At 43.5% G+C, this 57671-nt stretch carries 47 protein-coding genes and 1 pseudogene (2 of these 48 running past the window's edge); 24 read left to right on the top strand and 24 right to left on the bottom strand.

The genetic code is table 11. From position 1 onward, the window contains the following. The 3 genes from HPS53_RS04475 to cysK all read right to left on the bottom strand — a co-directional run. Positions 1–801: the start of an ATP-binding protein gene (locus HPS53_RS04475; RefSeq protein ID WP_172204656.1), read on the bottom strand. 2016 nt of this gene lie to the left of the window's left edge; 801 of the gene's 2817 nt are visible here — the first part of the coding sequence; the start codon lies at positions 799–801; the stop codon falls past the left edge of the window. Positions 802–811: 10 nt separating this feature from the next. Then, complete coding sequence (locus HPS53_RS04470; protein WP_172204654.1) at positions 812–3622, bottom strand: ATP-binding protein; 2811 nt, start codon at positions 3620–3622, stop codon at positions 812–814. 117 nt (positions 3623–3739) lie between these two features. After that, a complete protein-coding gene (gene cysK / locus HPS53_RS04465) occupies positions 3740–4714 on the bottom strand; it encodes a cysteine synthase A (protein ID WP_305848828.1) in 975 nt (324 codons plus the stop codon). Positions 4715–4884: 170 nt separating this feature from the next. On the opposite strand from cysK, the gene frr reads away from it, so the two are divergent. From frr to rhaT, 5 genes are all read left to right on the top strand, one after another. Further along, positions 4885–5445, top strand: a complete 561-nt coding sequence (gene frr, locus HPS53_RS04460; protein WP_172204652.1) for a ribosome recycling factor — start codon at positions 4885–4887, stop codon at positions 5443–5445. Positions 5446–5533: 88 nt separating this feature from the next. Further along, positions 5534–6466, top strand: coding sequence for a ribosome small subunit-dependent GTPase A (gene rsgA / locus HPS53_RS04455; RefSeq protein ID WP_172204650.1), 933 nt, complete (start codon positions 5534–5536; stop codon positions 6464–6466). Between the two features lie 841 nt (positions 6467–7307). Further along, complete coding sequence (locus HPS53_RS04450; protein WP_172204648.1) at positions 7308–8786, top strand: rhamnulokinase family protein; 1479 nt, start codon at positions 7308–7310, stop codon at positions 8784–8786. A 42-nt stretch (positions 8787–8828) separates the two neighbouring features. Further along, positions 8829–10085: an L-rhamnose isomerase gene (locus HPS53_RS04445; RefSeq protein ID WP_104370409.1), complete on the top strand. Its 1257-nt coding sequence runs from the start codon at positions 8829–8831 to the stop codon at positions 10083–10085. Between the two features lie 191 nt (positions 10086–10276). Then, complete coding sequence (gene rhaT, locus HPS53_RS04440; RefSeq protein ID WP_172204646.1) at positions 10277–11311, top strand: L-rhamnose/proton symporter RhaT; 1035 nt, start codon at positions 10277–10279, stop codon at positions 11309–11311. Positions 11312–11592: 281 nt separating this feature from the next. On the opposite strand, the gene rhaD is transcribed toward rhaT, so the two are convergent. After that, positions 11593–12402 (bottom strand): rhamnulose-1-phosphate aldolase, encoded by an 810-nt coding sequence (gene rhaD, locus HPS53_RS04435; RefSeq protein ID WP_172204644.1) that lies wholly within the window; start codon positions 12400–12402, stop codon positions 11593–11595. Positions 12403–12641: 239 nt separating this feature from the next. On the opposite strand from rhaD, the gene HPS53_RS04430 reads away from it, so the two are divergent. The 9 genes and pseudogenes from HPS53_RS04430 to HPS53_RS12580 all read left to right on the top strand — a co-directional run bounded on the left by HPS53_RS04430 (position 12642) and on the right by HPS53_RS12580 (position 26321). Next, positions 12642–13247: a DUF6621 family protein gene (locus HPS53_RS04430; RefSeq protein WP_172204642.1), complete on the top strand. Its 606-nt coding sequence runs from the start codon at positions 12642–12644 to the stop codon at positions 13245–13247. 97 nt (positions 13248–13344) lie between these two features. Next, entirely contained in the window at positions 13345–14583 is a 1239-nt protein-coding gene (locus HPS53_RS04425; RefSeq protein WP_172204640.1) for a saccharopine dehydrogenase family protein, read from the top strand. 36 nt (positions 14584–14619) lie between these two features. Then, positions 14620–15654: a recombinase RecA gene (recA, locus tag HPS53_RS04420; protein ID WP_172204638.1), complete on the top strand. Its 1035-nt coding sequence runs from the start codon at positions 14620–14622 to the stop codon at positions 15652–15654. 447 nt (positions 15655–16101) lie between these two features. Further along, positions 16102–17601: an ATP-binding protein gene (locus HPS53_RS04415; RefSeq protein WP_172204636.1), complete on the top strand. Its 1500-nt coding sequence runs from the start codon at positions 16102–16104 to the stop codon at positions 17599–17601. Positions 17602–17617: 16 nt separating this feature from the next. After that, positions 17618–18322 carry a hypothetical protein gene (locus HPS53_RS04410; RefSeq protein ID WP_009039269.1) on the top strand — a complete coding sequence of 235 codons (705 nt, stop codon included), beginning with the start codon at positions 17618–17620 and terminating at the stop codon, positions 18320–18322. Positions 18323–18354: 32 nt separating this feature from the next. Beyond that, entirely contained in the window at positions 18355–21828 is a 3474-nt protein-coding gene (locus HPS53_RS04405; protein ID WP_172204634.1) for a helicase-related protein, read from the top strand. 12 nt (positions 21829–21840) lie between these two features. After that, positions 21841–25002 (top strand): Eco57I restriction-modification methylase domain-containing protein, encoded by a 3162-nt coding sequence (locus tag HPS53_RS04400; protein ID WP_009039267.1) that lies wholly within the window; start codon positions 21841–21843, stop codon positions 25000–25002. A gap of 29 nt (positions 25003–25031) precedes the next feature. Then, a pseudogene (locus HPS53_RS12585) lies at positions 25032–25292 on the top strand (Eco57I restriction-modification methylase domain-containing protein); the annotation flags it as partial. 147 nt (positions 25293–25439) lie between these two features. After that, positions 25440–26321: a TaqI-like C-terminal specificity domain-containing protein gene (locus HPS53_RS12580; protein ID WP_371741768.1), complete on the top strand. Its 882-nt coding sequence runs from the start codon at positions 25440–25442 to the stop codon at positions 26319–26321. A 13-nt stretch (positions 26322–26334) separates the two neighbouring features. On the opposite strand, the gene HPS53_RS04390 is transcribed toward HPS53_RS12580, so the two are convergent. The 8 genes from HPS53_RS04390 to HPS53_RS04355 form a co-directional block, all read right to left on the bottom strand. Continuing rightward, positions 26335–27429: an Eco57I restriction-modification methylase domain-containing protein gene (locus HPS53_RS04390; protein ID WP_172204632.1), complete on the bottom strand. Its 1095-nt coding sequence runs from the start codon at positions 27427–27429 to the stop codon at positions 26335–26337. After that, on the bottom strand, positions 27413–28066 hold the full coding sequence (locus HPS53_RS04385; protein ID WP_172204630.1) for a master DNA invertase Mpi family serine-type recombinase: 654 nt from the start codon (positions 28064–28066) through the stop codon (positions 27413–27415). Before HPS53_RS04385 ends, HPS53_RS04390 begins: the two co-directional genes overlap by 17 nt. A gap of 108 nt (positions 28067–28174) precedes the next feature. Then, on the bottom strand, positions 28175–28822 hold the full coding sequence (locus tag HPS53_RS04380) for a hypothetical protein (RefSeq protein ID WP_172204628.1): 648 nt from the start codon (positions 28820–28822) through the stop codon (positions 28175–28177). Beyond that, positions 28822–29721, bottom strand: coding sequence for a relaxase/mobilization nuclease domain-containing protein (locus HPS53_RS04375; protein ID WP_172204626.1), 900 nt, complete (start codon positions 29719–29721; stop codon positions 28822–28824). Before HPS53_RS04375 ends, HPS53_RS04380 begins: the two co-directional genes overlap by 1 nt. Next, positions 29705–30073: a MobC family plasmid mobilization relaxosome protein gene (locus HPS53_RS04370; protein ID WP_172204624.1), complete on the bottom strand. Its 369-nt coding sequence runs from the start codon at positions 30071–30073 to the stop codon at positions 29705–29707. The genes HPS53_RS04375 and HPS53_RS04370 overlap by 17 nt, the downstream gene beginning before the upstream one ends. 101 nt (positions 30074–30174) lie before the next feature. Next, a complete protein-coding gene (locus HPS53_RS04365) occupies positions 30175–31980 on the bottom strand; it encodes a DUF3987 domain-containing protein (protein ID WP_172204671.1) in 1806 nt (601 codons plus the stop codon). Continuing rightward, complete coding sequence (locus tag HPS53_RS04360; RefSeq protein ID WP_172204622.1) at positions 31931–32530, bottom strand: BT4734/BF3469 family protein; 600 nt, start codon at positions 32528–32530, stop codon at positions 31931–31933. Before HPS53_RS04360 ends, HPS53_RS04365 begins: the two co-directional genes overlap by 50 nt. Then, positions 32527–32880 (bottom strand): helix-turn-helix domain-containing protein, encoded by a 354-nt coding sequence (locus HPS53_RS04355; RefSeq protein ID WP_172204620.1) that lies wholly within the window; start codon positions 32878–32880, stop codon positions 32527–32529. The genes HPS53_RS04360 and HPS53_RS04355 overlap by 4 nt, the downstream gene beginning before the upstream one ends. Positions 32881–33151: 271 nt before the next feature. On the opposite strand from HPS53_RS04355, the gene HPS53_RS04350 reads away from it, so the two are divergent. Together HPS53_RS04350 and HPS53_RS04345 are read left to right on the top strand one after the other, a co-directional pair. Beyond that, a complete protein-coding gene (locus HPS53_RS04350; protein ID WP_172204618.1) occupies positions 33152–34066 on the top strand; it encodes an IS1595 family transposase in 915 nt (304 codons plus the stop codon). Then, positions 34063–34233 carry a hypothetical protein gene (locus HPS53_RS04345; RefSeq protein WP_172204616.1) on the top strand — a complete coding sequence of 57 codons (171 nt, stop codon included), beginning with the start codon at positions 34063–34065 and terminating at the stop codon, positions 34231–34233. The genes HPS53_RS04350 and HPS53_RS04345 overlap by 4 nt, the downstream gene beginning before the upstream one ends. A gap of 35 nt (positions 34234–34268) precedes the next feature. Here HPS53_RS04345 and HPS53_RS04340 read toward each other — a convergent pair whose 3' ends face one another. The 6 genes from HPS53_RS04340 to HPS53_RS04315 form a co-directional block, all read right to left on the bottom strand. Further along, positions 34269–34790, bottom strand: a complete 522-nt coding sequence (locus HPS53_RS04340) for a hypothetical protein (RefSeq protein WP_172204614.1) — start codon at positions 34788–34790, stop codon at positions 34269–34271. 440 nt (positions 34791–35230) lie between these two features. Then, positions 35231–35443, bottom strand: coding sequence for a hypothetical protein (locus HPS53_RS04335; protein WP_172204612.1), 213 nt, complete (start codon positions 35441–35443; stop codon positions 35231–35233). A 6-nt stretch (positions 35444–35449) separates the two neighbouring features. Further along, the gene (locus HPS53_RS04330; RefSeq protein WP_172204610.1) at positions 35450–35719 is read right to left on the bottom strand and encodes a hypothetical protein; all 270 of its coding nucleotides are present in this window, start codon (positions 35717–35719) and stop codon (positions 35450–35452) included. Between the two features lie 57 nt (positions 35720–35776). Next, positions 35777–38179: a BREX-4 system phosphatase PglZ gene (pglZ, locus tag HPS53_RS04325; RefSeq protein ID WP_172204608.1), complete on the bottom strand. Its 2403-nt coding sequence runs from the start codon at positions 38177–38179 to the stop codon at positions 35777–35779. A 4-nt stretch (positions 38180–38183) separates the two neighbouring features. Next, positions 38184–41405, bottom strand: a complete 3222-nt coding sequence (locus tag HPS53_RS04320; protein WP_216651884.1) for a hypothetical protein — start codon at positions 41403–41405, stop codon at positions 38184–38186. Between the two features lie 193 nt (positions 41406–41598). Then, positions 41599–44106, bottom strand: coding sequence for a DUF4007 family protein (locus tag HPS53_RS04315; RefSeq protein ID WP_016212912.1), 2508 nt, complete (start codon positions 44104–44106; stop codon positions 41599–41601). Positions 44107–44673: 567 nt separating this feature from the next. Between HPS53_RS04315 and HPS53_RS04310 the strand changes: the two genes are divergently transcribed. Then, a complete protein-coding gene (locus HPS53_RS04310) occupies positions 44674–45207 on the top strand; it encodes a hypothetical protein (RefSeq protein ID WP_016212913.1) in 534 nt (177 codons plus the stop codon). 210 nt (positions 45208–45417) lie between these two features. Here HPS53_RS04310 and HPS53_RS04305 read toward each other — a convergent pair whose 3' ends face one another. The 5 genes from HPS53_RS04305 to pnuC form a co-directional block, all read right to left on the bottom strand. Continuing rightward, positions 45418–46572 (bottom strand): site-specific integrase, encoded by a 1155-nt coding sequence (locus tag HPS53_RS04305; protein ID WP_172204604.1) that lies wholly within the window; start codon positions 46570–46572, stop codon positions 45418–45420. After that, positions 46569–47132: a helix-turn-helix domain-containing protein gene (locus HPS53_RS04300; protein ID WP_172204669.1), complete on the bottom strand. Its 564-nt coding sequence runs from the start codon at positions 47130–47132 to the stop codon at positions 46569–46571. Before HPS53_RS04300 ends, HPS53_RS04305 begins: the two co-directional genes overlap by 4 nt. A 213-nt stretch (positions 47133–47345) precedes the next feature. Then, a complete protein-coding gene (gene dnaK / locus HPS53_RS04295) occupies positions 47346–49268 on the bottom strand; it encodes a molecular chaperone DnaK (protein WP_172204602.1) in 1923 nt (640 codons plus the stop codon). Between the two features lie 297 nt (positions 49269–49565). Next, a complete protein-coding gene (locus HPS53_RS04290; protein ID WP_172204600.1) occupies positions 49566–50222 on the bottom strand; it encodes a thiamine diphosphokinase in 657 nt (218 codons plus the stop codon). Further along, positions 50219–50812, bottom strand: coding sequence for a nicotinamide riboside transporter PnuC (gene pnuC, locus HPS53_RS04285; RefSeq protein WP_172204598.1), 594 nt, complete (start codon positions 50810–50812; stop codon positions 50219–50221). Before pnuC ends, HPS53_RS04290 begins: the two co-directional genes overlap by 4 nt. Positions 50813–51963: 1151 nt before the next feature. On the opposite strand from pnuC, the gene HPS53_RS04280 reads away from it, so the two are divergent. The 4 genes from HPS53_RS04280 to HPS53_RS04265 all read left to right on the top strand — a co-directional run bounded on the left by HPS53_RS04280 (position 51964) and on the right by HPS53_RS04265 (position 53745). Further along, positions 51964–52107 carry a hypothetical protein gene (locus HPS53_RS04280; protein WP_158249618.1) on the top strand — a complete coding sequence of 48 codons (144 nt, stop codon included), beginning with the start codon at positions 51964–51966 and terminating at the stop codon, positions 52105–52107. A gap of 55 nt (positions 52108–52162) precedes the next feature. Further along, positions 52163–53110: a manganese catalase family protein gene (locus HPS53_RS04275; RefSeq protein WP_104370390.1), complete on the top strand. Its 948-nt coding sequence runs from the start codon at positions 52163–52165 to the stop codon at positions 53108–53110. 35 nt (positions 53111–53145) lie between these two features. Then, positions 53146–53481: a hypothetical protein gene (locus HPS53_RS04270; RefSeq protein ID WP_172204596.1), complete on the top strand. Its 336-nt coding sequence runs from the start codon at positions 53146–53148 to the stop codon at positions 53479–53481. Between the two features lie 75 nt (positions 53482–53556). Continuing rightward, positions 53557–53745 carry a hypothetical protein gene (locus HPS53_RS04265; RefSeq protein WP_104370388.1) on the top strand — a complete coding sequence of 63 codons (189 nt, stop codon included), beginning with the start codon at positions 53557–53559 and terminating at the stop codon, positions 53743–53745. A 131-nt stretch (positions 53746–53876) separates the two neighbouring features. Here HPS53_RS04265 and queC read toward each other — a convergent pair whose 3' ends face one another. Next, on the bottom strand, positions 53877–54533 hold the full coding sequence (gene queC / locus HPS53_RS04260) for a 7-cyano-7-deazaguanine synthase QueC (RefSeq protein ID WP_104370387.1): 657 nt from the start codon (positions 54531–54533) through the stop codon (positions 53877–53879). Positions 54534–54764: 231 nt separating this feature from the next. On the opposite strand from queC, the gene pgk reads away from it, so the two are divergent. The 3 genes from pgk to HPS53_RS04245 all read left to right on the top strand — a co-directional run. Further along, positions 54765–56015 carry a phosphoglycerate kinase gene (gene pgk, locus HPS53_RS04255; protein ID WP_104370406.1) on the top strand — a complete coding sequence of 417 codons (1251 nt, stop codon included), beginning with the start codon at positions 54765–54767 and terminating at the stop codon, positions 56013–56015. A gap of 86 nt (positions 56016–56101) precedes the next feature. Further along, positions 56102–56908, top strand: coding sequence for a DUF3298 and DUF4163 domain-containing protein (locus tag HPS53_RS04250; RefSeq protein ID WP_104370386.1), 807 nt, complete (start codon positions 56102–56104; stop codon positions 56906–56908). Positions 56909–57111: 203 nt separating this feature from the next. Then, positions 57112–57671, top strand: the 5' end (the start) of a protein-coding gene (locus HPS53_RS04245; protein WP_104370385.1) for an SLC13 family permease. Its footprint extends 1273 nt past the window's final position; the window shows 560 of its 1833 coding nt (coding positions 1–560); its start codon is at positions 57112–57114; the stop codon falls past the right edge of the window.

The following is a 57671-nucleotide window of genomic DNA, read 5'->3' as shown; positions in this document are numbered from 1 at the left end:
TTCATTCTCAGGATGAAACCATTTGTTTACCAATTGCTTCTTCATGCCCGACTGCTCAAAACGCGCGAACTGGTCGTCAAGCATGTTTATCAACTGCTGGTCATGGGCGACAAAGCGCATATCACCTGTCGGTATGTCAATATCGGTAACCTCTATATTGTCGATATTCAGTTTTTTCAACATGTTCTTTATCGACGCTTCACTGTAAATGAAGTACTGATAAAGACCGTTGTCTATATTTGCCAGACATGTTCTCGGAGAGTTTATGCGCAGTTGCTTCTTGTCTATATCCTTGTGCCGCAACACCCTGAAAGCCGCATAGTCATATCTTTTCACTGCGAGCAGACTGCCTTTGCCAAGCTGTCTGATATTTCTCAACGGCGGAGTGCCGCGCTTGTAGGCTATCTTTATCTTATAAGGATATATTGTCTTACGGCTGTAATATACCGCGGCGGAATGCTTGCTCCTGTTATTCAAAGGCTCTATGATGAGATCCACCTCGCCTTTCTCAAACATCTCAACAGCCTGTTCACGCTCCCGCATTACGAAAAAATACGGGATTTTCAAGTCTTTGAGCACCCTATTGAACACATCTATGTTATATCCTGCCGGCTCACCGTCGTCATCTATATATTCAAACGGCGCGAAATCCCAGTCTATAACGACTCTCAACGGCCGCTCGGCCGTATATGGCATATCACCGGCATATCCCGTCCTGGCAGCATGTACGGAACCAATGGTCATTAACGCGACCATTGCGGTAATGAAAGTTACAATCCTGTTTAAAGATAATCCTGCCATAAACGCTTATTTATATACGTATGTCTTTCTTTTTTACGACTGTCGCTTCGCACGGAATCCTTATCCATACAGTCACACCTTTGCCTTGTTCGGAGTCCACATCCATGCTCCCCCCCATCTTCTCGACAAGTTTTTTGCATATCTGCATCCTCAGCCTGATGGCGCTCTGGTCCATATTCTCCGCCACATTCATATTGTTGAACATCGTATCAAGGTTCTTCTTCTCTATGCCCGCCCCTGTATCCTCAAGGCAGATTTCGAGATTACCATGGTAATACCCGTATCTTCCCCTCAGCATTCCGCTGCTCGTGAAGTGCGCACTGTTTGTAGCCAGCATCTCAATCACCTGCCCGACATGGTTCGAATCGATATCCACCACAAGCTGCTCATAGGGACTGTCAACAATCATCTCCACCCCGTCTTTCAGCTCATGGCTCCATCCGGTGATGCAATATGCCATGAACTCACATGCGAAATCCGTGGGAGACTTGGTTATTTCCACCATATTGGCATCGAGTTTCGACAGAAACAATATGTCGTTGATAAGCTTTAGAAGCGCTGACGAATTGTTCCTTATCTCACTCATGAAGACCTCTTCGTCTTCCTTTGAATGCTCAATGTTGAACATTTCGGCAAATCCCACGACAGAGTTGAGCGGTGTACGCACCTCGTAACTGATGTTTTTCATGAATGCCGTCTTCACCGTCTCGGCTTCACGTGCCTTGTCCATCTCCTGTTTCAGTAGCCTGTCAGTCTCTTCTATCATGCTAACGTCACGTCCCAAGCCGAAGTAATGATCCACATTTCCGTTCTCATCCTGAATGGATATTCCGTTGAATTGCAGATAAATATCTTTTCCTTCTTTATCATGGAACACTGTTTTCAACTTTATATCAAACCTGTCGGTCATGCACTTGTCCATCTTGTTTATCAGGCTTGCCACACGATGCTTGTCGCATTCATCCGTCAACATGGCGCATTTGATTTGCGAAAGTCTCATCGGCGGCTCGTCGAGATTGTACATCACCTCCATTATCTTGGTCTTCGGATAATAGCTTATCAGCCATATACGGCTCACTTCAAGCGCATTGTTGATGTTCTTGATATATTCGTTCCGCCTCTTCGTCTGATCGATGATGTACTTTTCGTTCTTCTGCTCGTTACGTATGCTTCGCACCTGAGATGTGATGTCTCGCCCGATAAACAGTATTCCCGTCAGACCGTGCTCGCTGTTGAATATCGGTGTCAGCATGTGCTCGTAATATTCCACTTTTTCAGGTATTATGCCGAACACGTTGTCGGCATTTGCCATGCCTCTGTTTCCCTTCACAATCAACGAGGCATGGAAACTTGACATATTGTATATATCGATCTCAGCGTATGCCGGAATAAACGTAAGAGGTATCTTACGATCGAGAAACATCTGCTTGTCGGTTATCTTAAACGTCTCGCAAGTACTGTCGTTGATGTCCGTCAGTATGCCGTTGCTGTCGAAATACGCCATATCCATTTTCAGAGAGTTGAACACCACGTCGTTTCTCAACAACAGGTTTTGCATATTTATATGCCTCTCCTGCTCCGCGTTGACATTCTGTTGCGTGCCGAGCAGCAACGACGGCGAATTGCCTTCCCTTTGGAATACTGATATCTTGACATAAAAATAATGCTCATTGTCCGGCGTACCAGGCTTATGGCATCTCACGAGGACTGGTCTCACATCCTCATTGCCGGTCTTTATATCCTCAATCGCCGCATATATCTTATTGTAATCCTCCTCATTGAAAAAGACGGAAAAGGATAGACGGTTGTATTCCTCATCCTTGTCTCCGTCGTTAGTGAAGGTGGCAAACACGTCACGATCCACATCATAAGTCCATATCTGTATCTTTCCGGAATGAAGATACAGCGCCAATCTCTTGCTCTGTATATTGCTTATCCGCTTGATCTTGCCCATACGGTAATGATATATGCGGTTATATACCAGCAATAACACCGCCACTATGCCAAGCGCCCACGCTATATACCATACGAAAGACGGTATGCCGGTCGACTGTTCCTCGGGATAAAACCACTTGTTTCTTATGGGCTGCAACTCCTCGTCATACACCATCGCCTCGTAGACGCTGTCCACACGCCTCAGCAAATCCTCGTCGTTTGACATGAAATGATACTCTCCGTTGGGCATCACTATCGGCGTGATCGTGAAATTATCGAGATTGTTGCGCCTGAGGGTGAACTTCAACGACAACGAGTTCCACAGTACCTGTCCGCTATCTTTCGCCGCCGCTTTTATTATGGCGTTCTCTATGTCGTGATGCGGAACGGCGCAATCCTCCAATCCGGCTTCCATCACTATGCGATGGCTCACGCTGTTGTTCTGCATTATCACCTTGTGCCCTTTGAGGTCTTCAAGGCTGTTGATATCCACGGGCTCTTTCTTGGGGTGCGCCACGCCATGAGTGAAAAGCGCCACCACCGAGTTTCCGTATTTTCCGAATTGCGAGTGATATTTCGTACGCATGCCGAGCATAAGGTCAGACTTGCCCTCTTTCAGGTCGTTATAAGCCTCGCTCGTGCTCCTGAGCTTTATGATATAAGGTATGTCAAGACGTTTAAGTATTATCTTGATAAGGTCGATGTTGTAACCCATCGGCTCACCGTCCTTATTGAGGAACGTATATGGCGGCAAGTCCCAAATGTCTTCATATACCAAAGGAGATTTTATCGTATACTTAGCTTCCTGCTGTCCCTGCCCTGTCGCCTTTGCCGGCAACAGAGAAATGAAAAATATCACACATGGCAGAAGAATGCTCTTATACATCAAAATCTGTTAGTTATTCTTGTTTATTGGCAACAAAGCTACTAAAAAATGATTAAAATGCCAAAAGAAACGCCATTTATTTTAATCCGTGACAATTCACGCATATCTACGACAGATCTAAAGCGGACAGCCTTCAAAGTCGTATAGCACTGTCGACAGATATCTCTCGCCCGTGTCCGGCAGCAGTACAACCACCGTCTTATCTCTGTTTTCCGGCCTTGCGGCAATCACGGCAGCGGCAAAAGCGGCCGCACCCGATGATATGCCGACGAGAAGCCCTTCCGTGGAGGCAAGCTCCCTGCCGGTACGTATGGCGTCGTCATCATCCACATCGAACACCTCATCCACCACACCCGCATCATATATCGGAGGCACAAACCCCGCTCCGATACCCTGAATTTTGTGCGGGCCAGGCATACCCCCGTTGAGAACGGCCGACGAGCGCGGTTCGACGGCAATTATCCTAATCTCCGGATTAAGCTCTTTCAGCCTTTTCCCTATGCCCGAGACCGTGCCGCCGGTGCCCACTCCCGCCACGAATATATCTATTCTGCCGTCAGTGTCGTTCCATATCTCCTCAGCCGTGGTGTGATAGTGCCTTAAGGGATTGGCCTTGTTTTCAAACTGTTGCAGTATCACCGCTCCGTCCATGCCGTCGCGCAGACGCTCCGCCTCCCTTATGGCTCCGGCCATCCCCTGTGCTCCGGGTGTCAACACCACTTCCGCTCCGTATGCCTTCACAAGGCTGCGGCGCTCCACGCTCATGGTCTCCGGCATTGTGAGTATCAGCCGATAGCCTTTCACGGCGGCCACCATGGCAAGCCCCACACCCGTGTTTCCGCTCGTAGGCTCTATTATAGTGGCTCCGGGACGCAGCGCCCCGCTCTTCTCCGCATCCTCTATCATCGCCAGCGCGATGCGATCCTTGACGCTTCCGCCGGGATTGAAATACTCAATCTTCGCTATCACAGCCTTGGCCAGTCCCCGCTTTCCGGAGAAACCGCCCATTTCCATCAACGGCGTATTACCGACAAGCTCCGTAAGACGCTTTGCCACTCTCATTTTCCTTACCATGTCATTTGCTCCTTTCATCATTTTGTCCACATTATTATAATATACAGGCTCCACACGGCCCGCAGACACAAAGATATGACAAAATATCGAGCGACACACGGATACATCGCATAAAAAATACAAAAATCTTGTGAATATGAATTTTATTAACTACATTTGTAACTTAGAATATAATTAAAACAATATTTATGATAGACGTAAAAGAAACATTGACTTCGGCCGAAGAGAAAATGGAGATGGCCGTGATGTATCTCGACGAGCAACTGTCGCGCATACGTGCCGGCCGTGCCAACGTGGCGATACTCGACGGAGTGAGAGTGGAGTCATACGGCTCCATGGTGCCCCTCAACCAGGTTGCCACAGTGTCAACTCCCGACGCACGCTCGATAGCCATCAAACCGTGGGACAGAAAGATGATAAAGAACATCGAGAAAGCTATCATGGACAGCGACGTGGGCATCACACCCGAGAACAACGGAGAGATGATCCGTCTGGGAATACCACAGCCCACCGAGGAACGCCGCAAGGAACTGATGAAGCAATGCAGCAAAATCGGCGAAGGCACGAAAGTACAAGTGCGCAACATACGTGCCGACGTGAAAGACAAGTTGAAGAAGGCCATCAAGGACGGCCTGTCCGAAGACCTCGAAAAAGACGCCGAGGCCGAGCTGCAAAAGGTTCACGACAAGTACATAAAGAAAGTCGACGATCTGCTCGCCGAGAAGAACAAAGAAATAATGACAGTGTAATTCCGCGATTGCATACTATGGATTATCGGTGACGATGCCAACCGGCAACGGCCGATAATCCATAATTTATTATTCATCATTAACGCCAATGAAAGGTTTAGTAGTCAAGAACACAGGCAGTTGGTACACCGTAAAGACAGACGACGGACGGCTGATAGACAGCAAGATAAAAGGAAACTTCAGGCTGAAAGGCATCCGCAGCACCAACCCGGTGGCCGTGGGCGACAGGGTTGACATAGTGACGAATCCGGAAGGCACGGCCTTTATCACGACGATAGACGACCGCCGGAACTACATCATACGCAAGTCGCCAAACCTGTCGAAGCAAAGCCACATCATCGCAGCCAACGTGGACATGGCATTTCTCGTGGTCACGGTGAACAAGCCGCAGACCTCCACCACTTTCATTGACCGCTTTCTCGCCTCGGCCGAGGCATACCGCATACCGGTGGCGCTGGTGTTCAACAAAAGCGACATACTGACCGACGACGAGCTGCGGTATCAGGAGCTGATGATGACGCTCTACGACAACATAGGATACGAGTGCCGGGCCGTATCGGCGGCCACAGGCAGCGGTATCGACGGCCTGCGCGATCTGCTCAAGGACAAGATTACCGTGCTGAGCGGCAACAGCGGCGTAGGCAAGTCGACATTGATAAACAGTATACTGCCCGGCGTGAACCTGCGCACATCTGAAATCAGCGACGCACACAACACCGGCATGCACACCACCACTTTCAGCGAGATGCTCGAACTGCCGGGCGGCGGATATATCGTTGACACGCCGGGAATAAAGGGGTTCGGAACATTCGACATCGAGCCGGAAGAACTGACAAGCTATTTCAAGGAGATATTCCACTTCTCGCACGACTGCCGTTTCAGCGACTGCACCCACCGCCATGAGCCAGGGTGTGCCGTGCTCCGCGCCGTGGAAGAGCACTACATATCTGAAAGCCGATACCAATCTTATCTCAGCATGCTCGACGACAAGGACGAAAAAAAATACCGCGAAGCTTTTTAAAGACCGTCCCGTATATCCATATACGGCAAGCAAGCACGACATAGCGGCATCATTACCCGACGGCAATATGCAAAGAGCCGCCTTGCCGGCGAATGCAGAAGCACCGGAAGCAGAGACATCCCATGACCACAAGACGGTGATTGCCAAGTACAGTATAATGCATCCGTATCCAACAAAACACTGTTTACGGAATTCGGAACTATTTTTACAAAACACGTTCCATATTTCGATTATTTGAAACTTAAAATGCGGAGGCCGCAAATATCGCCGTATTTCAAAAGCTTTCCATAACACACTGTATATCAGCACTATACAGAAAATATTCATTATTCACACTCCGGGCATTCCACTTTTGGAAAGTCCCAATTCGCGTTTAGTATACTGATTGCGTCGCGTTTAGCATCCCGTTGCTTTCCGTTTAGCGGCCAAACGGAAAGCAATCGGCAGCCGAACGGCTTCCATTCAGCCGCCCGTTGCGGGAAATCAGGCGGATTTCCGTATTGCGATCAAGGCGCTATCGCATTGTATATCGCAATGAGTAGCGCACTCGTTTTTCTATTTCGACAAAAAGCAAAGCGCTAAATCCGTGACTTTTAGTTTACATTATAATTATAATCACAATCAAAACACACCGCATCACGGTGACTATTGTTTTAAAACAGACGTACTTAACACCAAAACCACGGAAATACATCCTCATAAATTTCAGAATTTCAATAATTCTTTTTATCTTTGCAAAAGATAGGCAATGCCTGAACAACCCCGAACCGGTTTCGCGGCATCGGGCCTGCACTGTCTTTGAAAATTAAGTATAACTAAAAACTACTGCTAACAAACATTTATGGAGAATAATAAAAAATATTTTTTCGCCGTCGATCTGGGCGCGACCAGCGGAAGAACCATAATCGGAACACTTGGCGACGAACGCATTGTTCTCGAAGAACTCACACGGTTCGACAACAACCTGATAGAAACGGGAGGACACTTCTACTGGGACATATACGCATTATATAACGAAATAATAAAGGGTCTTAAACTCGCCGCCCAGCGACAGATACCTATATGCTCAATAGGTATCGACACATGGGGCGTAGACTTCGTGTGCGTGGGCAAAGACGGAGCGTTGCTGCGCAACCCGCTGGCATACCGCGACCCGCACACTTTCGGCATGATGGAAGACTACTTCGACGCTAAAGTGGACAAAAAGACGGTATACGACATCACGGGCATACAGTTCATGAACTTCAACTCGCTATTCCAGTTGCACGCGATGCGCAAGAACGGCGACTCGGCACTGGCCGGAGCGGAGAAAATACTCTTCGTGCCCGACGCGTTGAGCTACATGCTGACCGGCAAGACGGTATGCGAGTATACCATAGCATCGACAAGCCAGATGCTCGACCCCAAGACAAAAACGCTCGACCCGAAACTGCTCGAAAGCGTGGGACTGACACAGGAGCACTTCGGCGAGATGATAAATCCGGCCGTCGAAATAGGCTCTCTCACGGAAGAAGTGCAGAAGATGACAGGCCTCGGAGCATTGCCGGTAATAGCCGTGGCAGGCCACGACACAGGAAGCGCGGTGGCAGCCGTGCCGGCAAAAGACGAGAAGTTCGCTTACCTGAGCAGCGGAACATGGAGCCTCATGGGCATAGAGACCAAAGACGCCATCATAAACGGGCTGAGCTACGAGCGCAACTTCACCAACGAGGGCGGCATAGAAGGCACCACACGGTTCTTGAAGAACATCTGCGGAATGTGGCTCTACGAACGTTGCCGCAAGGAATGGACAGACGCCCCGAAATCGCACACCGAGTTGCAGGCCGAAGCCATGAAGCAACCGGCTTTCCAAAGCATCATCAATCCCGATGACGCCATGTTCGCCAACCCGGCGTCGATGGTAGATGCCATACAGGAATACTGCCGCAAGACAGGCCAGCACGTGCCTGAGGGATATGCCGAGATATGCCGTTGCATCTTCGACTCGCTCGCCCTGCGCTACCGCCAGGTGTTCGGCTACCTGCAAGAGATGGCCTCATTCCCGATAGAGGTGCTCCACATAATCGGCGGCGGCAGCCTGAACAACTACCTGAACCAGTTTACCGCCGACTCGCTCGGAGTGGAGGTGCTCGCCGGCCCGCAGGAAGGCACGGCCATAGGCAACATCATGCTCCAGGCGAAAGCCTCGGGAGACGTAAGCGACATCTGGGACATGCGCCACATAATAGCCAACAGCATAGAGCTGAAGCGTTTCGAGCCGAAAGACAGGCAGATATGGGACAAGGCTTACGAGAAGTTTCTCGAAATCACAAAAAACTGATAAAAACAAATAGTTTTAACGACAAATAAAACCTAAAACAAAATGAAAGAAGAATTGGTTAAAAAGGCTTATGAAGTAGCCAAAGAACGCTACGCGGCCATCGGAGTAGATACCGAGAAAGTATTGGAACAGATGCAGAACTTCCACCTGAGCATGCACTGCTGGCAGGCCGATGATGTCGCAGGATTTGAAAACCAGGGCGGCTCGCTCACCGGCGGTATACAGGTGAACGGCAACTACCCCGGAAAAGCCCGCAACATCGATGAGCTGCGTGCCGACATCCTCTACGCGAAGTCACTCATCCCCGGTACACACCGCCTGAACCTGCACGAGATTTACGGCGACTTCGGAGGAAAATACGTTGACCGCGACCAGTGCGACGTGACACACTTCCAGAGCTGGATAGACTGGGGCAAGGCGAACAACACACTGCTCGACTTCAACTCCACATCGTTCTCGCACCCGAAGAGCGGCGACCTCAGCCTCGCCAGCCCCGACAAAGGCATACGCGACTTCTGGATCGAGCACTCAAAACGTTGCCGCGCCATCTCCGAGGCCATCGGTAAGGCCCAGGGCGACCCCTGTATCATGAACACGTGGGTACACGACGGAAGCAAGGACCTGACCGTCAACCGCCTGATGTACCGCGAACTGCTGAAAGACTCGCTCGACCAGATATTCGCACAGAAGTACGACAACATGAAAGACTGCGTGGAGTCGAAAGTATTCGGTATCGGCCTGGAAAGCTACACGGTAGGCTCCAACGACTTCTATACATCATACGCTGCAAAGAACAACATGATGATAACCCTCGACACCGGTCACTTCCACCCGACAGAGAGCGTTGCCGACAAGGTTTCCGCCATGTTGCTGTTCGTTCCTGAGTTGATGCTGCACGTGTCTCGCCCGGTTCGCTGGGACTCAGACCATGTCACCATCATGGACGACCCGACACAGGATCTGTTCAGCGAAATCGTCCGTGCCGGCGCGCTCGACCGTGTACATTACGGTCTCGACTACTTCGACGGCACACTCAACCGCATCGGCGCTTACGTGATCGGCAGCCGCGCGGCACAGAAGTGCATGCTCCGCGCACTGCTCGAACCTATCGCCACACTGCGTAAGTATGAACTTGACGACAAGAAGTTCCAGCGCCTCGCACTGCTCGAAGAGTGCAAGAACCTGCCGTGGAACGCCGTATACGACGAGTTCTGCGTGCGCAACAACGTTCCGGTAGGCGAGGAGTTCATCGGCGCTGTAGAGAAATATGAGGCTGACGTCACTTCAAAACGCGCATAATATTGAAACTCCCGGAATAAAGGAGGCTATGCGATAACCGCGTCAAAGCCCGTCAGGAAGTCAAAGGCAAATATTTATCATGTGTCACATTATGTCTAAATGAATGACGGCGCATTTGTCTTTAACTTCCGGGCGGGCTTTGACCGTAATAAATCCCATAGCCTATTAACCCGTAAAATAAAACAGACATCATGGAAATAATTATAGGTTTGCTTATCATAGCGATAGGCGCATTCTGCCAGTCGAGCTGCTATGTGCCAATAAACAAGATAAAAGATTGGAGCTGGGAGAGCTACTGGATCGTACAAGGAGTGTTCGCATGGCTCATTCTGCCGCTGCTCGGCGCCCTGCTTGCCGTACCCGATGGACACAGTTTCTTCGAACTGTTCAGCACCGGCAGCACGTTCAATATATGGATGACCGTTCTCTTCGGCGTGCTATGGGGCGTGGGCGGCCTCACTTTCGGCCTCTCGATGCGCTATCTGGGCGTGGCTCTCGGCCAGTCTATCGCCCTCGGCACATGCGCCGGGCTGGGAACCATCATGGGACCGGTGCTCCTTAACATATTCTTCCCTGAGTTGAACGCACTCGAATCACTTACCTTTGCCGTTATTCTCGGCGTGGTGGTGACACTGCTCGGTATCGCCATCATCGGTGTGGCCGGCTCGATGAAAGCAGCCTCGCTATCGGAGGAAGAGAAGAAAGCGGCCGTAAAGGACTTCAACTTCCCAAAAGGACTGGCCATAGCGTTGCTCGCAGGCTTCATGAGCGGATGTTTCAACGTAGGTCTTGAATTTGGAAAAGGCATCAACTTCGGCGCCCTCACACCCGACATGTACAAGACTCTGCCCGCGACTTTCCTCGTCACGCTCGGCGGATTTATCACCAACGCCGTATACTGCTTCTACCAGAACAGCAAGAACGGCACTTGGGGCGACTACAGGAACGGCAAGGTATGGGCCAACAACGTAATATTCTGCGCCCTGGCCGGTGCGCTGTGGTACAGCCAGTTCTTCGGGCTGTCGCTCGGAAAGGGCTTCCTCACCGAGTCTCCCACCCTGCTCACACTGTCGTTCTGCATACTGATGGCTCTCAACGTGGTGTTCTCAAACGTATGGGGAATAATTCTCAAAGAGTGGAAAGGATGCTCGCAGAAGACCATCGCCGTGCTCGTCACCGGCATCATAGTGCTGATAATATCTTCTTTCCTGCCGCAATTAATCTGAGAAAACGGAAAGGACACAATACAAAAAAGGCTTGCTTTCAAGTTAGAGCAAGCCTTTTTTCATCAATTCACGCCTATCATAACAATATATTGGAAACGCCATGTTGTTCACAGGGAATACAAAATCCCCGATACTTCACAGCATCGGGGACTTTTATTTTACTAAAAATAGTAAGTAATAATGATTATAATATGTAGTCAGTAGTTGTTTTTTCCAATATTTGATGAGGCATGAAATAAATCCATTAAACCTCAATGACATTCCCTATCGGCCGCCAGCCATTATTTAGGCAGGTTGAAAGCCTTTGTCATCTCAGACATCTGCTCATCGCTCATGCCTTCCGGCTCAAAGCCCATACAACGCGAGTTTATGTATATCTTGGCACTCTTGGAGAGCACATCTATCTGGTCGAAAGCATCCATAACGTCGAGACCTTTGGCGAATACGCCATGCTTCTCCCACATAACGACATCATAGTCTTCAAGCTCTTTCAGCGTAGCGTCGGCAAGCTCGTTTGAGCCAGGAAGTGTATAAGGAACAATTCCGAGACCTAACGGACAGAAAGCCTTAGTCTCCGGTATCATGCTCCAAAGGATTCTGGTAAGCACATCCTTGCCCAAGAACTTAGGATTATGACTCATTGCGACAAGTTCTATCGGATGGGTATGCACCGTTGCCTTATAAGCCGAACCGCTCTCGATAAGATGAGCATGCACCGTGAGATGAGAAGGCAACTCGCTTGTGGGCATAACGGCATTATCGGCTATGATGACATAGCTCGCACAATCGTCGAGAATGCGTATTACAGAACCGTTATCCATAGGCCAACGTGCCAAATCTCGCATGCGCTTACCGGTGCCTTTGCAGTAGAAATAACATCCTTTAAGCTGCGGCAAGGTGACACCAATCTGCTTCACATCGCTGATTGCAGACATATTGCGAATCTCGTCATCCACATGCTCCGTCACATTTACCGTAATATTACCACCGTTGCGCTCGGCCCAACCATTCAGCCAAAGATAGCCGGCCACTTCCGCAATCTTCTCGACCTCAGCCTTCAAAGCCGGGCGTCCTTCCAATATACTTCTCATAAATTACTGTGCTGTATTAAAGTTGCGTGCAAAGGTATACTTTAATATCAGCATGCAGTGACTTTATTTGACTTATCATCCCAAATAAATGATATTATTTTGATTTAAATCAATAGCCATAAAACACCTTAAAAAATGACAACGTGGCAACGCCTTTTCACATTAATATATAAGGGACGGATTTAACAAACAAGCATATTTATTTTGTCAGTCGGTGGAAATATTGTATTTTTGCAACTATGAACAATAAATTTCACAACGAAGATTTGAGCGAAAACGTGATACTGGCAGACGGTGATTATGTTGACAAGGTTGCGTTTGACCTCACAGTGAATTTCGAACGGATGATAGGCCGGCGTATACCGAAAGCCGACACGGCACGATGGATAGACTGCGTGGCGCTCGACGGCGGACTGCGCGAGGGAGACAACAAGACACAAGTGATCATCATTCATGACAAGTCGCGCGGTGCAATGGAGAACTTCGTACCGGGAGTATATGCCGACGAACTTGACGGCAAAGCGTTCTCAGACAACCTGGGGGAATTTCTCATCAGCTCGTTGCCGGTAGAAAACGACGTCACAACGGCGGAAGACATGTTCATCGAGGCGCTCGAAGTGATATGCAACAACAAGAATGTGAAAAGGATAATGGTGATACCGGACGCGGAGAAAATATACGGCAAGGTGCGCGAGACACTGCGCCTATATCTTGACGACGAGAACAAGCGAGCCACGGTGTTTGCCATGCAGCCCATGCAGGGCGGAAACTTCAGGCAGGAGATACTCGGATATTCACTCATGCAGGCACTCGGAATAAAATCAAGCGAACTCCACGCCGAATAATCCGTAACGGCGATACTGCCACGAAAGCAAGGCACTGGATACGCTTGAGAAGGCAAGTAACAACAAAAAAGAATCATAAATAAACAACAATAAGTAAATGGGAAAAGTACTAATGATTGGTGCGGGTGGCGTTGCTACCGTAGCGGCATTCAAAATAGCTCAGAATGCTGATGTATTCACAGATTTCATGATAGCAAGCAGACGCAAGGAAAAGTGTGACGCTATCGCAGAGGCCATCCGTAAGGCCGGACTGACAATAGACATAAAGACGGCACAAGTGGACGCCGATGATGTGGAACAGCTCAAAACGCTATTCAACGACTATAGACCGGAACTGGTAATCAATCTCGCCCTCCCCTATCAGGATCTCACGATAATGGATGCCTGTCTGGCATGCGGATGCCATTATCTCGACACGGCTAATTACGAGCCGAAAGACGAGGCTCATTTCGAGTACTCATGGCAATGGGCATACAAAGAGAAATTCGAGCAGGCAGGACTAACGGCGATACTCGGCTGTGGATTTGATCCCGGTGTCAGCGGAATATATACGGCCTATGCGGCAAAACATCACTTTGACGAGATACACAATCTTGACATCGTAGACTGCAACGCAGGCAACCACCACAAGGCATTTGCCACAAACTTCAACCCGGAAATAAACATCCGCGAGATCACACAGAAAGGTCTCTACTACAAGGACGGAGAATGGATTGAGACCGAACCGCTTGAAATCCACAAGGCACTCACATACCCGAACATTGGCCCGAGAGAGAGCTATCTGATGCACCATGAGGAGCTTGAAAGCCTGGTAAAGAACTATCCGACAATAAAACAGGCCCGGTTCTGGATGACATTCGGCCAGCAATATCTCACATATCTTGACGTAATACAGAATATCGGCATGAGCCGCATCGACGAAATGGAATATGAAGCTCCACTCGCTGACGGCTCGGGAAAGACCGCAAAGGTGAAAATCGTACCCTTGCAATTCCTCAAAACCGTATTGCCAAACCCGCAAGACCTGGGAGAGAACTATGACGGAGAGACAAGCATCGGCTGCCGCATACGCGGAATAAAAGACGGAAAAGAGTTGACATATTACGTATACAACAACTGCAAACATCAAGAAGCATACAAAGAAACAGGCATGCAGGGTGTAAGCTACACTACGGGTGTTCCGGCAATGATTGGCGCAATGATGTTCTTCAAAGGCCTGTGGCGCAAGCCGGGCGTATGGAACGTGGAGGAATTTGATCCGGATCCGTTCATGGAACAACTCAACAAACAAGGCCTTCCATGGCATGAGGAGTTCGGAGGCGACCTCGAACTCTGATTATTCACGATTCTATAACTAACAATTAATATTTCAATGGCAAAAAAAGAAGATACAGGAGCGGCAATGACCGGCAACGAAGAAAAACTGAAAGCATTGCAGGCTGCCATGTCAAAAATAGAAAAAGACTTCGGCAAAGGAAGCATAATGCGCATGGGCGATGAGCAAATCGAGAACGTGGAAGTCATACCCTCGGGAAGTATCGGCCTTAATGTGGCCCTCGGTGTGGGCGGCTATCCGAGAGGAAGGATAATAGAGATATATGGCCCGGAATCGTCCGGAAAGACGACACTGGCGATACACGCCATAGCCGAGGCACAGAAAGCGGGAGGCATCGCGGCATTCATAGACGCCGAACATGCTTTCGACCGCTTTTACGCCGCCAAGCTCGGAGTGGATGTGGAAAATTTGTGGATATCACAACCTGACAACGGCGAACAGGCACTCGAAATAGCGGATCAACTGATCCGATCTTCAGCAATAGACATTCTGGTCGTCGACTCGGTTGCCGCATTGACTCCCAAAAAAGAAATTGAGGGAGATATGGGCGATAACGTTGTCGGCCTGCAAGCCAGACTAATGAGCCAGGCCCTGCGTAAACTGACAAGCACCATCAGCAAAACAAACACCACTTGCATATTCATCAACCAATTGCGTGAAAAAATCGGAGTGATGTTCGGTAATCCGGAAACAACAACCGGCGGTAACGCTCTTAAATTCTATTCAAGCGTACGCCTTGACATCCGACGCGTCACGAGCATTAAAGACGGTGACAACATCATAGGGAACCAGGTAAGAGTAAAGGTCGTGAAAAACAAAGTGGCTCCGCCATTCCGCAAAGCAGAGTTTGAGATAACCTTCGGAGAAGGCATATCGAAAATCGGCGAGATTCTCGACCTCGGAGTGGAATACGGAATCATACAAAAAAGTGGAAGCTGGTTCTCATACAATAGCTCCAAGCTAGGACAAGGCAGAGACGCCACCAAGGCTCTTCTCCAAGACAATCCGGAATTATGCGAGGAACTTGAATCATTGATAATGCAAGCCATCGCAGAAAAGAATGAATTGTAGACATCATAAAATGCCCCGAAAGTTTGATTCCTAACTTTTGGGGCTCTTTTTGTTTTGTCGCAAATAAGAGATAAAAAAGCCCATAGAAAACACATAGCAACCAGACTCCCCATAAACGCAAAAGCGTGCAACTCACCAGAGCTGCACGCTTTTGCTTATTGTTTTTTATCTGTTTCCTTATCGGAATCATTTGACTTCCTCAAAATCAACATTATCTCAGTATGAGCAACTTGCGTACACGTGTTGCAATTATATCGCAAATCCGAAAATAAGCATCCATAAGCAACACAAGCTCTCACTCGCAAAAATACACTTTTTCCCCATAAGCAACGTGATGTAAACGCATAAAAATCATAAGAAAAGGAGGATTTTAATAGATTCTTCGGTTTTATCCTTACCTTTGTATGTGATATTGGGGTGTTGTACCATAACAGCAATAAAGAAACTATGCAGATACATAACAATACATTGATAGCGGAATGCTCGGCTTACGATTTCAAAGAAATGTTGGAACGTAAGAAAGTGAAGTCATGGCTTAAATCGGTATCGGCTTTTGCCAATACGGATGGCGGCAGTTTGTTCTATGGAGTGAACGATGACGGAGAAGTTGTTGGTTTGGAGAATCCACAAGCCGATGCTGATTTTATCAGTGAAATGATAAAGGCACGACTTGACCCTGTACCGGAAGTTCAACTTATTCCGATAGAGCACGAAGTACATACTTTACTTGAAGTGAAAGTAAAAGCTGGAACACTTACACCTTATTATTACTATCAAGATGGAACACGTACCGCATATGTACGAGTTGGCAATGAAAGCGTGGAGTGCAATTCGCAACAACTTCTTTCATTAGTGTTGAAAGGCACACACATGACATGGGATTCATTGCCTACCCAAGTAGATGCCAGCAAACATTCTTTCATCATCCTTGCCAATACCTTCCGTGAGCAAACCCATCAGGAATGGAATGACAAATATTTGGAATCATTCGGACTGGTCACGCCAGACGGTAAACTGACCAATGCCGGATTGCTGTTTGTGGATAATTGTACCGTATTTCAATCACGTATTTTCTGTACTCGTTGGACTGGACTCTATAAAGATGATGCCATCAGTTCCGTAGAACATCGGGCTAACCTCGTGTTATTACTAAAATACGGCATGGACTTCATCAAGAACTATACCATGAGCGGCTGGGTGAAGATGCCAAACTATCGCCTTAACCTACCCGACTATTCCGACCGTGCCATCTTCGAAGGATTGGTAAACCACCTTATCCATCGGGATTACACCGTAATGGGCGGTGAAGTACATATCGACATTTACGATGACCGAGTAGAACTAGTATCACCGGGCGCAATGTTTGACGGTACGCAGATTCAAGACCGAGATATATACAAAGTGCCGTCCATGCGCCGTAACCCCGTCATTGCAGACATGTTCACACAGTTGGACTATATGGAGAAACGTGGCTCCGGCTTACGCAAAATGCGGGAACTTACGGAGAAACTGCCTAATTTCCTGCAAGGAAAAGAACCACAATATCAAACGGAAGCGACCTCTTTCTACACCACTTTCTATAATCTGAATTGGAATGAAAACGGAAGAATACCTGTTGAAGAAGTAGCCAACAGGGTAAATAGCACCCTCGAAAAGTACCCTGTAAACGAAGAAAGTTCGGAGAAAAAGTACCCTGTAAACGGAAATAGTACCCTCGAAAAGTACCCTGTAAAACGAAGTGCCAATAAACCTGTTGGTAGAACAGCTCAACGTATTATAGATATGGTTATATCTAACCCGATGATAACTCGTGAGAAAATGGCAAATGAATTGGGGATTTCTTTGGATGGTGTCAAGAAACAGATAAAGAATCTTCGAGATAGAGGTATTCTCATCCATGAAGGTTCTGACAAGGCAGGTTATTGGCGCATAATTGTTAAACCATAAACCGAACAATAAACCTATGGGAACATCTTTCATACCATTCAGTGCAATAATTGCCGTTTTGATTATCGCCTTTTTGTTTGCTTCCTTGCCGCAAATAAGCCACAAAACGCGATACAGAGTGCTTTATGCAATAGCTATCATCATGCTATTTGCCGTGATTCCTATCAGTGAGTATATGGCTGAGAATACCAAAAATTCAAACAGCAATTATCTGCTTGTTCTGATATTTGATGTTGCAGTAGGTTATTTTTGTATGTACATTGCTGCATTGCTAAAATTCAACGTCCTTAAACGAAAGAATCAAGCATTGGAAAATGCCTTGACCGAAAAGCAACAAGAAAATATAGCAATCCTATTGGAACATCAGAATGAAAAGCAACAAGTACTTCAGCAAAGAGAACTTGAATGGTTAGCAGATAAAATCAAGATGTTCACTGAGGAAGAACAGAAAGCGATTCTTGCCAGTGCTTGCGCATTTGCAGAACACGGTTTGATAATCACTCCCTCAATAACCATTCAACTCAAAGATACATGTAGTCAGCAAGATCTTATGTATTTTGTTTGTTCCACCTTTTTCAACATGGGCAAGAAACGTAGTGATATTGTAAGTTTCTTATCTCAAGTCTTTCCGCTTTACTTTCCTGCAGGAGAAAGTGTATTGGCTAAAAAGATGCCGGGATGGGAAAGAGTAAAAGAGAGAAGGGAGAAAGAATGTAATTAGCGTATGTTTTCAAACCATAGAATAGAATTAAAATGAATAATACACTTATAGATAATTCCATAGAAGCACTTTCAATGACAGCAACATTGAGAAAATGCTTAGCCATTGATGGCATTAAAACAGTCAGTATTGCCACTGGTTATTGGGATATTCCCGGTTTAGCTATACTACAAGAAAATTTGAGGTCTTTCATTGAAAAAGACGGAACAACACTTCGTTTACTTATAGGTAAAGACCCTTATATATACGCAAATCAATTAAAGTCACCTAAATATAAAGATGCAAATTATCCACTGGACTTCATAAAGACTGATATCCACGAACTTAGTGTTACTGAGGAATATAAAGATGCTATACGTCTGCTTCTTGATTATTGTACGGAAAACAATGATTCAAAGATTCAGATTCGTGTGTTTCGAAAAAATGAAAATGACGAAACTCAATTTTTACATTCTAAGTGTTACATCTTTGATGGAAAGTCAAACGGCATTGGTATTGGCATCGTGGGAAGTACAAATTTTACACAAAAAGGATTACAAGGTAACGCAGAATTAAACTATATTGAAACTGCTCCAAATCAAGTGTTATCGCTTGATAAAATACCAGGTAATAAATCTCATTTGATATGGTTTAATGAAAAATGGGAAATATCTGAACCTTGGAACAAACAATTCTTAGAACAAATCCTTAAATCTGCACCTATAACAGATGACGTTGAAAAAGAACGCGAAAGTGAACAACAATTATTCACTCCATACGAACTATATATCAAATTGCTACAAATTAAGTTTGGTGACATTGTAGACAAATCACTCGGACAACAGATAGAAACTTATCTGCCAGCGAACATCCACAAACTGGAATATCAAATAGAAGCTGTAAAGAGGTGTATCAGCATTATGCACGAACATGGTGGCTTTATGTTGGCAGACGTGGTGGGACTTGGCAAGACGATTATCGGTACGCTCATCATCAAGCGTTTCTTGTCCGTACCAGAAGACGATGGACGAGAACGTAAAGTATTGGTCATTACTCCTCCCGCCATTCAATCGGGTTGGAAGAAAACTATAGCCATGTTCGACAAAGATTCTGACGAGAAAATTACGCCATACATTGACTTCATTACAACTGGACGCATCGTAAATGTTGCCGAAGATGAGAGCTTCGAAGATGACGATGACGACAGCCGCGATTCTGGCGATTTTGGTGGAACACTCCAAGAAAAGAATTATGGCTTTATTGTGATTGACGAAAGCCATAAGTTCCGCAACAGTACCACATTGATGTACCAGTCTCTTGATGAACTGATACAGAAGATTTGTTCTAATACAGGGATATATCCATATGTGGGTCTTCTTTCTGCCACACCGCAGAACAACCGACCAAACGACTTGAAGAATCAGATTTACCTTTTTGAGAGAAACCACAATGACAGTACATTGAAGAAGGCTGAAAGTGGTAATATCGAAAGGTTCTTTGCTGATGTCAACCGAGAATATGAATTGCTGATAGATAGAAGCAACGACATACCAACAGATGAGCGCCGCCAACGCTTGGATGCCGTATCAAAGAGACTGCGTGACTGCGTGCTAAGTGATATTTTGGAACGCCGAACAAGGACTGACGTTGAGAAGTATTACGAAAACGATATAAAATCACAAGGTTTGGTCTTTCCGAAAATAATTGGGCCTAACAACCTTGAATACATCATGGACAACGAGTTGGCACAACTCTTCTCTGATACCATGACAATTATTGCTCCTACTGCGGAAGATAAGTTAAAGACTGATGAGTGGCTAAGATATTTCCGTTATCGTGCTATTGAATATTTTACTGATTTTGCCAACGAAAATAAATATAAAGGTAGAGGAAACCGTAGTGTTAGTGATGTAGCAAAACAGCTCGCAACCATTATGCAGATTCTTCTTGTAAAGCGTCTTGAAAGTTCATTTACGGCTTTCACCCAGTCATTGCTGAATTTGCGTCGTTATACCGAGAATATGATTAAAATGTGGGAAAACGACACAATTTTCGTTTGTCCGCAAATTGATGTGAACAAAGAACTTGACTATGAAGCCAAGACATTGAAACGTGGTAAACGTGTTTCGTTTAATGATTGTGTAGAAGACATTAGATCCAAGATAACGAAGTTAACGGAACAAGGACGTAACGAGAAGGGACAGAATGCAGAATATAAGCGCAAAAATTTCAAGGAAGAATACTATATTCAACTGAAAGAAGACTTCCGACTCATTTCTAATCTCTATGATCGATGGGCGAAAAACCCGCAAGACCCGAAATTTGATGCTTTCAAAGAGAATATCAAACCAGAATTGTTTAATCCACAAAAGAATACCTCTGGAAAATTAGTTATCTTCTCGGAAGCTATAGACACGGTACAATCGCTTGCGAGAGCGGTAAAGGCAAAGGGCTATAAGGCACTTGTCATTACTGCTGCCAATCGTGATGAGATGGAACATACGATTGAGGAAAATTTTGATGCCAATTACGAAGGTGTCTGGAAGGATGACTACAATGTTATCATTACAACAGAGGTCTTGGCAGAAGGTGTGAACCTCCACCGTGCCAATGTTATTCTGAACTATGATACTCCTTGGAACTCCACTCGCCTGATGCAGCGCATAGGTCGTGTAAATCGTATCGGCAGTAAAGAGCCTTTTGTCTATGTCTATAACTTCATGCCAAGTGCAGAAGGCGATGCGCAGATTCAGTTGGTTCGCAAGGCACATACCAAGTTGCAATCCTTCCACGTCCTATTCGGTGAAGACAGTAAGATTTTCTCGGAAGAGGAAAGTGTGGTACATTACGATATTGCCAAAGCCGTTGACGGTGAGGAATCACCTTTGCAGAAGTATGTATATGAACTAAAACAATACAAGGATACTCACCCTGAACGTTATCTGCAAATAGAACAAGCTAATGAAGACTGGCAGATAGCACAGGCTGCAAGTGGAACGGCATATTTCATAGTAAAAGCACCACACTCTGCAAGGCTTGCAATTAGAATACGTACAGAAGCCGAGGGTTTGTATAACTCCAAAATAATTTCTTTGCTTGAATTGCTTGAAGATATGCGTGTGGAAGAAAAGGCCAAACGTGTTTCATTACCAGATAACTGGCAACAGCTTTCGGCAGAAGCCATAAAGACTTATAACCAATACTTTGTCCGCATCAACAAGTCAAGGGCTGGTGACAAGGCTACGGTTGCAAAAGAAATACTAGTGAAAATTAACAACATACTTGGTTTATCACCACAATCCAAGATTTTGCTGAAAAATGCTCGTAAATTTATTGACCGAGGAAGTTTTGATATTATCAAAAAAGTATTGGCTATTGGTCAAGAATTAGAAGAGCGGGATTCACGTCTTTTTGCCATAGAGCAACAAGATATTGACGAGATTCTGGAGCGAGAAATCGGCAAACTCGTAGCCCATGTGGAAAGTAAACAAGGCGAAGCATCTATTGTATTAGGAACCATCAAGTAAACAAACAACCCCATGAATAAAGAGTCATTAAAAGAATATTTAAACAGCCGATATCAAGGCTGGAGTTCGTTCCTCAACAATGTTATTTTTCCCATTTTCGGTGAAGAAGACTTTGAGGATGGTTTTGAAACAGAGCTTTTGGAGAGTCTGCCCGAACGAAGACAACTGGCAGAAGCAACGGGAATACGCAGCATCAAGCAAGTTGGAATGATGTATGTTGGCGTTGAACCTTTGCAAATTTTCGACGTGACAGTCAACGACCGGGTTATGATGGAGCGTAACCGTGTGAACATTCAACGGCTCATCCGTGCTGTCATGGATCAGTTCTCTTGTGCCTTCATGCTGTTCCATTACGAGGATGATACTCGTTGGGATTGGCGTTTCACTTATTGTCGAAAGAGCGGTAACAAAGAAGAAACTACCGACAGCAAACGTTATACGTTCCTGCTGGGGCCAGGTCAGTCATGCCGCACGGCAACTGACAACTTCATGGCTCTATATGACAAAAGGAATTCTCTTGAAATTAAAGACATCGAAAATGCATTCAACGTTGAAGCTCTTTCTAAAGAGTTCTTCGGGAAGTACAAGGCTCAATATGAAGATTTTGTCAATTACATGGTTGCCCCTGCCAACGGAATGCGTCAGCACTTCATTGATACAGACTTTGACCATACGGGTATGACAGCCGACAAAATTCGTGACCGTGAGGAAAAACCCATTCGTGATTATGTAAAGAAACTTCTTGGACGCATCGTGTTCCTGCACTTCCTCCAGAAAAAAGGCTGGCTTGGCGTTCCTGCAGGCAAGGAATGGGGCGAAGGCGATCGTGATTTCATGCTGAATATTTTCAAGAATGCGAATGAAAGTCAGAAGGAAAACTTCCTTGATGACATATTAGAAGACTTGTTTGCAGAAGGCTTAGACCGTAACCGTTCAGATCAGGGCGACCTTTACGACACAAAAGTAGAAGGTTTCCGTAACTGTCGTATTCCATATTTGAACGGCGGTCTGTTTGAACGTGACATCCTTGACAAGAAGCCCAGTCATTTTCCTGCCAGCTATTTTAATAGCTTGCTGACAATGCTCTCGCAGTACAACTTCACCATCGATGAAAATGACCCTAATGATGCAGAAGTGGGTGTTGACCCCGAAATGCTCGGACGCATCTTTGAAAACCTGCTGGAGGATAACAAGGATAAGGGCGCATTCTATACGCCGAAGGAGATTGTGCAGTACATGTGCCGTGAAAGTTTGATAGCATATCTGCAAACAGACATGAGGGAAGAGGATAAGGAATGTATACGTCAGTTTGTGACAACTCACGATGCATCCCTGCTGGGCGAACTGAAGGAATACATTGATCAGAAACTATGCAATGTGAAGATATGTGACCCTGCGATTGGATCTGGTGCTTTTCCAATGGGATTACTGCGTGAACTATTCTTCTGCCGTTCTGCCATTGAGCCAAACATCATAGAGAATGCCGCAAACATCAAACGTCACATCATTCAAAACAACATTTATGGAGTTGACATTGAACGTGGAGCTGTGGATATAGCCCGTCTGCGTTTCTGGCTCTCACTGATTGTTGACGAGAAGTCACCAGAGGCTCTGCCTAACCTTGATTTCAAGATTATGCAGGGAAATTCCCTTCTGGAGCAATATAAGGGCGCTGACCTTTCAACGATGACAGAAAAGAAGGTTGGTAGTGAACATAGCATTACGCTCTTTGACACTATGTTAGATGTGTATCGCAAGAACCTACGCGACAAACTCGCAGAATACTATGTTTGCCCTGAACATGACAAAAAGGCGCAGTTGAGAAAGGACATCGCAGATATTGTAAAGCAGGAGCTCATTGAACAAGGTATTCATATCGATTTTGAAGATATGGACTTGTCTGCTAACAGTCAGTTCTTCCTTTGGCATACATGGTTTCATGATGTTTTCTCACGACCTTCAAATGGGGGCGGCTTCGACATCACCATTGGTAACCCACCATACATTAGTGCGCCGACACAGATAGCATTACCAGAATTGAACGAACAGCGGCAGCGTATAGTGGCAAGCAAGAAGTACAAATCGCTTAATGAGAAGTGGGATTTGTATGTTCCTTTCATGGAACTTGGTATGCAACTCCTATGCCCCAATGGAGTATTCTCTATGATTGTTCCATATCCCTTGACAAATCAAAAGTACGGTAAGAAACTTCGTAAGATGATTGCAGAAGAATATCATTTGTTGGAGATAGCCGACCTAAACGGTACAAAGATTTTTGAGAATGCCACAGTGAGTAACTGCATTCCATTTATTCAGAACAGTCAACCAGAGGGTAAACTTCGTATCACAAAAATCTTAGAGGACAAGACCATCCGTGAAGTGTTAAGCAAATCTCCAAAGGCATTAAAGCAGGACGAGAAAAATTATGTTTGGAACTTGACAGAGGAGGAAAGAACTGGAAACCGCTTTGTTAATATGAATATATTGGGCGACTTCTGCTATATTAGTAAAGGTATGGTGGTTAACGCCCATGAGAACATTGAAAAAGGTGCTTTCAAGAAAGAAGATTTGATTAGTTTACATTTTGATGATGTACATAGCAGAAAGTATTTGGAAGCAAAAGACATAGATAAATACCAAGTTCGACGTGTGCGTTATCTCGAATGGAACACAGAACGTTGCCCAAACAAATTAAGTCGTCCGACTTTTCGTGAGTTGTATGACTGTCCAAAACTTATTATGAATTGTTTGGGAACTATCAACGTAACAATTGACATAGAGGAACACTTTCTACATAATCACTCTATCTACTGCGCAGTTCTTTGGAAGGACTTGAAAGATGTTAGCAATAAGAGCATATCTTCAAGCATCAAGAAATTCTGCAAACATAACCGTGCAAAAATGGAAATCCTGTCTGGAGAGGTTAACCTGTATTATTTGCTAGGCATTCTCAATTCCTCGATGGCTAACCAGCTGTTAGCAGACCAACGAGGCGGTGACTATCACATATATCCAGAACACATTCGCAATCTTCCAATCCCTGTTCCGCAAAGAGAAGTACAAAACGCTATCGGCGTAATTGCAAAAGAGATTCTACATCGTCGAGAAGAGAATCTTGATTACTCCGAATTGGAAGAACAACTTAATGGACTTGTAACAGCATTGTATCAATGACATATTGTTGACCCTCAAAAGAGGGCTTCGATATTGTCATCGGCAATCCACCATATGTCGAAGCGAAAAAACTAAAGTACATCGCAAGTATTCTTAAAGAAAAATTTGCAATATATTCAGGTACGGCAGATTTGAGCATATATTTTAATGAGTTGGGGGTGAATCTCCTTGCCGAGAAGGGAATAATATCATATATCACCACCAATAAATTCTTCAACACAGGCTATGGTGAGAAAGTTAGAAGACAACTTTCTTCACAACACATCAACATCATACTCAACTTCGAGCAAGTAGAGGTTTTTGAAAATGTTTTGGTGTCAAGTGTCATTTTTAATATTTCTAAGAGAAACAAGATACCCAAAAGCATCTTTACTTACGAGCAATTTTACAAACTTAAGTTTCAAGAGTTTAAGCGGCAATTTGTTGAACGGCAAAATATGTTTGGTGTCTATCCACAAGACTATCTCAATGAAAAAGAATGGTCTTTTTCTGATATGAGTCAGTTGATGTTGAAGGAGAAAATTGAAAAAAGTCATTTGATTTTGAAGGAAGTTAAGGGCGTGAAGATATATAGGGGAGTAACAACTGGCTATAATCCTGCATTTATCATATCGAATGAGCAACGTGATAAACTAATAGCAGAGGACATTAAGAACAAGCGAGTTATTAAGAATATGCTGCAGGGGCGTAATATCAGGAAGTGGTATTACAATGAAAGTGAAGATAATCTAATCTTTACTCGGAGAGGAACTGATATAGAGGACTTCCCATCTATAAAAACTCATTTGTTTGCCTTTTATAATAATCTTAAACCAAAAACGCCAGATGATAGTTCGGAAGGACGTAAACCTGGCACCTATAAATGGTTTGAAATTCTGGATAATACAGCATACTATCTTGAATTTGAAAAATCCGAAAAGATTATATGGGGGTTAACTGCTGATAAATGGGCATATGCACTAGATACAGAACAACATTATTTGCCGAGCAATGCTTATATTCTGACTTCTGAAACCATTTCCATAAGGTTTATTCTTGGATTGTTGAATAGTAAATTGTTACATTATTACTTTCGTTTTATTGGTGTGATGACAGCAGGTGGAGCATACACACTTAAAGCAGCAACAATAGAAGTACTCCCGATTGCAATAGGAACAAAAGAGCAGCAGAAAGAAATCGCATTAAAGGTAGAAAGCATCCTTAATGCTAAGGCAAAAAACAAACAAGTCGATGTTTCTTCTACAGAAAGCGAAATTGACCGTCTTGTATATAACCTTTACGGACTATCCGAGGACGAGATAAAAATAGTGGAAGGCTAAATGCCTTCCATTATTATTCTCCTGCCAACCTAAATTCCAATTCGTAATTCTTTATGAAGCCGGTTTCCTCCTGCGTCAATCCGTATAGCGGACAGATATAATCATCTATCTCATCAATGATTGCTTTGGAGCGTACAATCTTGTATTCCTTGAATGAATCAACATTATAGGTGGACTCTCCAGATGTTGTTCTGATATTAGCTTTAGCCTCTATATCAGAAAGATAACGAGAATATAACCCGTCAAGATACTCAATATCCTTAGTTGAAAGCTGCGGAATTGTGAAATTCTCTATTTCGTATGTCTTCCAATTCAAATTATCAGAAAAAATCTGATAGAACCAAAATGACAAATTGCTACTGAGTATGCATCCAACAGCATCTGCGATTTTGGAATTAGCAAAATAGATAGTTCGCTCAGCTGATGAACCGATACTATAATTTGTTACGACTTTGAAGTATCGCCCTCCTGCAAACCTGTATATGATTGGACTCCCTGAAGTCTTGATAAGAGACCCCAACCTTGTATAGTTGAAGAGTTTGTTTAAGATGGTTTTCTCTATTTCAGAACCTATCTTTGGAATACGACCATAAAGTGTTTGCCCTTTCACATCAACAAATTGTAAGTTATCAATAAGCTTTTGTAAATCAAACTCATTTCCTCTTCTGTGCATCTTTGTTGAGTAAAGATGCCGACAAGGTGTTTCTGTCTTTTTGAAAAGTAATATTGAAGTGTTTACGAAAGCGTTCTCAAAAACAGGCTTGGGGCGTACTGCATACGATGATATGTGTATGGTATCACAGTTTCCCATCAAAATACGGTGTACGCCTGTGAGGGAATCACTTGATGTCAAGGATATTGGTACTATATAAGCAAAACTTCCATTCTTCCTAAGCAGATTGTATCCCAATTCTATGAATAGTGTATATGTATCAAGAGAACCCTTCTGTAATCCTTGGATGCTATTTGCCGTCACATACGTATTCTTATAATACCTCTTTGTTTGGTTGTCGTATTTAGCACCGTATGGTGGATTGCCGATGACAATATCGAAGCCCTCTTTTGAGGGTCGCTTCTGTAGTACATAGAAATCAATGATAGATACCATACTCTTCCCACCCTTCTTGTTGACAGTTTATAGGCAAATGAAGCCCCGTATAAACGAGATAACGATATAATGTTGTTTTTGAAACTTTCAACCTTTTAGATATAACAGTTTTTTCTGTTCCTTTAGCCAATTCTTTTACTATATAATCATGTTTGTTGGCACATTTGGGATTAAGTCTACAACGAAAGCCACGACAATGTCCGAGCATTGCCCCTTCTGCTTTTTTTCTCGCTAATGCCTCTTTTGTACGTTGACTGATAAGATTACGTTCAATCTCAGCTGACAATCCGAAAGCAAAGGCAAGGACTTTACTTTGTATATCTTCCCCAAGTCGATAGTTATCTTTAATTGTCCATACCTTACATTCCTTTGTCATACAGATATTCAAGATTTCCATAATCATAAAAAGATTACGTCCAAGACGTGAAAGTTCACTACAGATGATAATATCATCTTTGCATACTTTACGTAGTAAACGTCCAAGCTGTCGTTTTGTGTAATTTTTCGTTCCACTGATAGTTTCTTCTATCCAATCGTCAATTGTTAACTCATTAATTTTACAGAAGTTGCTTATCTCAAAACGTTGGTTTTCTACAGTTTGTTTATCACTGCTTACTCTAATGTATCCGTAAATCATAACGCTAAAATTTATATTAACATACACCAATATAAAAAAATCCCTTCACAATTAATTGAGATGTAAAAGGATAAATTGGAGTAAACAGTATATACGTAAAAACATATACTAATTTCCCCTTTTTATTGCTATCTGCTTTTCTATCAAGTTCTGATGCTGTTCCTTCACCGCCCGATACATCGAATAATACGCAAAGGCTTCTTCTCTATGCTTTGTGCTACTAATCGATGCTGCAACAGCCCACGTAACAATAGCAACAATAAAGACCACCACATACCGGAGTTTTATATGATGCCCACGTATAAACATCCCATTGATATTTGGTGGAATAATGGTTACAGGGCTTTTCAATTCATTGATTCTCGCAAGTATCTCATTCTGCCGCTTTAATATACAATCGGTATTAGCCTCGATATTCATGCGATTGAGATTATAATCACAAACGTGCCGATAAAGATATTCAAGAAATTTAGACTTCTGTTTGAATAATTCAATGAGTTTCGGGAACCACAATGAAAATGGTAAAGTATCCGGTCGCTGTTTCCTGACATGTTGCTTTACCACAGACAAGGCTTCGTTCCAGCAAGCACAGAAACTTTGGGCGACTCCATTATAAATGGTCTTTTCATCAAAGTCCACTTTTACTAATTGCTCTGGTTTAGGAACTGTAGTATTCTGTTTTTCAATACACTCTTTTAACTCATTGATACTTTGGCGCAAATTTACAAGATTTGCAGCTACTACATCTTCTTTCATTATCTTCTACGTTTTGAGGATTTATAAAAAGGTTCATTTCTTTGGTTATCCTTGTCTTTGTCGTCTCGCCATCCTTGTTCATTATTTGTTCCTCCACCTCCACCGGAAGTTATGGCTTGATGAGGTTGAACAATCAGTTCCGATGCCACATTGCCCAATATAGTGCAAAGACTGTTAAAACTCAAATCACGGTCAAGTTTAGAACCAGCTATACTGTACTCATTTTGACAGAATGATATACCACGAATTTTATCAGAGTTATCTGCACGATTAAAACGTATATCTATGTCTTGCCCTTTGAGGATGCCAAGAAAATCATTCCATGAGCGAGACACAGCCAGTGTATCAAGAGTTACAGAACGTAGATTATACTTCCGTAATTGATAAGGGCGCAAACGACTCTTGTTTCTGGCTTTACTATTTTTAGGGGCAAAGTACAATCCATATTCTTTAGTCAAAGCCCGACATACTTTAATATTACGTATTCTTTCATTGCTGTCGGAAATGAGATTGCCTTCATTGTCTATCCGATTGAACACCAAATGACAATGAGGATGTTTCGTATCGTGATGTCGGGCTATGATATATTGAGTATTGCGAATCCCCATTTGTTCCATCCATTTCTTGGCTATCTCCACCAACAGCGCATCCCCTTCTTCGTTATCGGGGAAACGGCTAATGTCTTGCGAAGAAAAAGCTAGTGATACGTGTTTCACCGGACTTTTTACTTTCGGGCGCATGGACGCTTGTATCTGGAAAGAATCGGCTATGGTTTTATTGCTGATGGCACAGACACCTTCGTGTGCTAAAAGTGTGGCACACTTCTTCTTGTTCTTTTGGTCATTGGCGTAATTCACTATTCCTCCAAAATCTGATCTTGTTTTAATCTTTGCTATCATGGCTATTGTTCTTTACTTGGTTGATGATTCTACTGACTTCTGATATGATTGAAAAGCATTGTTGTTTGAATGCTTCCAAACCATAAGTGTGCATCTGATGGGCTATCTGATTGACATTATTGGCGATACCGGAAAGGTCACGGATTGCCGATGCCATTTCCGGACTGATGCGCTGACAGACCTGACAATCCATTGCCGCCTGATGGCAAAATTCATTGACAGACAATCCTGCCTGTTCCGCTTTGGATTGGATATAGATATAGTCGTTCTCGGTAAACATTACCCGAAAACATTTCGTGCGTTTCTGATAACTCGCCAACTTCGGGCGACCGCCTAGTGTCTTCTCCTTCATATTTATCTTAACTTTCGATGTTCATAAATTGATTTTTTGAGAGTGACAGTTTATCCGCTTGCCGCATAGGTTTTAGTGACACTAAAACACAAACTTGCCACTCAAAAAATATTCCTATATTTCCCCTGCTCTATTCGGCATAGCTTACCATCTTTGATAAAGGCTTCTATCCACTTGTTTGCAGTACTTCCATTTTCATTCAAAACTGAAACCGCCGTATCATAATCCTTCTTCGTGAATGTTTCAGGCAGCATATTATAAAGGGTATTCCTTCGTGCATAAACGCCAGTCTCTTGCGAAGCGGTATAGAATCGTTTGGACTGATTTCCTGACAAATTCTGATAAATGAATACGGCATGATAAAGTAAGGTTTCGCAAATATTCATGGCTGTAGAATAGTCATACTCATGGCAGACCAGTTGCTCTGTCTTGTCATGTGAGGAAGAATTGCGATGTACATTCTCCAAATGCCGGACAGCTGTCAGCACCATCATTATACGATAAGCAATCAGTCCCATCCGTCTGACCACTCCTTGCATCTTGTTATCCACTTCGTCACAACACTCTTCATTCACACGACTGAGGTATTCTATAAAGTGTTCCTGTAAATCGGAGGGAAGGGAGAATGAATAATTTCCCTGTCGTACAAATTCCTCATGCAGATGGCAGAATTTATCTCCCAATAATTTGAACTTGGCATTTTTGGATTGGGAAATGTCGCTTGTGGCAAACACATTTCTTATACCTCGCTTGAAGCGAATGATATAGAAACAAAAGCGACTCATCAATCCGTTTTCCGCATCAGGTATCAATCTTCTTACTTGTTCGGGAGTTCCAGCCAAAGCTACTGACACTCTTGGATTAGCTACTTCACAATACTCCCTATCCTTGCGACGGCTCAAACTTACCAACTCATGATGAAATGCCTTTCGCAACACATCGGAATAATTACCATAGTCCGACTTCAATGTTTGGCTTAACGTGTCGCCCTCCGATTCAAACAACAGTCCGATTCCGTCATTATCTCCCAGTATCTTCAAGAAAGAGCTTGCGCTGCTATTGGCAGGAATGACAAGCATACGCATGGGCGGCTCAGCTGGCATAGTCATTCCACTATCTTTCTTACCTTTGATATAAGCATTCATCGCTTCTTTATATTCCTGTTCCAATCGTTTTGAGAGTTCATGCAAATTGCGGTTAATGGGTACTACCAGTTCTCTGCATAGGGTTAACGCCCCCTTTCCCATACCTGCATCTGCCACAACAAACAGATAAAGATTCGGAAAAACAATGCGCTCATCGTACACACCACAAACATTATGAAAGCATACCGACAAACACACAATAGTTCCTATCAATATCGTATCACGGTCATCCACCGAAATGGAATTGTTGACAATCTCATGTAGAAAAGGAGGAAGATGCTCAAACACACATTCAGGAAATGCAGGAAGTTCTTCCTCTGACTTTATCCATTTGCCCGTTTTACCATTTTGGATATTTGGCAAAATGGATAAATGTTCTTTGTTGGATGGAGCCAATGAGATTCCGGCTTGATTTGCCAAATGGAAGAAAGAACGGATAGTAATGCCTTGCCCTTTGGAGTGCAGACAATGCGTATATTGTTTATCCGTCTCTTCCTTTTGATAGGTAGAGTAAAACCTGCTGATGCGGTGATAATACTCCCGTCCGTTCTCTCCCAATCCATCAACAAGTGCAAAGCCCAATTCCACCCAATCTTTATAGTTGGGTGCTATATCAATGCCACGTTGTTCTATCTCCCGAATAACACTTTCTACATCATCTTTTACCTTATTATATATAGGGACAATATCAGGCGTATGTGTTTGCAGTATTTCAGAAGGGACATTCTCCCAATCTTGGGCGGAAAATATTTTCTTCGACATCATCTTTGTATTTAGGGTTAATATATGCTTGTGGGTCGTATGGCAGGAAGCAGGAACGGGCCACATCGCTGCCGGACATATCTACTGATGGCAAACCTGTTGCTTTGATACAGTTGGCGACAGCCTTGAAGTATCGGGAATGTTCCCAGCCTTTCAAGTCTACAGGTATTATCCACTTCAATCCATTACCGGATGGACTGACAAATAATAGTTCCGTATCAAAATATTCATGATTGAGTAATTGCTGTTTTAGCTCCACGATATTCTCCACATGGTCAAAATCCAGACACATCAATCCAGAGCGCATAATCAGTTCCTTCTCATTCCGTTTACGGAATAATCCCGAAAAAGTACAATAGTCGAAATGGGTGGCTTTATATCTTTTGGCTTCGGGAGAAGATAGCATCGAACGCAGAGACTCGGTTTGTGGTTGCGCATAATGCCCGATGACATAGCGATACACATCCACAATGCCTACCGCCCTTATCGGTTCGATGTTTTGAATGGGCTTGCGAAAGAATGAAAAACAATAGTCTGTCGTTTCCATCATCTGATAATCTTTTTAGATTCGACAAATCGTCTGGCTTCTTCCATTAAGTCAGCTTGTGTCTTATGTGATTTGTTCTTCAACCAATCGTCAATCTCAGATTGCAGAAAAGCCAACGCTTTATTTATTTTATGTACGGGAATCTGTTTGGTAGATACCCATCCATAAATTGTCTGTTTGGCTGGATGTGATGGCAGATAAGCACAAAGTTCATCTATATCCATCCATTTGGGTGAATTACTTGCCTGCTCATGTTGCAAGGCATTTACTTTGGATTGCAGTACTTCTACGGACTCAATCAGGTAGGACAACGCATTCGGCATTTCCTCCAATGAATTTACTTTATAGGCCATTTCCTTCGTATTAAAGTTGATGCCGCAAAAGTATAGGGATGTTTATGAGTGCTAAATAGGTGCTTGAAAGCCACCAACAAGCCACTTATTTGCCACCGACGGATTTAATTTTCGTTAACCTAAGGATTGGTTGAAAGAGATAATAAAATGGAGAAAAAACATTAGGGAATTATACGCATTAGTACCTAACAAAACTTTGGCGGGAAAACTTCCATAACAAAGAATTTTTCTTGCCAAAGTTATATATACCAAACGCATTATTGTTTGGTGTATGAATTTTGCTAAATTTACTTCGCTTTTCAGTCTATCGCAAACCTTTCCGACAGAAGAAAGTTGCTTGACCTATCTTGAGCAACACTTTTGGAAGAATGGTGTCGTTTCTCCTTTTGACCCAACTTCTAAGGTATATAACTATGGTAATCATAAATACCGCTGCAAGAATACGGGCAAGAATTTCACTGTAAGAACAAACACGTTGTTTCATGGTTCAAAAGTGTCTTTGCAAAAGTGGTTTATGGCTATATGGTTAATAGCAAACTACAAGAAAGGCATATCATCTTGTCAGTTAGCAAAGGAAATAGGAGTAAGACAGGCTACAGCGTGGCATATGCTTCACCGTATTCGTGAATGCTTCTTTTGCGAGAATGATTATAAACTTGACGGTGAAGTAGAACTGGATGAAACTTTCGTAGGCGGTAAGAATAAAAACCGCCATAAGAACAAGAAAGTAAGGCATTCTCAGGGCAGAAGTTTTAAGGATAAGACACCCGTACTGGGTATGTTACAAAGGGGTGGCAAGGTTGTTTGCCGTGTGGTTAAAAGCACTTCCAAGAAACATCTAACCGCTCCGATACTTAGAACGGTTAAACGCACCGCAAAGTTATTTACCGATGAATGGTGTGGTTATGATACAGTCGGCAAAATATACGAAAGAAAGATTGTTGACCACGGCAAAGGACAATATGTATGCGGTGACGCTTACACTAATACAATAGAAGGATTTTGGAGCGGACTTAAACGTGGTATTATAGGTATTTACCACAAAGTCAGCCGAAAACACCTTTGTAGGTATGTTAATGAGTTCGTTTTTCGTTATAATACCAAGAAAATTAGCAGCGTTGAGCGATTTAATTTGTTACTTTGCAATATCAATTATCGTACCACTTACCAAGATTTGATAAAATGAGCAAGAAGAAACATGATTTATCGGTTGAAGAAATGAAAAAAGTATTAGAAATCAAGATAACTCCAAGAGAACAGAAGGAGTTACAAAAGATGTCTTGGGAAGATATGATAAGTAAGGCTATGCAATTTAATCCCAATGTTAAGCCTAAAAAGAAGGGCAAGAAATAAATCCTGCCCTTCCCCCATATTTGTATAGCTAAATTCTATGGCTCCATCGAATTTATAAGAGTTTTAGCATCAACATATTCAGGTGGAGTTTGGGTAAGCCACCCTGATTGTTGCTTTTGATAATATACATCCGTGGCATCCATTATACGGTACATTGCTTTGTCAATAGAAGTGGGGTATGTTCTTCCATACAGTTCCATAACAGCCACCTTACAGCTATTTCTACCCATATACCACATCTTACAAAACTGTACTAAATCCTCTGCGCTGACATAATCCACGGTTGGATATTTCTCCTTTTTAGTCCAAGCTAAAGCACCAGCTTTGAAATTTTCAGCAAAAGCATTGACTATTCTATCGTCAAATTTAACTCCACGCATCATAAACGACAAAATGCCGCTCCACTCCTTAATAACGCCTTTCTTAATTTGAACATCAGAAAGGGCATTGATTTCTGTTTCGGTCATAGCAGTAAGCGGTTTCTGTGCATACAGCTCATTTGTACATGTCATTCCTAAAAACATTAGGAATACGAAAGAAAGGAAAATTTTTCTCATAATGGCGAATTTTACAAGAGTTCTCCACAGGCAACCAATCGAAGAGTTTAACAATGTTATTGGTTATAGAAAGTGGGCTGCCATCCTTGCACTCTTGTAGGCATCGCCAAACGCCTGAATATACGCACGGATAGGCAGCCCACGTATATGAGCTGTCTCCGTGCCTCGCATATCCTTTGGTGAGATTTGGCGATTTCACAAGAAGTGAGGCACTTTCTCTGTAATTTTCAAATGTTTGTCTCGAAAGACAATGCAAAGTTACAAAAATTATCCGTATCTTTGCACAGATAAACAATATAAGTTATGGAAGAAATAGATATTACAAAAGAAATATGTAGTGAGGGTGGACAACATAGTCTATTATATGATAAGACGCATCACCTTATTGAATGCAAGAAATGCCATAAGACTTGGTTAAGTAAAGAATACTACCCTGAAAGTCATAAGCCCAATTCTGACTCTTCACGCAAGTCTTCAACGGAAGGGTGAAATATCCTTTGCACAAACCTTTCTATGCCGTCATCTGGTTTTGAACAATTATTGCTGTTGTATAAACTACATCTAAATTCTTCTTCTGTAACTTTACGTTCTTTGAATATAGCTCTAATTTCAGAGAAAATAGTTCTTCTATAATTTTTAAGTGTATGTTCCATAATCATTTATCTCAATGATGATAATCTCAATATCTCGTCTTTTCGGTTATCTTCTTCCGTAGGGCGGTATATTTTCTGAAGAATTATGGGAATACATGCTTGACAATCCGAAGGAGCGAATTTCTCAAGATACTCTTTTAATTCATCTTCTTTGATTGAAAATTTCTCCGCATTTTCCCTTACTTTGTATATTGGGGTAATTGCTTCTTCATTGACCGTGATTATTTCCGAAACACGGAACATTTCTTGAATACATTTTGCTAATTTGGAGTTCATATTTACAAAGTTTATAGTCTATGAATAATTAAACTTTGTAAATGAATAACTACGCATTTATACTACTTTGTTAGCAAAAACATGGTTAGGTACTAATGCGTATAATTCCCTTTGTGAATAGCTGCCAATGCGTATTTCCACTTCATCAACCTCTTGTGTTAGCTCCAATCTGTCGCTCTCAAAACGGAAATGTCCTTGGTTGTTCAGATTGTATCCTGTGTTATTATAAATCAACTTTGGTATTTCCAAGTTTGTAACACCTTTGATACGGAACATTAGAATCGGATTATTTCCGTTCACTGCATCATCAATAAGGCTTATTGAGTATTCAGAAGGTTGCCGCTGCGAAGATAGAATTATGATAGGAACCAACACTTCTTCTGGAGTACATCCACCATGGCATCCCTGTCCATCGGGTATTTCCCCTGCAAGTGAATTATGGCGAAGCGAGCAAATAGTTTGCCTATCATCTAATATGATGTATTTGTCATCTTGGGTATTAGTTCCTATTTTACGTATGGCACATCTCCCATAATGGTCTGATTTTATGCCTCCTAAGTTATATCCAGTCCGTAATTGTGAGATATAAGACAGACCGTGGTCCGAAATGATAGCAATCTTTTTGCCAGCATGTTCTGAAATAATCTCTCTCACAGCACTTTCCACAATTCTAATTTCTTCAATAATATATTGAGGGTAAAAAGTGCATTTATGGGCAAAGCCATCTAAATCGCCTTTTTTCGATAATTCACCGTTAGTTAGCTTTAACAAGTCAGTCTTGTTGTTTTCTGTCTTTGAAGGCAATAAAGAACGGGCTATCATTATCTCATTAAGAAAGATGCCCTCGCTTTTGTATTGCTCCACAAGTCGCATAATAAACGGAATCCAATCAATGCCTAAACCGTCAATCCAATAAAAAACTTCAACATCCTTTCTTCCATTCAACAATGTGCGAACAGTGCTGAATTGATTGTACCACGAGTTGAAAGTTACGGAGTTAGCATTTCTCTCATCTATTGATGTACTTATTAAATCTGTATATCTATTAGACAATTTCGCCTGTTTGTAAGCATCCATGTAATCTAATACCCATTTCTGATGAATATCGGAAGTGCCGCAACTCTTCTCCATATAGTTATAAAGCTGTGGATATAGTTTAGCCAGTTTATTTATCGGAACACGACCATTGGCAACCCACCGTATCATCAATTCTTTTTCTCCGTCAGACAATCCTGTAACATATCGCATGGCGGTCTCATACCCATCTTCCAGTGCTATATTCTCCAACTTTCGGCACAATTTCTCATTCGTATCGTCTGTTAGTCGTATCTTGTTTTTATGGGCATAATTTAGGATTTCCGTGCGCTCATTCAGGCACTCTTCCGGATTGTCCATGTCAAAAACAGATAGGGCGGCTACCGACACAAACTCTTGGTTGTTGTACAATCTACATTTACGGAGCAACTGGCAAATATACCCTTTGTTACAGAATCGTTTGGAATAGTAGGTAGCCAGCAACCAGCGTTTGAAATGTTCCGTATTTTCGAACCAAGTCTTAACAAATACAGTGTAGTCTGCCAAATCGAATATATCGAAATATTTATTGAAGAATTTTTCAAAAGAAAAATTCTTGTATTCTATTTCTCCTGCTAATTTCTCCCAATTACCGGCATCTTCCCTTTGATATTTTATCTCGCCAAAATCGAGGTGCAATCCTTTTGTTAGAAATTCATATGCATTACTACAAGTGGTATAACTCAAAGCATTGTCCGGCTGGGCATTGTCCGCCAATGCGTAAATTGATTTGGACGTACTGATAATGTCTGGTCTTGCATTCTCATCACGCCACACTTTGAGCCAATCTGTAACAGAGCGTACTATGGTAAATTCTCTCTCCAATCCGGCTACTTGGTAAGTGCTTTGAGCAAGCGTCAGGTGGTATCCGTTTTCTTGCTTGGAACCTACCAAATGCCAAATGACAGACTGGGAATCTGAAAAGAATTTCGACATTTTGCCATATTGACCAATCATCGGGATATAAACGCGCTGTCGATTATTAAAGCCGGAAGTTGCAGACTGTATTCCCTTGATGTCGCTAACCAAAGTTTCAAATTCCTTCGCTGTATGATTGTCGTAGAATCGTGCCAATTCCGAGAATGGCACAATAATGCAATCGGAGTCGCTATTATCTTCTATATATTGTCTGATACAATTAGCCAAGCAACTATGCGTCAAGATTTGGTCAGGGTGTTCTTTATCCATCCAATCCACTATTTTCTGCATTTTTGTTACTCCTAATCCTATTAATTCGCTGACAAAATCTTTGGAGTCTGCAAAGTTATCAAATAACACAAAACGTACCGGATAGCGATTTAGTATTGAGGAGTTGGCACCATCGGCTGCTTTGTCCTTTTTTACCTCCTCTATGAGACTGTCGATATGCTCGAAATCCTTATTCATACATCTAATTATCTAAAATTATGTCGAGTATGTCTTCATATCCCAAGTCACAAAGCTGTTCCAACAAGCGTTGAGCAGTAGCAAGCGAAGGAATATTGCCAATATGCTCCAATGCTTGCTGACGTTTTGTCGAAGAACAAGAATTCAAGCGTTCCGACACTTGCCCAAACTTTGTTTGTGGTTCTTCATGCGCATTATATGATTGCCCCGGTGTAAACGGCGTATATCTTGAGGGCAGTGCAGGGGGGAAGGATGTTGGCGCAGGCATTGGAGTAAGCGACAACTTCCAATCCTTTAATTTGTCATTCACCTCTCTTTCCGTCCAAAGCCCTACTTCTCCTTGCAAGTGTTGCTTGATATATGTCTTCGCATCCGGCAAATGTTCATAATCCAAATTCACGATTTCATTAGATTTGAGGAAATTATGATAACCTTCTTCGAAAACTCCACTGCGATTGAGCAGCATAGGGAACTCAAATTCATAACGTCCCAACAAATCAAGCGCATCATTCATCAATGACGGATTTTTGTTAATGTTTGGGTCAAGAGATATTGTCACAATATTATCAATGAGAGATGACATTTCTTCGTTTGTTCCATGTACATACTTCAATGTCCATAGTGGATAACCTTTTTCTGCTGTATATTCATGAGAAATAGCCCAACGAGCATCTTTCAAGCTGCTGATATCCGAATAGGTCTTCAATGACTTTAACTTGAATACCTTTATCAACAATTTACTCAGTTGTCCTGCTTCTTTCGTTTCGAACGTAAAAGTGATCTTGTTACTTGGCTTTCCGTCCTCCCATGACTTGAACGTTTCCATCACATCATCCACCAAATGCTGTGCTAATCGGGGCTTGCCATCTACCGAATAAATTTTATTTATCCAGGGTCGCATGGCAAATGACAGCATGGCGATACCCGCATACGAAGGGAACAAACCGTAAGGCGCACGTGTCAATTCGATGAATTTCTCCGCTAAATTAAACTCTTTTGCCTTGTCGGCGTTCTTTATTTTTCGGCTGACGAATTCACTTACCAAATAAAGCGGATGATTTTCTTTATCTACATTTTCTTTCCAGTGAAGATTATCATCCACTGCATCTTGGAATAAGAACTTTAGAGGTAAAGCCGGACCTGTTGCTTTGCCTATTATTTCATCATAGGTATTGAACATCAATATGTTCTTGGCCGTTTCTTTGGCTTGTTGATTTTTCCAGAATGTCTTTGGCGCACGAGTACGTAGCAAATCAAGTGTTTCCGCTCCACGACTAAACACTTTAGGGGCTATGCCTACATTGACTGCTGTTGCCAGCTTCATGGTGGAAAAGGTTTCGCTTTCTCCTTTCACATATACAGAAAAATTGCTACGACGAACTTCTTTCATCCAATCTGAAATCATGGCTTGTGCATTCTTGTCGTGTGCTGCACGTTGGTCTGCCAAGTTATGGCGACTTGCGCATTGGGCATTAGCCATGTACTCTATGAAACGCTCGTAATTGTCGTCACCGAAAGTAGCATCAAACACCATAAAGACAACATTGGTAAAACGTTCGTCGTTTGAGGCATGTGAAGCTATAGTTTTCAATTCATTCATCTCTTCATCGTTTCGCCCAAGCATTATAGCCATGAACAATTCATAGCTTTTCGCTTTTTCTATAGCGTTCTCTATCTGATGGAGCAAGGCTGCTTCATTCACATAGAGGGAAAAGAAATTGATACTGACAGGACGGCTGACATTAGAAGTAAGCGTATCGAATGCTTTGCGTACTTCCTGCCCATACGTAACCAGTTGTGAGGTATATTTGAATTGAGCTTTCATTTCCAATTTAATCTCCTCAATCTCTTTGGGAGGAAGTGCGGAGAATTGGATAGAGAACAATCCGCCCGGAGCACGTTGAATGATACTATTATCATTCAGCCAGTTCAATATTTCGTCTATATGAGGCTCTATTTGTGTACCTATAAAAAGACTTTTCACATTTTCTTCGCTGGGGGTTACGGTTTCGTTTCCGGCTACATTATTTAAAGCATTGAGCAATAAGATACCCTTGAATACTGCATAGGTGTTTACTCCTTGGTTTTTCACTTGTAGTCTATAAGAATTATAGCGTTCAGTCACAGCCCCGTAACGAATATGGTCTTCGTTGAACACTTCCATAACGTAATCCCAAAGATAATCAGCCGTAATGGTTTTATGCTTGGCGAATGCTACCTCACTCTCCAAGAAGTCACGTATAGCTTGGTTTGCACCAATAAATTCGAAAACACTTCGTGAGGAAGAACCCACCACTCGTGCATAATAGGTGGCAAGATTGGCTGTAGCAGGATGAATGGGATAGAGATTACGCAAGTCTTTTATCGTATCTTCTGCATTATTGCTTCCCATTGCATAACGAGCCAACATTCCGGCATGGCTATTGAAAAAAGAAGTAGTTAATGCTTCATACCCCTCAATATCAGCAATGCGGAACTTGCGTGACATGATTTTAAATGCCGACACCGTTTCCATATTATACTTCATATAATGGTAGCGACCTGTAGTTTTGGTACGTTCTTGCGCATCAAGTTTATTCAGTGCCGAAGGATGGGAGATAAAGAAGAAATAGCTGTTGTTACAAGTTTCCATAGCTTGCTCAGTTATCTTTTGTAGCTCAACCAACAATGACGGCCCCATGTCCGATTTCATTAAGTCGGTAAATTCGTCCCAAATAATCAATAATCCGCAGTAGTCAGTATTTTCTGCCAACTTGTCTTGTACCTCAAAGAACCAATCGCAAATATTGGCACTATTCAGACGTATATCCATGCGCCGTTCTGCTAATGCCCTCTTTACCTGCGTGAGTATGGAAGTGTCAGCTGTACGCAACTTGCTTGCCAAAGTCTTCACATCTGGAGCATAGGCTTCCAGTTTGGGACTTTGGCTGATGATGTCTTCCCAAAAGGCAGGTTCGCTTTCCACATGGTCTGCATAATCATCAAAGTCTGTTTTTACAAAGAAATCGGTCAATCCTGCTGCTTTTAATGCCCTTTTTATGGCACTTTGTAAACGGTGTGAAAAGTCTTCTTTGTGTGCGATGGATTCTGTACCATATAGATTAACAGGGAAAAGACGTTTACTGCTCCTTACGTCATAGACTGACTGGCGTAACAAATCGTATTGCCGGGATGCATATTCGGTGTCCAAGTATTCGCGAATGTCACCCACTTCATCACAAAGCAAATGCTTGATTACTGCGGCTGCATGACTCTTGCCCGTACCATACGTACCGTCAATCCAAATTGCATTAGTTGTTTCTGATTAACTTCATGGAAGTTCTATAAAATCGGCTTGGCCATTATGCAAACCATAACTATAAGTGCATTTGACTTTTACAATATTGTCCCTCATAAATCCAACTTAAACGACATGACCATCATCCTACTATCAACTTAAGGGCACTAAAAGCATCCAAATCTTCACGAAGTGATATATGGTCAAGTCCCATATTAAGTTCTGCGGTGAGAATTTGGTTCCTTTCATTACTTAAAAAATTGAGCTCTTTTATGAGCATTTCCTTAGAAACGCCGAACTCTCTCCATAAGCCATGTTTTGAATTCTGATTGTATAAATCGCTAATTCTAAATGATTTAACATCTAAGAAAGAAGCGAATTTATACAAAGAATACGCAATCGCTTCTCGTGATAACTCATCGTAAGGCATCTTCTTATACCTTGTGTTTTCGATTTTATACAACAAACCTAAGTTTCCAAGAGGACTTTCTCGAAAAGTCCTAAATAACGCATATATAATTTTGCCTACTGAATTTATCGCCATTTCGCCATAATCATTGTGAGCTAATTCGGCAATATCTTTTTCTGTGAAAACGAAATTCCAATCAACATTTCCTATATACCATTCCGCAATGGGAGAATTGTATGATAGGTTTATCCATAGCAATTCCCAAGCCAAGTCAGGTGCATTAATATATAAATCGGCAATGTATTTACCGAATTCTGTTATATTGTGTTTTTTCACATCATCCAATATTTCAGCTTGAACTAGCCACTTTTTAAATGGTGGAATCTGTTGAGTTTCATTAAGTCCATGAATCTTATCTTCAAAATAAGTTTCATATGTACACAGATATGTTTCTAACCAGCTTTCATTTAGCCCGAATCTATTATAATCAGTCAGTTTCATCTTATTTTTTGCTTTATCTATTCCTGTTACTTTCAATGAATTTGCTACAATACAACCATCCTCATGAAAAGTTAGACATTTGCCACAATGGACACATTTAGTATAGTCTATTTTTGCATCAGGGAGAATACTTAATGCACCCGTAGGACATTCAACTTCACAAGCTTCACAATTAATGCAATACACAGCTTTATTAATAGCTCGTTTTATTAAACCTTGTAGGACAGGCGATGCGTAAGTGTTCTCAAAAGAAATCTGTATAGAATCGTTTCTTTGCTCAATAGAATATTTGTACAGCGTCCCTTTGTATAATAACTCCCCCGAATTTGTATTACGGGTATATTTCCCAATAGCAGATAGAAATGTCAAGCAATCCTTCTTTGGATTTGTAATAGTAATTATTAAATGCGGTTTTGATGCCACAACCACCATGGATGATTTAGAACATAACCCTTTTCCACCAGCTCTCCTTTTCCAATTCCCGCTTTTTATATAAATATCTATGTCATTAACCCCTAAAGAGGAAACAAAAAGTTCTATTTTAGAAAGGAATGGACGTACTCGCTCATTGTAACGCATATTGGAAATCATATCGTTCCAATCCGAAGAGAAGGGGCATAGTACACATCCAACCCTTGTCATGCCATTTCTATAAGCTAAGTTTATCGGAATTTTGTACTTGAATATATATAGGTAAATTTCCACTATACTCCATTCAAGAATAGGAGAAGCGTTAATGACAGTATCGTGTTTAACACCTTTTCCTATTCGAGAATATCTTGATCGTTTTGTACTTTCCTCTGCTCGTACTCCATCAAACGTCAGTACTTTTGCTTGCTTATTAGTCCCCTCAATTTTTAACATACGATAGAGAGGGGCGGTCTTCATCACCGAACAGCACCAACGATGTGTATCACTGGGAGTACCTATCTGATCCCAATAGTTGAGAACGGATTCATGATTACGAGCTACGGAAAATTTCAAGTCGGGGTATAACGATGTATAATGCTGTCGCACTTGTTCGTAAAGGGCAAGTGAAGTAGGAAGTTCATAGCCGGTATCGCTATAAATCACTTCAAAGTCTGTAGAAGGAATGGCACGAGTGCAAAGGTCAAGTACTACTTGACTATCTTTTCCACCGGAAAAAGAAGCGAGAAAACGGTCTATTTTGGTGGAATGGAAAATACGTTTGCCATTCTCTTTGGCAGTGTCGAGGGGTACAATATCGAAGCTGTCGCAATCTTCCTTTACAATAGCCATTTTCTTTTTATAACGCTTTTCTGCATTTTCAAGTAACTGGTTATAATCAAGTTGATTGGAAGCTACTTGTGCAGTACTACGATTAGCAGATGTGTATTGCAAATATGTATCTCGGATAAATTCAATAGCTTCGCTTTCCAATAGAAAGAGGAAGTCTTTGTTACGGTGTAGCATTTTTGCCACATCCACGCATTGTAAGGTTGCCTTTTCTTTCCCTTTCTGAAACAGAACGATAGGAGAATCATAAATATTCGCCCCTTTTGCTTCAAACATCAATTCCCCACGATAAAAGTATTGTTTGTTGCAAGCCCACATCAAAGGCTCTTCTGTATGAGGATATTTCCAACCTAATTCGTGTAACTTTAACAAATTAAGTTCTTCCCAGAATACAGGACGTGGCGTTATCCCCAAAGTGTCTGAAGTAACGTGCGAGTGAAGCAATACCCCACCAGTCTCATAGTCCCAAGAAATCTTATACATAGATTAATTCTGCCTTCTGAAAAATCCTTGTATGGCAGAGTTCCCGATACCATGATTATACAAAGCATATTTGAACTAAACAAAAAAGCGTGGGAATCTTGCCTGTTGCCCATCCCACGAATCGAGGCCTTCGCATTGCCCAACAGTCAGAACGGACAACGCAGAAAGCCCACGCATGGTATATATTAATCCCATGCGTGAACGAATCGAAATATACAATGTATATATTTACGACAATTCACGGCAAGGCATAATATACCTACCGTGAACATCTACTGTTGTCTTGTCCTTTGACTGTTGTTGTAAGTTGCGAAGTTACGATTCGTCAAAGACAAGCGTCAAGTAAACGCTCTTTATGTAAAGTTGCACCCACCCGCTATCCCTCTTCGGGCTTCTGCAAGTATAATGCATCTGCAAAATTACACATTTTTATTGGAATATCAGTAATTATCAAAGATTTTTTAGGATTTGATAAAAATGAGCCAAATGAAAGGATTGTCAATCAAAGAATTTTCGTATCTTTACCAAGATTTGTATAAACAACGGTTATCATATAGATAGTTCATAATGGAAATCAATATACAATACAAAGAGAACTCTACATATTCTAATGCGGCTATTGAAGCAGTTAGATATGGATTCCAATATCGCAAAGAGGCAGAAGTGTATGCGATAGAGAATAGATGCAAACTCAACCATTGCCTACCTGCACCATCTGATATTCTCCTTTTTCTTGCAGAAGCTATTATTGGTGGAATAGCCTATGATGTCTTAAAATCAGTTGTCCATAAGACGTGGGAAAAATTGAGAAGCAAAAAATTAATCAATAAAGACAAGAATGTACATAACATCCTGACTACGGAAGAATCTTTAGATGAATTTTATACATATATAAAGGAATTCCATCAAAGAGAAATGAATATAACTGAAATACAAGAAAAGTACATCAAAGAAGAAGTCTGCGCTGATTATCATGGCGAAAAATCAGCCATTATATATGAGAAATATCATAGATTAGCCTCTGTTGAGGAGTTAATTATAATAAATAAAGAGGCTCTCCAAAAGGCGAATCGCATTATAGTTCGTAAGAAAGAATCGTAGGGCTTACTAATGAGAATTATAATCTTCACGTTTCCAAATGTAAATTAGCGTTTGAAACTTTTGCAATATAAAAATATTTCAGTGAAATATGCTGAGAAGAAAACTATCTTTCAAAAAAAATGATTACCTTTGCATTCAGGAAAAGCGTTTTTTGATTTAAGGCAAAATGAGAAGAATACGGAATTTCGCTCGTTTCCAAATCGTTAGCAGTCAAACTGGAATCCTTTGTAAGTCGTTCGTTTTCAGTAGGAAAGAAGAATGAGAATGTCTTCCACAATGGAAGGTGATATGCTTCTTGATGCCGGATGCTTCTATCCAAGCTTTCAAAGGACGGGAAATCCAAGAGGCATCTGTCAATCCCTCAAAAACGAGAGCTTCATCATCATTTGGACGCTCACCGCATAGTTGAAGGGCTTGTTGAATGACTGGCTTATAATCGGGTCGTTTTGTCTTTTGCTGAACTACGACCGCTTGCCATGTGCCTTTACTCGTCTGCTGAATCTGTTTCCATTTCAATGCTTGGATATCACTATGTCGCAATCCTGTAAGGATAGAAAACAAGAACGCACGTTTCAGAACATCATCTTTGCAAGGAGTATCAACCAACATTTGCTCTTCATTCATAGTAAGTGCAACACGAGGTGTCTCTATGTTTGTTATTCCTTTTACTTTTGCGCTGATGTCAACCGTCAGATATTCATCAACAAACGCCTGCTTCAATCCGGCTTTGAGAATGGAGAAATAGGTGGATGCCGTATTCTGTGAGATAGTTCCTTTCTTATTACCTCCCATCGGGGCACGTAACAGGAACATCTTGATGTCTTCAAGTAGTTTCACGGAAATCGTTTTAAACGGGATCGGGTTGCCTTGCGAATAGATTTTCAACAATTCTCCCACACGGGTCCAGTTGACTATGATTGAATTAGAGCTATTGGGATGCCGTTTGCAGATGATGCCATTGAAGTACTTGATAAAGTCCTGTTCGCTTCGTTCATTTTGTACCGCGATTTCGTTTTCCTTATCAGTGTAGAGGACGGCACTGTCATATTCGTGCTGGCGTAACTTACGCACATTGTCGGCATAGATACAAGCCTCTTGGTCTATCGTTGAACGGCATTGGATAATTCCATTCAAATCACGCTTAGGCTTATAGTTGAATGTTCCATCCGGCAAGATACGTGCAATGGACGACTTGTCCCAAACAGGTGTGGATATAGTCCGGTTAATGGATTCCACCACACGGCTTGCCCGTTTAGAACCTCTCTTGTAAACCGGGTACGACTCTATAATCAGATACCACTCTTCTTTGTAGTTCGACCTTCTGAGCTTGACGGTCACTTTGGTATGGGGTAATGCTTTCTTCATTCTACTTCTGATTTATATAGATTATCAAATTCTTGTTTGGGTACATACACATAGTTTCCTATTTGTCTTGAGGGGATGGAGTATTTTCTGACGTGCGCCCATACTGAACTATCATTAATATGATATTTCTCACAAATCTCTGTAATGGTATAACAATCCTCTGGCTCTAAGCTATATGTTTTAGGAACAGGCTTTTCTTTTTCTGCAATACTTTCCTGCCTGTTTAGAAAAAGCCTTTCCATTTCGGAGCGTTTGATTCGTGTGAGTCTTGTACCCATGTTGATTACAGGAATACGTCCTAATTTGATTAGACGATAGAGGGTACTGCGTTCTACCCCGAACATAGCTACCGCTTCCTTTACAGAAATATACTCTCTAATGTCTGATACTTGTCGGGCAATGGCTTCTAACTTTGCGTTTCTATCCTTTACGTCCTTTTTGCGTTTCCAAGCCACTTTGCTACATTTAGGAGAACAGTAATGGCTGTCGAGTGTTTTTGCGACAAATACTTTGCCGCATACCTTGCACTTCCTTTTGATTTCAAATCCGATTGTTGGCATATCATCTACTTTTAAGTGTGTATTAGTATGTATAAGTGTGATTAAGTCCCACATTATCTACTTTTTTGTCTTGTCGCAAATATGTCGCAAATAAGAGATAAAAAAGCCCATAGAAAACACATAGCAACCATGAACCCCATAAACGCAAAAAGCGTGCAACTCATTGAGCTGCACGCTTTTGCTTATTGTTTGTTATCTGTTTCCTTATCGGAATCATTTAACTTCCTCAAAGTCGGCATCCTGAATATTTTCATCTGCCTTTGAGCCGTTATTCTGCGCCTGCTGGCCGGATGCCTGCTGAGCATTGAAGCCTTGATCGGCACCCGGTTGGCCTGCTCCCTGATACATCTGCTGGCTGGCCGCCTGCATGATGTTGTTTAGGTTGGCTGTCGCAGTGTCTATTGCGGCTATATCGGCTGCCTTGTGGGCATCTTTGAGCTGTTGCAGAGCAGTCTCGATAGGAGCCTTCTGGTCGGCCGGAATCTTGTCTCCGTTGTCTTTCAAGAAGTTCTCTGTAGTGAATATGAGCGAGTCTGCCTGATTCAACTTGTCGATGCGCTCACGCTCCTTCTTGTCATTCTCAGCGTTCTGCTCTGCTTCTGCCTTCATGCGGTCGATTTCCTCCTGACTCAGACCAGATGAAGCTTCGATACGTATTGCCTGCTCCTTGCCTGTCGCCTTGTCTTTGGCCGACACTTTGAGAATACCGTTGGCGTCGATGTCGAACGCAACCTCAATCTGCGGAACACCGCGGCGAGCCGGAGCAATGCCTTCGAGATTGAACTGACCGATGCTCTTGTTCTGAGCGGCCATCGGACGCTCACCCTGCAATACGTGGATTGTCACGGCCGTCTGGTTGTCCACCGCGGTAGAGAATGTCTCCTTCTTGTTGCAGGGTATGGTCGTATTAGCCTCGATGAGTTTAGTCATCACACCGCCCATAGTCTCGATACCGAGAGTAAGCGGAGTCACGTCGAGCAGCACGATGTCGCCCACGCCGCCTTCCTTGTTGAGGATCGCGCCTTGAATGGAAGCACCCACGGCCACAACCTCGTCGGGGTTCACACCCTTTGAAGGCTCTTTGCCAAAGTAGTTCTTCACCAGTGTCTGCACTGCCGGTATACGGCTTGAGCCGCCCACGAGAATAACCTCGTCTATATCCGATGTGGATAGTTTTGCGTCGCGCATTGCGTTCTGGCACGGTATGAGACAGTTCTGGATCAGTTCGTGAGCCAATTGCTCGAACTTAGCGCGTGTCAGGGTTTTCACCAAGTGCTTCGGCACACCGCCCACTGGCATGATATAAGGCAGGTTGATCTCTGTCGACGTAGAGCTTGACAACTCTATCTTCGCCTTTTCAGCAGCCTCTTTCAGTCGCTGCATAGCCATCGGGTCTTGCGTAAGGTCCGCTCCCTCCTCGTTCTTGAATTCCTGCACGAGCCAGTCGATGATAACCTGGTCGAAGTCGTCGCCGCCGAGGTGTGTGTCACCGTTTGTCGAGAGCACCTCGAACACGCCGCCGCCAAATTCAAGTATCGAGATATCGAACGTACCGCCACCAAGGTCGAACACAGCAATCTTCATATCCTTGTTTGCCTTGTCCACACCATAGGCCAGTGCGGCCGCAGTAGGCTCGTTGACGATGCGTCGAACGTTAAGACCAGCGATCTGTCCGGCTTCTTTCGTTGCCTGGCGCTGAGAGTCTGAGAAGTATGCCGGCACGGTTATCACAGCGTCTGTCACTTCCTGTCCGAGATAATCTTCGGCCGTCTTCTTCATCTTCTGAAGCACCATTGCCGATATTTCCTGCGGAGTGTATTTGCGGCCGTCGATGTCTACGCGCGGATATCCGCCCTCGTTTACCACTGTGAACGGCACGCGGCCGATTTCCTTGCTTGTCTGGTCCCAAGTCTCACCCATGAAACGCTTGATGCTGTACACGGTGTTCTTGGGGTTGGTGATGGCCTGACGCTTTGCCGGGTCGCCCACCTTGCGCTCGCCGCCCTCTACGAAGCCGACAACCGACGGTGTGGTGCGCTTGCCCTCGCTGTTTGCTATCACTACCGGCTCGTTGCCTTCAAACACGGCAACGCATGAGTTTGTAGTACCTAAGTCTATTCCAAGAATCTTTCCCATAATCTTTATTTTTTTATTTATTATTTCCGTTATTAATTTGTGTACTTGCTTTCGCTTTCCGCAGATATTATAGCAAAGCGCGTGCCAAACATAATCCAGGTATGACTTAATGTCTGTTTCTTGCGCCATTTTGTCACAAGCATTATCAGACATGCCTCAACCGTAATCATTTCCTACCCGTTCATCTATGACATAAAACGTTTTTGGGCCGCTTTTCCCGGAACAAACAATTATATTAATGGCAAAAGAACAGAACTTCACGCCCATTAATCCGTCGGCCATACATAGCCAACCGAATTACCGCACAGTTTCCTTATCCGGAACACTCAATGTGCGGTATACGAGCACACGTGCTTCCGGTGAGAGCGTCACGGTGAAGCTGTCGCCTGTGGCCTCGTTCAGAGTGCCTTGCCACCAAGCCGTCAACATCATGTCGCTGATCGGCCAACGCAGACCCGACGCGGACAGCGTGCCGGAAGGAGAAAGGGAGAACAGGGACACCTGTATGCCGGGCCGGCTCATGAGTGTCGCCGTTTTCATAAGCGGAGTGAAAAGTCCGTAGTCTGAAAGCATCTCTATGCGCCTGAACAGATACGCATGCTCCATAAGCAGAGAAATATTCCCCAACGTATGGTCTTCACGCATTCCGGTGGCTCCCAATATCAAAACATCCCGGTAGCCCGACCGGTGGGCGAACAGTATCGATTTGGTAAGGTCGTTCACTTCCTGGTCTTCCACAAGATGGATGCGGTCGGCATACCGCTCCCGGAAACCGGGCGAAAGACTGTCGAGATCGCCGACGATGGCGGTCGGTACTATGCCGGCCTTGTCTAATGACGCAATGGCTCCGTCGCAGGCAATGACGACGGAAGCCCTACGCAGAAAGCCCAAAGGAAGGTCGGCTTGCGGAAAACTGCCGTTTGCCATTATTACGCAGTCATAAGGTTCAATCATCTTTGTCTTATTCCTTTCTTTTTCCATGTATACAATCCGATTGCCGCCAGTATGGCATAGCAAAAATAGAGAAACATCGTGGGGTAAAGCCCGCGCCCGCAATAAAGCCATACGGATACACAGTTGACAACAATCCAAAACACCCAATGCTCAATGAAGCGCCGGGCCAACATCCATGTGGCAACTATCCCGACGGCCGTGGTAAAAGCGTCGCCAACCGGTATCGGTGAGTCGGTAAACCGATGCAACAGGTTGTATAGCGATGCGAACAGCGCGGCAATGGCAAGCATGACTACACCGAGAAGACGGGGAGTCAGATTGCGGTAGATAATCTCATCCCGGGTGGCCGTTGCCGCGGCATCCTCTTTGCCCTCCTTGCCTTGCGTCCACTGCCAGAAACCATAGACACTGATGACCACATAATATATATTCAGACCCATGTCAGCATATATCTTTGAAAAGAAAAACACAAAGACATATACAAAAGAGGTCAGAAAACCGACTATCCACATGGCACGGTGTTGCCTGATTTCCAAAAACATGTAAAGCAGACCGCTCAGCACTCCGAAATATTCCAATAGCCGTTCCATCTCTCAGACTTTATAATTTGACAACCTCAATAATGTGATAATCGAGAAAAACCGTTTACCTTTAAATATACCTTACGCTCACGATGGCATCATACGTACCGGCTCTGCAGGTTTGATAGCCACCGGTAGCCCACGCTCCGACGTATCATTACGGATGTCTCTCCTCATATTCGACTGCAAAGGAACGAAAAATAGACGTAACAGCCAAAATATATGGGAATTGTTTCAAAGATTGAAATGTCTTTGGATGAATATCCTTTATCATCCAAAGCGTAAAAAAATACCAAGCCATAAGGCATCCGCACGTTTCTCTGCAACGGCCGGACTTTCGGCCAGCATCATCCACGGCATACCGCGACAGGAATTTCCACGTAAACGATTTCGTAATAATAAAATCAAGGATTTAACACTTTATTTTTCACCGAAATAGAAAAACAAATGCGATACTGATTGCGATACACAATACGATAGGGCCTTGATCTTACCACCGAAATTCGCCTGATTTCCTGCTACGGGTGTCTAAATGGAATCCGTTCGGCTGCCGATTGCTCTCCGTTTAGCGGCTAAACGAAGAGCAACGGGACGCTAAACGCAACGCAATCAGTATACTAAACGCAAACCAGGACTTTCAAAAAGCGGAATGCAAGGAGTGCGAGCAACAAACATTTCTCGTATAACATTGATATACAACATATTGCATAAAACGCTGAAATACGGCGATATTTGCGGCCTCCGCATCTTAATTTTCAAATAACCTAAATATGAATGACCTTTTGTAAATATTATTCTTTATTGTCATCCGGACATACTAAGTTTCCGCACCCATTTATAAATAAGATACAACAGCATTAAATCATCCTTACTGAGAGTGGAAAACGGAATCAAGAATGTATAAGGCAAAAATATGTCAAAAAAACTTTCATATTCACGTTAATTATAAATATACTCCCCGTATAAAACTTTTTTAATTTAATGGGGTTTAATAGTACTGAATAAATGGTATATTATTTTTTTCTTTGCGTACTGTCTTCATATATTTGCAAACAAATCAGGACAACGACCGGATTTATCAAACCTCAGGATAACGCGCCTCTTCCCCTGCGCATGAGAGAAAAAGGGGAGTCTTGTTTTACTTTTAAAAGACATGTATTATGGAAACAAAGAAAAAAAGTTGTACCAAGACCGCCAAGTGTGCGGAAGACAACAAGAAGAAAGAGTGTAAGACCGATAAGCAGAAAGAAACCTGCAAGTCTGAAAAGCCAAAGTGCCAAGCCAAAGCCAAAAAGGCTAAGTGACAGGCACAGAAAGAGACAGATTAACTTATTATCAACAACTTAAATTCATTAGCTTATGTTTTATCATGTAAAAGACTTGCAGTTCAACGCAAGAGTATCAAAACCAGATCCGCGGTTTGCAAGAGTGATGCTCGAAGCTTTCGGCGGAGCAAACGGAGAGTTAAAGTCAGCACTGCAATACTTCGTGCAGGCTTTCAGTTGTCACAATCCTTATCCCGACAAGTATGACATGCTCATGGATATAGCCACCGAAGAGTTCGGACATCTCGAAATCGTAGGCGCTACCATACAGATGCTACTCGGCCCGGTAAACGGAAAGATGAAGGACGCGGTGGAGACCATGCCGCTCAACTGCATGATGCGCGGAAAGGAGGGAAAAGAGGAACTCATACACCAGGCTTTCACCAATCCTCAGTTTCTGGTGGGTGCGCCGGGCAGTCCCGCCCTGACAGACTGTAACGGAAACCCGTGGAACGCCACATACGTATCGGCAAACGCCGATCTGTCGGTAGACCTGCGCTCAAACATGGCAGGAGAGGCACGTGCAAAAATAGGCTACGAAAATCTCATGCAACTGACAGACGACCCGATGGTAAGAGAGACGCTTATGTTCCTCATGACACGCGAGGTGACACACTACCAGCAGTTTGAGGCCGCATTGGAGACAATACAGCCTAACTTCCCGCCGGGAGCATTGCAAACATCTCCGAAATACAGCAACCTTCACTTCAAACTGTCGAAAGGCGACGAAGCCGTAGGGCCGTGGAACGAAGGCAAGAGCACCCAATTCGGCGAAGAATGGCTGTGGATAGACGACCCCATCGACGAGGTGAGAAAGACAAACGGTCTTGTAGACCGTAAGCCGGAAGGTACGTCGCGCACAGAGAAAGAGATGCGCAAGAAAGACGAGCAGCTCTCGGCAGAACACCGTGACGAAGTGTTGTCGGCCACTCCGGACAAGGATATGCAATGGTGTAAATATTGCAATGAGGAAGAGAAATAAAAACAGTAATGAACAATTAAAAACATAAAAAAACCATGAAAAAGATATTTTCAGCAGTCATGGCACTCGCCGCAACGGCGGCCATGACATCATGCGGCAACGACAATAAATGTTACGGAAACGATAACTGCCGTGAAAACTGCACCATAGAGAGAATGGAGAATTCTGCCGACAAGGCTTCCAACAAGATGAAGAAAGACTGGGAGAAAACAAAGCAGAATGCCAAAGAAGACTGGAAAGACACCAAAGAAAACGTCAAGGATGGTTGGGAAGACACGAAAGACAACGTGAAGAAAGGCTACGACAAGACGAAAGAAACCATAAAGAAAGGTTACAACGAAACCAAGAAAGAGGTCAAGGAAGCCTTATAATAACGGAAGCCTTACGATTCAAAGTCTTCAAGAGTTTAATAACACAAATGTCAAACAATTAAAAAAAACTGTATTATGATAGGATTTATTATTTGGGTCATCGGTATGATACTCACCATCAGAGCCGCTTTTGAGATTGCAAGATATGACGTTTCGCTATGGAAAAGAATCGTCGCCATCATCATTCTGGTCTCCACAAGCTGGGTAGGACTTCTGTTCTATTACCTGTTCGCAAGAGACCGCATGGAGTCATGGCTTGAATGAAAAGCAAGACCCCGGCCGTGAACAAGGCCGAGAATAAATAGAAAAGCGAAGCACCGGAAGTAAAATGTTTATCAGCTTACTTTAAACAATATCCGGCGGCTTCGCTTTTTCATGCCGTACCGCTACTACTTTCAGTCCTGCATGTATGGCGTGGTATCCTCAATACCGGCCTCGGCCAATGCCTCGCGCCGCTCAACACACGTGCCGCAACGCCCGCAATGCACATCACCGCCTTTATAGCACGACCATGTCTCAGAGTAGTCCAGCCCCATTTCTTTACCCCTACGCGCTATATCAGCCTTGGTTATGCCGGTATACGGAGCGAGAATGCCGGCTCCGACGTAAGTTCCGGCCTTTGCCGCGGCATCGAAAGCGCATACGAATTCCCGGCGGCAATCGGGATATATGGAATGGTCTCCACCATGATTTGCCATCATCACGTACCGCAGACCATTACTTTCGGCAATTCCGACGGCAATGGACAGCATTATTCCGTTTCTGAAAGGCACCACGGTAGACTTCATGTTCTCGTCTGCATAGTGCCCGTCAGGAACAGCATCGGCTCCTTCGAGCAGCGAGCTCTTGAAGTATCTGTTCATAAAATCAAGACTTATCACGATATGCTTTATCCCCAGCCTCTCACAGTGCATACGTGCAAAAGGTATCTCACGGGCGTTATGGTTGCTCCCGTAATCAAACGATATGCCTACCGCTATGCGGTCACGGTACTCATGCAGCATGGTGACGCTGTCCATTCCGCCACTCACTATTATCACTGAATCTTTCATATATGGTTTATTGACTGTTTAAAGACGCAAAAATAGGAAAATAAAAACAACGCTCCAAACAAACAAAGTGTTTTTTATACAATATTGCAAAGTCCATATTACATTTCAATGACAAAGCCGCAAAAAATATATAAAATCGCAATCATCGGATATTCATTATTGATATAATTTACTAACTTTGTAGTTCGAAGTTAAATGTGGAAAATATTTAATTATTATAAACAAGCAATTATGAATATCGATCAATTCAACTTTGCCGGCAAAAAGGCAATCGTACGCGTGGATTTCAATGTGCCATTGGACGAGAATGGCAATGTAACTGACGACACCCGCATCCGCGGCGCACTCCCCACACTGAAAAAAGTAATATCAGACGGCGGGGCGCTAATTATGATGAGCCACATGGGCAAGCCCAAAGGCAAGGTAAAGAAAGAGCTTTCACTCTCCCAGATTGTAAAGAACGTATCCGAAGCGCTTGGTGTTGAGGTTAAGTTCGCAGACGATTGCGCAAAAGCTGCTGACGCTGCCGCAGCCCTGAAACCGGGCGAGGCGCTGCTGCTCGAAAACCTGCGCTACTATGCCGAGGAAGAAGGCAAGCCTGTAGGCGTGGAAAAAGGGACACCCGAATACGACGAGGCAAAGAAAGAAATGAAGACCCGCCAGAAGGATTTTGCGAAGACACTCGCAAGCTACGCCGACTGTTACGTGATGGACGCTTTCGGAACAGCTCACCGCAAGCACGCTTCCACAGCCGTAATCGCCGACTATTTCGACGCAGACCACAAGATGCTCGGCTACCTGATGGAAAAAGAGGTGAACGCCGTTGACAACGTGCTAAGCAATATCAAGCGTCCGTTCACAGCCATAATGGGCGGCTCTAAGGTATCCACGAAAATCGGAATCATAGAGAACCTGCTCGGAAAGGTAGACAACCTCATTCTCTGCGGCGGCATGACATATACTTTCGCAAAGGCTCAGGGCGGCAAGATAGGTAACTCGATATGCGAGAACGACAAGTTGGAACTGGCTCTCGACATCATGAAGAAAGCCAAGGAAAACGGCGTTAACCTCGTACTTGGTACAGACTGCATCGCCGGCGACAACTTCTCCAACGACGCCAACACCCAGATATGCCCTGTAGACGACATTCCCGAAGGATGGGAAGGCATGGACGCCGGTCCCGATACACGCAAGAAATTCGCCGAGGCCATAGAGGGCGCAAAGACAATACTATGGAACGGTCCGGCAGGAGTATTCGAGTTTGACAACTTCGCTGGCGGTTCAAAGGCCATCGCGGAAGCCATTGCAAAGGCTACGGCCGACGGAGCTTTCTCGCTCATCGGCGGCGGCGACTCGGTTGCATGCATCAACAAGTTCGGCATGGCCGATAAAGTAAGCTATATATCAACCGGTGGCGGTGCGTTGCTCGAAGCAATAGAGGGTAAAGTATTACCGGGTGTAGCAGCCATCAAAGGTGAATAATAACCCCACACAGAAAGAATAACCTGAAAAGAAGGCTGCCTGAAAGGTTTTTCAGGCAGCCTTCTTTCATTAAAACAATAACGCTTATGAAATCAAAATTCATTACTCTCACACTGGCAACAGCATTCCTGAGTGCGTGCGGAAGCAATAGCACAGGTAAAAACGAACTTACCACCGACTCCGTAGCATTCAGCGAAAAAAGCAAAACGGCGGAAGTTACCATAAAGGCAGACTTTCCTAAAGACGGAAACAAGACGTTGACAAACATCATTACCGAGTATATCAGCGAGGAAATGGGCGGCACGTATGACGGAAAGACAGACAATCCGGACTCCATGGTGGCATTCTACTGTAAACGGGAAATGGCCGAATTAGAGAAGTTGGCATCCGAATTCGAGACAGACAGCGAAGCTCCTTTATACTATTCAAAGTCGGTATCAAAGATATACGAGACTGATAAGTTTGTCACCTATGCAAGCAGTTTCGAGTCTTTCACCGGAGGTGCGCACGGGATGCACGGCTCGGCAAACACCACGTTCCGCAAGAGCGACGGTCGTCGCTTCGGCAGTGAAATGCTGACAAGAACCGGTACGGAAGAGTTCAGGACGCTTATAAAAGACGGTTTAAAACAATATTTCGCGGAGAACGAGGGCAAAGATATCAGCGATGAAGAACTTAAAGAGCAACTGATCACCGATTACAGCGTAGACTTCCTTCCGTTACCGCAATTCCCTCCATACCTGACAGAGAAAGGTGTAGGGTTCACATACCAGCCATACGAAATAGCACCATACGCCGCCGGCATGCCTTCCTTCACGATACCATACGAGAAGGTCAAGCCATACATGACCGTTACGGCCGTAAAACTCATAGAGAACAAAGACGGTAAATAACCGCACGCAATACTCCCGGCAAAGCATATAAAAAATAAAACAAGCCATATAGAGGGGTATTACAAACAAAACAGAACAGAAATGCCTACCGTATAAAAACAGAAACCAGAATATACAGTGAGGCATTTCTGTTTTTCAACAATCGAAAGCCCTACCGGATAAAAAACAAATAACAATATATTATATAAAAAACAGAGACACCAATGACAATAACACTCATCATCCTTATAACAACGATAATACTCTTCGTGACAGGCAGGATAAGGGCCGACATAGTAGCGCTATGTGCTCTCACCACGCTGATTATTGCCGGAATACTAACACCCGGAGAGGCTCTTTCGGGCTTTTCATCTACCGTGGTTATAATGATGGTCGGGCTTTTCGTGGTCGGAGGAGCAATATTACAGACCGGTCTGGCAAAGGCCGCGAGCCAACGGATAATGAAACTCGCCGCCGGCAGCGACACAAAACTGTTCATTCTCGTGGTCGTGGTGACTGCCGTGATAGGCGCCTTCATCAGCAACACAGGCACCGTGGCCCTTATGATGCCCATAGTGGTGAGCATGGCGGTGCAAGCCGGCATGAGACCGGGACGCCTTCTCATGCCTCTGGCATTCGCAAGCAGCCTCGGCGGTATGCTTACGCTTATCGGTACGCCGCCCAACCTCGTGATACAAGACGCTCTGACGGGTGCCGGATATGCTCCGCTGAAATTCTTTTCATTCCTGCCGGTAGGCCTTATATGCCTTGCTGTGGGCATAAT

It is taken from the genome of Prevotella sp. PTAC (assembly GCF_013166535.1).
Classification (GTDB): Bacteria; Bacteroidota; Bacteroidia; order Bacteroidales; family Bacteroidaceae; genus Prevotella.
Note: the sequence above shows the minus strand (reverse complement) of the source record. Positions and strands in the feature narration are given on the sequence as shown.

Excerpts from the sequence above, each read along its gene's own strand:
- HPS53_RS04470 (WP_172204654.1), bottom strand. The coding sequence starts at position 3,622 with ATGTATAAGAGCATTCTTCTGCCATGTGTGATATTTTTCATTTCTCTG.
- cysK (WP_305848828.1), bottom strand. The coding sequence starts at position 4,714 with ATGAAAGGAGCAAATGACATGGTAAGGAAAATGAGAGTGGCAAAGCGT.
- frr (WP_172204652.1), top strand. The coding sequence starts at position 4,885 with ATGATAGACGTAAAAGAAACATTGACTTCGGCCGAAGAGAAAATGGAG.
- rsgA (WP_172204650.1), top strand. The coding sequence starts at position 5,534 with ATGAAAGGTTTAGTAGTCAAGAACACAGGCAGTTGGTACACCGTAAAG.
- HPS53_RS04450 (WP_172204648.1), top strand. The coding sequence starts at position 7,308 with ATGGAGAATAATAAAAAATATTTTTTCGCCGTCGATCTGGGCGCGACC.
- HPS53_RS04445 (WP_104370409.1), top strand. The coding sequence starts at position 8,829 with ATGAAAGAAGAATTGGTTAAAAAGGCTTATGAAGTAGCCAAAGAACGC.
- rhaT (WP_172204646.1), top strand. The coding sequence starts at position 10,277 with ATGGAAATAATTATAGGTTTGCTTATCATAGCGATAGGCGCATTCTGC.
- rhaD (WP_172204644.1), bottom strand. The coding sequence starts at position 12,402 with ATGAGAAGTATATTGGAAGGACGCCCGGCTTTGAAGGCTGAGGTCGAG.
- HPS53_RS04430 (WP_172204642.1), top strand. The coding sequence starts at position 12,642 with ATGAACAATAAATTTCACAACGAAGATTTGAGCGAAAACGTGATACTG.
- HPS53_RS04425 (WP_172204640.1), top strand. The coding sequence starts at position 13,345 with ATGGGAAAAGTACTAATGATTGGTGCGGGTGGCGTTGCTACCGTAGCG.
- recA (WP_172204638.1), top strand. The coding sequence starts at position 14,620 with ATGGCAAAAAAAGAAGATACAGGAGCGGCAATGACCGGCAACGAAGAA.
- HPS53_RS04415 (WP_172204636.1), top strand. The coding sequence starts at position 16,102 with ATGCAGATACATAACAATACATTGATAGCGGAATGCTCGGCTTACGAT.
- HPS53_RS04410 (WP_009039269.1), top strand. The coding sequence starts at position 17,618 with ATGGGAACATCTTTCATACCATTCAGTGCAATAATTGCCGTTTTGATT.
- HPS53_RS04405 (WP_172204634.1), top strand. The coding sequence starts at position 18,355 with ATGAATAATACACTTATAGATAATTCCATAGAAGCACTTTCAATGACA.
- HPS53_RS04400 (WP_009039267.1), top strand. The coding sequence starts at position 21,841 with ATGAATAAAGAGTCATTAAAAGAATATTTAAACAGCCGATATCAAGGC.
- HPS53_RS12580 (WP_371741768.1), top strand. The coding sequence starts at position 25,440 with ATGTTTGGTGTCTATCCACAAGACTATCTCAATGAAAAAGAATGGTCT.
- HPS53_RS04390 (WP_172204632.1), bottom strand. The coding sequence starts at position 27,429 with ATGGTATCTATCATTGATTTCTATGTACTACAGAAGCGACCCTCAAAA.
- HPS53_RS04385 (WP_172204630.1), bottom strand. The coding sequence starts at position 28,066 with ATGATTTACGGATACATTAGAGTAAGCAGTGATAAACAAACTGTAGAA.
- HPS53_RS04380 (WP_172204628.1), bottom strand. The coding sequence starts at position 28,822 with ATGAAAGAAGATGTAGTAGCTGCAAATCTTGTAAATTTGCGCCAAAGT.
- HPS53_RS04375 (WP_172204626.1), bottom strand. The coding sequence starts at position 29,721 with ATGATAGCAAAGATTAAAACAAGATCAGATTTTGGAGGAATAGTGAAT.
- HPS53_RS04370 (WP_172204624.1), bottom strand. The coding sequence starts at position 30,073 with ATGAAGGAGAAGACACTAGGCGGTCGCCCGAAGTTGGCGAGTTATCAG.
- HPS53_RS04365 (WP_172204671.1), bottom strand. The coding sequence starts at position 31,980 with ATGTCGAAGAAAATATTTTCCGCCCAAGATTGGGAGAATGTCCCTTCT.
- HPS53_RS04360 (WP_172204622.1), bottom strand. The coding sequence starts at position 32,530 with ATGATGGAAACGACAGACTATTGTTTTTCATTCTTTCGCAAGCCCATT.
- HPS53_RS04355 (WP_172204620.1), bottom strand. The coding sequence starts at position 32,880 with ATGGCCTATAAAGTAAATTCATTGGAGGAAATGCCGAATGCGTTGTCC.
- HPS53_RS04350 (WP_172204618.1), top strand. The coding sequence starts at position 33,152 with ATGAATTTTGCTAAATTTACTTCGCTTTTCAGTCTATCGCAAACCTTT.
- HPS53_RS04345 (WP_172204616.1), top strand. The coding sequence starts at position 34,063 with ATGAGCAAGAAGAAACATGATTTATCGGTTGAAGAAATGAAAAAAGTA.
- HPS53_RS04340 (WP_172204614.1), bottom strand. The coding sequence starts at position 34,790 with ATGAGAAAAATTTTCCTTTCTTTCGTATTCCTAATGTTTTTAGGAATG.
- HPS53_RS04335 (WP_172204612.1), bottom strand. The coding sequence starts at position 35,443 with ATGGAACATACACTTAAAAATTATAGAAGAACTATTTTCTCTGAAATT.
- HPS53_RS04330 (WP_172204610.1), bottom strand. The coding sequence starts at position 35,719 with ATGAACTCCAAATTAGCAAAATGTATTCAAGAAATGTTCCGTGTTTCG.
- pglZ (WP_172204608.1), bottom strand. The coding sequence starts at position 38,179 with ATGAATAAGGATTTCGAGCATATCGACAGTCTCATAGAGGAGGTAAAA.
- HPS53_RS04315 (WP_016212912.1), bottom strand. The coding sequence starts at position 44,106 with ATGTATAAGATTTCTTGGGACTATGAGACTGGTGGGGTATTGCTTCAC.
- HPS53_RS04310 (WP_016212913.1), top strand. The coding sequence starts at position 44,674 with ATGGAAATCAATATACAATACAAAGAGAACTCTACATATTCTAATGCG.
- HPS53_RS04305 (WP_172204604.1), bottom strand. The coding sequence starts at position 46,572 with ATGAAGAAAGCATTACCCCATACCAAAGTGACCGTCAAGCTCAGAAGG.
- HPS53_RS04300 (WP_172204669.1), bottom strand. The coding sequence starts at position 47,132 with ATGCCAACAATCGGATTTGAAATCAAAAGGAAGTGCAAGGTATGCGGC.
- dnaK (WP_172204602.1), bottom strand. The coding sequence starts at position 49,268 with ATGGGAAAGATTCTTGGAATAGACTTAGGTACTACAAACTCATGCGTT.
- HPS53_RS04290 (WP_172204600.1), bottom strand. The coding sequence starts at position 50,222 with ATGATTGAACCTTATGACTGCGTAATAATGGCAAACGGCAGTTTTCCG.
- pnuC (WP_172204598.1), bottom strand. The coding sequence starts at position 50,812 with ATGGAACGGCTATTGGAATATTTCGGAGTGCTGAGCGGTCTGCTTTAC.
- HPS53_RS04280 (WP_158249618.1), top strand. The coding sequence starts at position 51,964 with ATGGAAACAAAGAAAAAAAGTTGTACCAAGACCGCCAAGTGTGCGGAA.
- HPS53_RS04275 (WP_104370390.1), top strand. The coding sequence starts at position 52,163 with ATGTTTTATCATGTAAAAGACTTGCAGTTCAACGCAAGAGTATCAAAA.
- HPS53_RS04270 (WP_172204596.1), top strand. The coding sequence starts at position 53,146 with ATGAAAAAGATATTTTCAGCAGTCATGGCACTCGCCGCAACGGCGGCC.
- HPS53_RS04265 (WP_104370388.1), top strand. The coding sequence starts at position 53,557 with ATGATAGGATTTATTATTTGGGTCATCGGTATGATACTCACCATCAGA.
- queC (WP_104370387.1), bottom strand. The coding sequence starts at position 54,533 with ATGAAAGATTCAGTGATAATAGTGAGTGGCGGAATGGACAGCGTCACC.
- pgk (WP_104370406.1), top strand. The coding sequence starts at position 54,765 with ATGAATATCGATCAATTCAACTTTGCCGGCAAAAAGGCAATCGTACGC.
- HPS53_RS04250 (WP_104370386.1), top strand. The coding sequence starts at position 56,102 with ATGAAATCAAAATTCATTACTCTCACACTGGCAACAGCATTCCTGAGT.